The sequence below is a fragment of the Streptomyces griseoviridis genome (genome assembly GCF_005222485.1).
In the GTDB taxonomy this organism is placed as follows: Bacteria; Actinomycetota; Actinomycetes; order Streptomycetales; family Streptomycetaceae; genus Streptomyces; species Streptomyces hintoniae.
In genome coordinates, this window is record NZ_CP029078.1 from 3,414,319 (window position 1) to 3,471,229 (window position 56,911).

At 72.0% G+C, this 56,911-nt stretch carries 50 protein-coding genes and 1 tRNA gene (2 of these 51 running past the window's edge); 32 read left to right on the forward strand and 19 right to left on the reverse strand.

Annotated features, from left to right (window positions below):
- Positions 1–460, forward strand: partial view of an endonuclease I family protein gene (locus DDJ31_RS14290; RefSeq protein ID WP_127179904.1) — the 3' portion only. It extends 344 nt beyond the left edge of the window; the window shows 460 of its 804 coding nt (coding positions 345–804); its start codon lies beyond the left edge, outside the window; the stop codon is at positions 458–460.
- 54 nt (positions 461–514) lie between these two features.
- On the opposite strand, the gene DDJ31_RS14295 is transcribed toward DDJ31_RS14290, so the two are convergent.
- Positions 515–904 carry a hypothetical protein gene (locus DDJ31_RS14295; RefSeq protein WP_240678205.1) on the reverse strand — a complete coding sequence of 130 codons (390 nt, stop codon included), beginning with the start codon at positions 902–904 and terminating at the stop codon, positions 515–517.
- A gap of 172 nt (positions 905–1,076) precedes the next feature.
- Between DDJ31_RS14295 and DDJ31_RS14300 the strand changes: the two genes are divergently transcribed.
- The 3 genes from DDJ31_RS14300 (at position 1,077) to DDJ31_RS14310 (ending at position 3,330) form a co-directional block, all read left to right on the forward strand.
- The gene (locus DDJ31_RS14300) at positions 1,077–2,426 is read left to right on the forward strand and encodes a hypothetical protein (protein ID WP_127179903.1); all 1,350 of its coding nucleotides are present in this window, start codon (positions 1,077–1,079) and stop codon (positions 2,424–2,426) included.
- A gap of 146 nt (positions 2,427–2,572) precedes the next feature.
- Positions 2,573–2,872 (forward strand): hypothetical protein, encoded by a 300-nt coding sequence (locus tag DDJ31_RS14305; protein WP_127179902.1) that lies wholly within the window; start codon positions 2,573–2,575, stop codon positions 2,870–2,872.
- The gene (locus DDJ31_RS14310; RefSeq protein ID WP_127179901.1) at positions 2,869–3,330 is read left to right on the forward strand and encodes a type II toxin-antitoxin system VapC family toxin; all 462 of its coding nucleotides are present in this window, start codon (positions 2,869–2,871) and stop codon (positions 3,328–3,330) included. The genes DDJ31_RS14305 and DDJ31_RS14310 overlap by 4 nt, the downstream gene beginning before the upstream one ends.
- A gap of 7 nt (positions 3,331–3,337) precedes the next feature.
- Here the strand turns inward: DDJ31_RS14310 and DDJ31_RS14315 are convergent, their stop codons facing one another.
- From DDJ31_RS14315 to DDJ31_RS14325, 3 genes are read right to left on the reverse strand one after another with little or no spacing between them, the layout of a single operon-like run.
- Positions 3,338–5,023, reverse strand: a complete 1,686-nt coding sequence (locus DDJ31_RS14315; RefSeq protein ID WP_127179900.1) for a thiamine pyrophosphate-binding protein — start codon at positions 5,021–5,023, stop codon at positions 3,338–3,340.
- The gene (gene speB / locus DDJ31_RS14320) at positions 5,020–5,988 is read right to left on the reverse strand and encodes an agmatinase (RefSeq protein ID WP_127179899.1); all 969 of its coding nucleotides are present in this window, start codon (positions 5,986–5,988) and stop codon (positions 5,020–5,022) included. Before speB ends, DDJ31_RS14315 begins: the two co-directional genes overlap by 4 nt.
- A gap of 53 nt (positions 5,989–6,041) precedes the next feature.
- A complete protein-coding gene (locus DDJ31_RS14325) occupies positions 6,042–7,508 on the reverse strand; it encodes a sodium:solute symporter (protein WP_127179898.1) in 1,467 nt (488 codons plus the stop codon).
- A 193-nt stretch (positions 7,509–7,701) separates the two neighbouring features.
- Here DDJ31_RS14325 and DDJ31_RS14330 point away from each other — a divergent pair, with 193 nt between their 5' ends.
- Together DDJ31_RS14330 and DDJ31_RS14335 are read left to right on the forward strand one after the other, a co-directional pair.
- Positions 7,702–9,384, forward strand: a complete 1,683-nt coding sequence (locus tag DDJ31_RS14330; RefSeq protein ID WP_171480825.1) for a PucR family transcriptional regulator — start codon at positions 7,702–7,704, stop codon at positions 9,382–9,384.
- Between the two features lie 62 nt (positions 9,385–9,446).
- Positions 9,447–10,235, forward strand: coding sequence for a phosphatase (locus tag DDJ31_RS14335; protein ID WP_127179896.1), 789 nt, complete (start codon positions 9,447–9,449; stop codon positions 10,233–10,235).
- 25 nt (positions 10,236–10,260) lie between these two features.
- On the opposite strand, the gene DDJ31_RS14340 is transcribed toward DDJ31_RS14335, so the two are convergent.
- From DDJ31_RS14340 to DDJ31_RS14350, 3 genes are all read right to left on the reverse strand, one after another.
- On the reverse strand, positions 10,261–11,136 hold the full coding sequence (locus DDJ31_RS14340) for an acyl-CoA thioesterase (RefSeq protein ID WP_127179895.1): 876 nt from the start codon (positions 11,134–11,136) through the stop codon (positions 10,261–10,263).
- Between the two features lie 35 nt (positions 11,137–11,171).
- Positions 11,172–12,329, reverse strand: coding sequence for an acyl-CoA dehydrogenase family protein (locus tag DDJ31_RS14345; protein WP_127179894.1), 1,158 nt, complete (start codon positions 12,327–12,329; stop codon positions 11,172–11,174).
- Positions 12,330–12,433: 104 nt separating this feature from the next.
- Complete coding sequence (locus DDJ31_RS14350; protein WP_127179893.1) at positions 12,434–13,027, reverse strand: SACE_7040 family transcriptional regulator; 594 nt, start codon at positions 13,025–13,027, stop codon at positions 12,434–12,436.
- Positions 13,028–13,137: 110 nt separating this feature from the next.
- Between DDJ31_RS14350 and DDJ31_RS14355 the strand changes: the two genes are divergently transcribed.
- From DDJ31_RS14355 to DDJ31_RS14415, 13 genes are all read left to right on the forward strand, one after another.
- On the forward strand, positions 13,138–14,754 hold the full coding sequence (locus DDJ31_RS14355) for a carboxyl transferase domain-containing protein (protein ID WP_127179892.1): 1,617 nt from the start codon (positions 13,138–13,140) through the stop codon (positions 14,752–14,754).
- A gap of 11 nt (positions 14,755–14,765) precedes the next feature.
- Positions 14,766–16,700 carry a biotin carboxylase N-terminal domain-containing protein gene (locus tag DDJ31_RS14360; RefSeq protein ID WP_127179891.1) on the forward strand — a complete coding sequence of 645 codons (1,935 nt, stop codon included), beginning with the start codon at positions 14,766–14,768 and terminating at the stop codon, positions 16,698–16,700.
- A gap of 17 nt (positions 16,701–16,717) precedes the next feature.
- Positions 16,718–17,641 (forward strand): hydroxymethylglutaryl-CoA lyase, encoded by a 924-nt coding sequence (locus DDJ31_RS14365; RefSeq protein ID WP_171480990.1) that lies wholly within the window; start codon positions 16,718–16,720, stop codon positions 17,639–17,641.
- A gap of 6 nt (positions 17,642–17,647) precedes the next feature.
- A complete protein-coding gene (locus DDJ31_RS14370) occupies positions 17,648–18,808 on the forward strand; it encodes an acyl-CoA dehydrogenase family protein (protein ID WP_127179889.1) in 1,161 nt (386 codons plus the stop codon).
- 330 nt (positions 18,809–19,138) lie between these two features.
- On the forward strand, positions 19,139–21,376 hold the full coding sequence (locus DDJ31_RS14375; protein WP_127179888.1) for a glycoside hydrolase domain-containing protein: 2,238 nt from the start codon (positions 19,139–19,141) through the stop codon (positions 21,374–21,376).
- Positions 21,377–21,388: 12 nt separating this feature from the next.
- The gene (locus DDJ31_RS14380) at positions 21,389–21,880 is read left to right on the forward strand and encodes a hypothetical protein (RefSeq protein WP_240678204.1); all 492 of its coding nucleotides are present in this window, start codon (positions 21,389–21,391) and stop codon (positions 21,878–21,880) included.
- On the forward strand, positions 21,877–22,635 hold the full coding sequence (locus tag DDJ31_RS14385; protein ID WP_127179887.1) for a twin-arginine translocation signal domain-containing protein: 759 nt from the start codon (positions 21,877–21,879) through the stop codon (positions 22,633–22,635). Before DDJ31_RS14380 ends, DDJ31_RS14385 begins: the two co-directional genes overlap by 4 nt.
- A 267-nt stretch (positions 22,636–22,902) precedes the next feature.
- On the forward strand, positions 22,903–23,949 hold the full coding sequence (locus DDJ31_RS14390; protein ID WP_127179886.1) for an ABC transporter substrate-binding protein: 1,047 nt from the start codon (positions 22,903–22,905) through the stop codon (positions 23,947–23,949).
- A 66-nt stretch (positions 23,950–24,015) separates the two neighbouring features.
- Entirely contained in the window at positions 24,016–24,858 is an 843-nt protein-coding gene (locus tag DDJ31_RS14395; RefSeq protein ID WP_127179885.1) for a siderophore-interacting protein, read from the forward strand.
- A gap of 217 nt (positions 24,859–25,075) precedes the next feature.
- On the forward strand, positions 25,076–26,518 hold the full coding sequence (gene desA / locus DDJ31_RS14400) for a lysine decarboxylase DesA (protein WP_127179884.1): 1,443 nt from the start codon (positions 25,076–25,078) through the stop codon (positions 26,516–26,518).
- A complete protein-coding gene (locus DDJ31_RS14405; protein WP_240678203.1) occupies positions 26,502–27,785 on the forward strand; it encodes a lysine N(6)-hydroxylase/L-ornithine N(5)-oxygenase family protein in 1,284 nt (427 codons plus the stop codon). The genes desA and DDJ31_RS14405 overlap by 17 nt, the downstream gene beginning before the upstream one ends.
- Positions 27,782–28,333: a GNAT family N-acetyltransferase gene (locus DDJ31_RS14410; RefSeq protein WP_127179883.1), complete on the forward strand. Its 552-nt coding sequence runs from the start codon at positions 27,782–27,784 to the stop codon at positions 28,331–28,333. The genes DDJ31_RS14405 and DDJ31_RS14410 overlap by 4 nt, the downstream gene beginning before the upstream one ends.
- Positions 28,330–30,099: an IucA/IucC family protein gene (locus DDJ31_RS14415; protein ID WP_127179882.1), complete on the forward strand. Its 1,770-nt coding sequence runs from the start codon at positions 28,330–28,332 to the stop codon at positions 30,097–30,099. The genes DDJ31_RS14410 and DDJ31_RS14415 overlap by 4 nt, the downstream gene beginning before the upstream one ends.
- A gap of 71 nt (positions 30,100–30,170) precedes the next feature.
- Here DDJ31_RS14415 and DDJ31_RS14420 read toward each other — a convergent pair whose 3' ends face one another.
- Positions 30,171–31,643 carry a beta-N-acetylhexosaminidase gene (locus DDJ31_RS14420; protein WP_164784966.1) on the reverse strand — a complete coding sequence of 491 codons (1,473 nt, stop codon included), beginning with the start codon at positions 31,641–31,643 and terminating at the stop codon, positions 30,171–30,173.
- Between the two features lie 63 nt (positions 31,644–31,706).
- Here DDJ31_RS14420 and DDJ31_RS14425 point away from each other — a divergent pair, with 63 nt between their 5' ends.
- On the forward strand, positions 31,707–32,597 hold the full coding sequence (locus DDJ31_RS14425; protein ID WP_127179881.1) for a DUF4429 domain-containing protein: 891 nt from the start codon (positions 31,707–31,709) through the stop codon (positions 32,595–32,597).
- 24 nt (positions 32,598–32,621) lie between these two features.
- On the opposite strand, the gene DDJ31_RS14430 is transcribed toward DDJ31_RS14425, so the two are convergent.
- Positions 32,622–34,187: a purple acid phosphatase family protein gene (locus DDJ31_RS14430; protein WP_127179880.1), complete on the reverse strand. Its 1,566-nt coding sequence runs from the start codon at positions 34,185–34,187 to the stop codon at positions 32,622–32,624.
- A 165-nt stretch (positions 34,188–34,352) separates the two neighbouring features.
- Here DDJ31_RS14430 and DDJ31_RS14435 point away from each other — a divergent pair, with 165 nt between their 5' ends.
- Both DDJ31_RS14435 and glmS read left to right on the forward strand, forming a co-directional pair.
- Entirely contained in the window at positions 34,353–34,610 is a 258-nt protein-coding gene (locus DDJ31_RS14435; RefSeq protein WP_127182793.1) for a hypothetical protein, read from the forward strand.
- Between the two features lie 13 nt (positions 34,611–34,623).
- A complete protein-coding gene (gene glmS, locus DDJ31_RS14440) occupies positions 34,624–36,441 on the forward strand; it encodes a glutamine--fructose-6-phosphate transaminase (isomerizing) (protein WP_127179879.1) in 1,818 nt (605 codons plus the stop codon).
- Between the two features lie 338 nt (positions 36,442–36,779).
- Here the strand turns inward: glmS and DDJ31_RS14445 are convergent, their stop codons facing one another.
- The gene (locus DDJ31_RS14445; protein WP_127179878.1) at positions 36,780–37,307 is read right to left on the reverse strand and encodes a universal stress protein; all 528 of its coding nucleotides are present in this window, start codon (positions 37,305–37,307) and stop codon (positions 36,780–36,782) included.
- A gap of 304 nt (positions 37,308–37,611) precedes the next feature.
- Between DDJ31_RS14445 and DDJ31_RS39140 the strand changes: the two genes are divergently transcribed.
- From DDJ31_RS39140 to DDJ31_RS14465, 4 genes are all read left to right on the forward strand, one after another.
- Complete coding sequence (locus DDJ31_RS39140; RefSeq protein ID WP_240678202.1) at positions 37,612–38,016, forward strand: hypothetical protein; 405 nt, start codon at positions 37,612–37,614, stop codon at positions 38,014–38,016.
- Positions 38,017–38,602: 586 nt separating this feature from the next.
- Complete coding sequence (locus DDJ31_RS14455) at positions 38,603–39,763, forward strand: helix-turn-helix domain-containing protein (RefSeq protein ID WP_127179877.1); 1,161 nt, start codon at positions 38,603–38,605, stop codon at positions 39,761–39,763.
- 162 nt (positions 39,764–39,925) lie between these two features.
- The gene (gene orn / locus DDJ31_RS14460) at positions 39,926–40,528 is read left to right on the forward strand and encodes an oligoribonuclease (RefSeq protein WP_127179876.1); all 603 of its coding nucleotides are present in this window, start codon (positions 39,926–39,928) and stop codon (positions 40,526–40,528) included.
- A gap of 81 nt (positions 40,529–40,609) precedes the next feature.
- A tRNA-His gene (locus DDJ31_RS14465) sits at positions 40,610–40,682 on the forward strand.
- Between the two features lie 8 nt (positions 40,683–40,690).
- On the opposite strand, the gene DDJ31_RS14470 is transcribed toward DDJ31_RS14465, so the two are convergent.
- A complete protein-coding gene (locus DDJ31_RS14470) occupies positions 40,691–40,942 on the reverse strand; it encodes a hypothetical protein (RefSeq protein ID WP_127179875.1) in 252 nt (83 codons plus the stop codon).
- Between the two features lie 104 nt (positions 40,943–41,046).
- On the opposite strand from DDJ31_RS14470, the gene DDJ31_RS14475 reads away from it, so the two are divergent.
- Positions 41,047–41,715, forward strand: coding sequence for a phosphotransferase (locus DDJ31_RS14475; RefSeq protein WP_127179874.1), 669 nt, complete (start codon positions 41,047–41,049; stop codon positions 41,713–41,715).
- A 47-nt stretch (positions 41,716–41,762) separates the two neighbouring features.
- On the opposite strand, the gene DDJ31_RS14480 is transcribed toward DDJ31_RS14475, so the two are convergent.
- Positions 41,763–42,818, reverse strand: coding sequence for a LacI family DNA-binding transcriptional regulator (locus tag DDJ31_RS14480; RefSeq protein ID WP_127179873.1), 1,056 nt, complete (start codon positions 42,816–42,818; stop codon positions 41,763–41,765).
- A gap of 334 nt (positions 42,819–43,152) precedes the next feature.
- Between DDJ31_RS14480 and DDJ31_RS14485 the strand changes: the two genes are divergently transcribed.
- From DDJ31_RS14485 to DDJ31_RS14500, 4 genes are all read left to right on the forward strand, one after another.
- Positions 43,153–44,481: an ABC transporter substrate-binding protein gene (locus DDJ31_RS14485; RefSeq protein ID WP_127179872.1), complete on the forward strand. Its 1,329-nt coding sequence runs from the start codon at positions 43,153–43,155 to the stop codon at positions 44,479–44,481.
- Positions 44,478–45,506 (forward strand): carbohydrate ABC transporter permease, encoded by a 1,029-nt coding sequence (locus DDJ31_RS14490; protein WP_127179871.1) that lies wholly within the window; start codon positions 44,478–44,480, stop codon positions 45,504–45,506. The genes DDJ31_RS14485 and DDJ31_RS14490 overlap by 4 nt, the downstream gene beginning before the upstream one ends.
- Positions 45,503–46,396, forward strand: coding sequence for a carbohydrate ABC transporter permease (locus tag DDJ31_RS14495; protein ID WP_171480826.1), 894 nt, complete (start codon positions 45,503–45,505; stop codon positions 46,394–46,396). The genes DDJ31_RS14490 and DDJ31_RS14495 overlap by 4 nt, the downstream gene beginning before the upstream one ends.
- Positions 46,397–46,533: 137 nt before the next feature.
- Complete coding sequence (locus DDJ31_RS14500) at positions 46,534–47,970, forward strand: GH1 family beta-glucosidase (RefSeq protein ID WP_127179870.1); 1,437 nt, start codon at positions 46,534–46,536, stop codon at positions 47,968–47,970.
- A gap of 216 nt (positions 47,971–48,186) precedes the next feature.
- Here DDJ31_RS14500 and DDJ31_RS14505 read toward each other — a convergent pair whose 3' ends face one another.
- From DDJ31_RS14505 to DDJ31_RS14515, 3 genes are all read right to left on the reverse strand, one after another.
- Complete coding sequence (locus DDJ31_RS14505; RefSeq protein ID WP_127179869.1) at positions 48,187–49,653, reverse strand: glycoside hydrolase family 18 protein; 1,467 nt, start codon at positions 49,651–49,653, stop codon at positions 48,187–48,189.
- 309 nt (positions 49,654–49,962) lie between these two features.
- A complete protein-coding gene (locus DDJ31_RS14510; RefSeq protein ID WP_127179868.1) occupies positions 49,963–51,336 on the reverse strand; it encodes a sensor histidine kinase in 1,374 nt (457 codons plus the stop codon).
- The gene (locus tag DDJ31_RS14515; RefSeq protein ID WP_127179867.1) at positions 51,333–52,040 is read right to left on the reverse strand and encodes a response regulator transcription factor; all 708 of its coding nucleotides are present in this window, start codon (positions 52,038–52,040) and stop codon (positions 51,333–51,335) included. The genes DDJ31_RS14510 and DDJ31_RS14515 overlap by 4 nt, the downstream gene beginning before the upstream one ends.
- Positions 52,041–52,139: 99 nt before the next feature.
- Between DDJ31_RS14515 and DDJ31_RS14520 the strand changes: the two genes are divergently transcribed.
- Positions 52,140–52,670 carry a hypothetical protein gene (locus DDJ31_RS14520; protein ID WP_127179866.1) on the forward strand — a complete coding sequence of 177 codons (531 nt, stop codon included), beginning with the start codon at positions 52,140–52,142 and terminating at the stop codon, positions 52,668–52,670.
- Positions 52,671–52,819: 149 nt separating this feature from the next.
- Here the strand turns inward: DDJ31_RS14520 and DDJ31_RS14525 are convergent, their stop codons facing one another.
- The 4 genes in view from DDJ31_RS14525 to DDJ31_RS14540 are tightly spaced (each overlapping or abutting the next) and all read right to left on the reverse strand, a layout consistent with a single transcriptional unit that may run on beyond the window.
- Entirely contained in the window at positions 52,820–54,154 is a 1,335-nt protein-coding gene (locus tag DDJ31_RS14525; protein WP_127179865.1) for an AAA domain-containing protein, read from the reverse strand.
- The gene (locus tag DDJ31_RS14530; protein ID WP_127179864.1) at positions 54,151–55,752 is read right to left on the reverse strand and encodes a hypothetical protein; all 1,602 of its coding nucleotides are present in this window, start codon (positions 55,750–55,752) and stop codon (positions 54,151–54,153) included. Before DDJ31_RS14530 ends, DDJ31_RS14525 begins: the two co-directional genes overlap by 4 nt.
- Entirely contained in the window at positions 55,743–55,967 is a 225-nt protein-coding gene (locus DDJ31_RS14535; RefSeq protein ID WP_127179863.1) for a hypothetical protein, read from the reverse strand. Before DDJ31_RS14535 ends, DDJ31_RS14530 begins: the two co-directional genes overlap by 10 nt.
- Positions 55,964–56,911, reverse strand: the 3' portion of a protein-coding gene (locus DDJ31_RS14540; protein WP_127182791.1) for a hypothetical protein. Its footprint extends 228 nt past the window's final position; the window shows 948 of its 1,176 coding nt (coding positions 229–1,176); the start codon falls outside the window, past its right edge; it ends in the stop codon at positions 55,964–55,966. Before DDJ31_RS14540 ends, DDJ31_RS14535 begins: the two co-directional genes overlap by 4 nt.

The following is a 56,911-nucleotide window of genomic DNA, read 5'->3' on the forward strand; positions in this document are numbered from 1 at the left end:
CGAGCACACCTGGGCGAAGTCGCACGGCAACTTCGGCGAGGCGACCGGCCCCGGCACCGACCTGCACCACCTGCGGGCCGCCGACGTCCAGGTCAACAGCACCCGCGGCAACCTGGACTTCGACAACGGCGGCAGCTCGGTCACCAACGGCGGCGGCAGCAAGGTCGACTCCGACTCGTTCGAGCCGCGCGACGCGGACAAGGGCGACGTGGCCCGCATGATCCTCTACATGGCCGTGCGCTACGAGGGCGACGACGGCTGGGCGGACCTGGAGCCCAACGAGAAGGTCAACAACGGCAGCAACCCGTACATCGGGAAGCTCGCGGTCCTGAAGCAGTGGAACGAACAGGACCCGCCGAGCGCCTTCGAGGAGAAGCGCAACGACGTCATCTACAACACGTACCAGCACAACCGGAACCCGTTCATCGACCACCCGGAGTGGGTCGAGGCGATCTGGTAGAGCGGCGGCAGCGACACTGAACTCCCCTGCCGAGCGGGGGAGTTCAGCTTTTCCTCAGGGCTGAGGACAGCCCCCAGACACCTCGGCGTCATCGCGGACGGAGAGCCGGGCACCCCTGCTCCGGGCGACGCGGTGCACGTCATGGAGTGATTCGGTCAACCGGGCGGCGAGGAGACGGAGCTGAGGGGCGGTGGCCGTGGGGTCACCGAGCAGATCAGCGGCGTGGTCGAGGAGGTCGTCCGCCATGCCGAGCTGGATGGCCTCGATGTTGTCCGCGACGCGGGAGAGGTGACTGGTGCCGCCGCTGCCGGTGAGGAGATAGCAGGGGTTGCCATCGGAGTTGGACCAAGGGAGCAGCCGCGGTGGTGGCGCTGGCGCTGGCGGTTCGATGATGCGGGCGACATGACACGACACGTCGTCAACTCCCGTGTGGTTGAGAGCCATGCCCCCGGCCGTCAGCGGCGTTGGGGGCTTTCCTTACGGCCGAGATCCTTCGGCGCCTGTGCAAGAGGTAACCGCTCGGACACCCTCCGCAGGTACCGTTGGATGACGGCGGGACCGTGAACGCCGTGAACGCCGTCGCCGGACACCACGCAAGCCGCCGGGAGTTGAGGACATGACACGGAGGCGCACCCCCAACCTCGCCCTGAACCATCTGCTCGAACAGGCACGATGGACCAGGACCCAGCTCGCGCGACAGGTCAACCGCCTCGGCCCCCAAGCAGGACTCGACCTTACGTACGACCGCACCGCGGTCGCCCACTGGATTGCCGGAGTCCAGCCGAAACGGCAGGTCAGGGCCCTGATCGTCGAAGCCCTCTCGGCACGGCTCGGACGGCCCGTCACCCACGCTGAAGCCGGCCTGGCAGCCGCGCCGCCAGTCGCCGGGTCCCCGTCGGCCAACACCGTGGAGGAACTGGTCGACCTCGGAAGGGCAACCATGGATCCGTCCCGCCGCACCCTGCTGGCCGCCACGGTCTTCTCCGCCGCACTGTCGGTTCCGGCGTTCGCCCTCCCCGCGCGAGCGGCGGACGAATCGGCGACTCCCCACAAGAGGACCGTCCGTATCGGTGCGTCGCAGGTGCGGTCGATCCGCACCATGACCGACCGGATCGCGGACATCCTCGACGAACTCGGCGCCGGGCACGCGATGCCCATGGCCTCCGCGTTCCTCGTCAACACCGTCGGCCCCTGGCTCCAGGCACAGGCCACGGAGCCCGTCCGCAAGGACATGCTGGCCGCCGCGTCCGACCTCACGTACCTGACCGGCTGGATGGCCATGTACGAGAAGGCACACGGCCTCGGCCAGCGCTACTACGTGCAGGCCCTCGACCTGGCGCGCGCGGCGGAGGATCACGCGACCTACTGCCGGACCCTGCGCGGCATGTCCCTCCAGGCGTCCAACCTGGGCTACGGCCCCAAGGCCCTGGAACTCGCGGACTCCGCGGCGGAGGCGGCCCCCTCCGCCGGCCCGCGCCTGGTGGCGTTCCTACGCGGCCAGCAGGCCCACTCCGCGGCCATGGTGGGCCTGCGGCAGCAAGCCCACACCCGCCTGAAGGAGGCGGAGGACGCGCTGTCGAAGGCCGACGACCAGAGAGACGCGATCGGCGGCTACGACCGGACCGCCTACCTCTTCCACGTCTCCCACGTCCTCCACGAGGAGAAGGATCTCGCGGGCTCGATCAGAGCCCTGAAACAGTCGATCCGCCTCCAGCCGAAACAGGAACGCCAGGGCCGTGTGCACGCCTACGCCCTGCTCGCCCAACGCCAGCTCCGCATCGGCCACCTGGACGCGGCCTGCGAGAGCTGGTCACGGTTCCTGGACGAGTACGAACACGTCTCGTCGAACCGGGGTGACGACCACTTCCGCACGATGAGCACGGAACTGCGACGCCACCCGACCGCCCAGCCTGTACGCGAACTCACCCTCCGCGCGAGGGATGTGGCCGCGGCCAAGGCGGCGTAGACCGCGGGTCGCGGCGACCTCACATAAATCCGGGCAGCAAGGAGGCCGCCGTCCGATGACAGCGGCCTCTCGATGCGCCGACGGCGTTCGCGATAGTGTCGAGACCGCCGCACACCGCACCGAACAGCGCATATGAGGAGATCCTGGTGGTCGACGCTCCCGTCCCCCCGCCGGACCGGCCTGCCGCACCGGACGACGCCGTGACCGTGAAACTCACCTACACCGGCAGCCAGGCCGAGGTGCTGCGCACGCTTGCCCTCCTGGAGGGGCGCACGCCCGAGGAGATCGCGCTCGACCACATCGCCCGCGGCATCCCGCTCTCCTTCTCCTCCTCGTTCGGAGAGGACTCGGACGCGATGGCGGCACTGAACCGTGCCATGTTCGACGGCCCTTCCGATCTGGCCGCACAGTCCGGCCGGAACCTGTTCGAGGAAGGCGACCGTTGAAGCGCCATCTCTTCGCCGTCGCGGACACGTCGGTTCTCCTGGCCGTCTACAACCGCAAGGACCATCACCACGAAACGTCCGTGCACGCGCTCTCGCTGGTCGATCGGATCGTGGTCTCGCCGATGGTCCTGGCCGAGCTGGACTATCACCTCACCAGGAAGATCAGCGGCAGAGCCGCCGCAGACGCCCTCGCCAGCATGCGGGCCTGGGCGGGCACAAACCGACTCACCCTCGCCAGCGTCGGGTGGCCGCTGCTCGCCGAGGCCGAGCGCCTGATGCGCAGGTACGCGGACCAGGACGCCATCGGCATCACCGACGCGGTCAACGCCGCACTGGCGTGGACGCTGCCGCAGCCGGTCGTTCTCGCCCTCGACCACCACTACCGGGACGTCATCGCGCCGAGGACCGCGACCGAACAGCCTCTTCAGGTGCTGCCGGCCCCTGACCGCTCCCGCTGAGCCCCCCTCACCCCAAATGCGTAGCCGCGAACATCCGTAGCACCGCCGGGAGGACGACCACCGAGGGGCCGGGGGTGGCCAGGGCCTCGGTCAGGTCCGCCTCCAGCGACTCCGGGGTCGTCCTGACCCCCGGTACGCCGAACGACTCCGCCAGGGCCACGTAGTCCGGGCGGGTCAGTTCCGTCGCCGTCGCCTCGCCGAAGGCGCCCGTCATGTACTCGCGCAGGATGCCGTAGCCACCGTCGTCGACGATCAACCAGGTGACGGAGAGGCCGAGTTGCTTCGCCGTCGCCAGCTCCGCGATCGAGTACAGGGCGCCGCCGTCGCCCGAGACGGCGAGGACCGGGCGGGTCGGGTCGGCCGCCGCCGCGCCCAGCGCCGCCGGGAAGCCGTAGCCGAGGCCGCCCGCGCCCTGGGCCGAGTGCATCTGGTTGGGGCCCTCGGGGTCGAACGCCGACCACGCCCAGTACGCCAGGATCGTCATGTCCCAGAAGGACGGGGAGGTGGCCGGGAGGGCACGGCGGACCGACTGCAACACCTGTTGTTCCAGGGTCAGTTCCTGGGAGGCGATGCGGGTCGAGACCTTCGCCAGGACCTCGGCCACCCGGTCGGGCGCCGTCGGGTCCTCGCGTCGCTCCGCCGTCTCCAGCAGGGCCTGGAGGGCCAGGCGGGCGTCCGCGTGGATGCCGAGGGCGGGGTGGTTGGACTCCAGTTTGCCGAGGTCCGCCTCGATCTGGACGACCCGGCCGCGCGGGGCGAACGTGTGGTAGTTGGAGGAGAGTTCGCCCAGGCCCGAGCCGATCACCAGCAGGACGTCCGCGTCCTCCAGGAAGTCCGTGGTGTGGCGGTCCTCCAGCCAGGACTGGAGGGAGAGCGGGTGGGTCCAGGGGAAGGCGCCCTTGCCGCCGAACGTCGTCACCACCGGCGCGTCCAGCAGCTCCGCCAGCGCGCGCAGCTTGCCCGAGGCGTCCGCGCGGACCACCCCGCCGCCCGCGATGATCGCCGGGCGGGCCGCGCGGGAGAGCAGGTCGGCGGCGACGGCGGTGAGTTCGGGGCGCGGGACCAGCTCGTCCGGGGTCGCGTCCATCGCCGTCACCACCGGGAGGGCCGTCGGCGACAGCAGCACGTCCTGCGGGATCTCCACCCAGACCGGGCCGTGCGGGGCCGTCAGCGCCGACTTCCAGGCCGCCGCCAGCGCCGACGGGATCTGCGACTGCGCGCGGACCGTGTGGACGGACTTCACCACGCCCCTGAACGACGCCGCCTGGTCGGGGAGTTCGTGGAGGTAGCCGTGACGGCCGCCGCCGAGCCCCGCCGTCGGGATCTGGCTGCTGATCGCGAGGACCGGGGCGGACGCGGACGCCGCCTCCTGGAGCGCGGCGAGCGAGGTGAGCGCGCCGGGTCCGGTGGAGAGCAGCAGCGGCGCGGCCTCGCCGGTGATCCTGCCGTACGCGTCCGCCGCGAACCCGGCGTTGTTCTCGACCCGCAGGCCGACGTACCGCAGGTCGGAGCGGCGCAGCGCGTCGAACATGCCGAGGGCGTGCTGTCCGGGCAGGCCGAAGACGGTGGTCGCGCCGAGCCCCGCGAGGGTCTCCACGACCAGGTCGCCGCCGTTGCGCCCGGCGGGCGGGTTCAGGGCGGCGGTGATCTGCGCGGCCGTGGGGCGGAGTTCCAGGTCGTGGTCGTGCGTCACTTCGAGCGAGCCTCTGCAATCTGGCGGGACATGATGGTGGTCAGTTCGTACGCGGTGTGGGAGGCGGCGACCGAGGTGATCTCGGCGTGGTCGTAGGCCGGTGCCACCTCGACGACGTCCGCCGACACCAGGTTGCAGGATGCCAGGCCGCGCAGGATCTCCAGGAGTTCGCGGGAGGTCATGCCGCCCGCCTCGGGGGTGCCGGTGCCGGGCGCGTGGGCCGGGTCGAGGCAGTCGATGTCGATGGAGATGTACAGCGGGCGGTCCCCGATGCGCTGGCGGAGCTGGTCGGCGACCTCGTCGGCGCCGCGCCGGTAGACGTCCGCGGAGGTGACGATGCCGAAGCCCATCTTCTCGTCGTCGGTGAGGTCCTGCTTGCCGTACAGCGGCCCGCGGGTGCCGACGTGGGAGAGCGCCTCGGTGTCGAGGATGCCTTCCTCGACCGCCCGCCGGAACGGGGTGCCGTGCGTGTACTCGGCGCCGAAGTAGGTGTCCCAGGTGTCGAGATGGGCGTCGAAGTGCAGCAGGGCGACCGGGCCGTGCTTCTTCGCGACGGACCGCAGCAGCGGCAGCGCGATGGTGTGGTCGCCGCCGAGGGTCATCAACCGGGCGCCGGTGCCGAGGAGTTCGTCGGCGGCGGCCTCGATGGTGTCGACGGCCTCGTTGATGTGGAACGGGTTGGCGGCGATGTCCCCGGCGTCGGCGACCTGGGCCAGCGCGAACGGGGAGGCGTCCTGCGCGGGGTTGTAGGGGCGCAGCAGCCGGGACGCCTCGCGGATCGCGTTGCCGCCGAAGCGGGCGCCCGGCCGGTAGGAGACGCCCGAGTCGAACGGCACGCCCACGACGGCGACGTCGGCGCGGCCGACCTCGTCGAGGCGGGGCAGCCGGGCGAAGGTCGCGGGGCCCGCGTACCGGGGGACGCGGGAGGAGTCGACGGGGCCGCGGGGCGTCTCGTTGCCGCTCATGGGAACTGCTCTCTTTCCTACGCTTCGTCGCGTATGTGCTGCTGTCCTGGACCTTACTGGGGGGCCGGAACCGGTTCGGAGGGGGTTTCTTCGGGGGCGCCGCGTCCGGCCAGCCGCTCGCGCCAGGCGGCGAGGACGGCCGCGTCGGTCGCGGGGGTGGCGAGGGAGACGGCGACGTAGGCCACCAGGGAGGCGGTCAGGCCCAGGTAGACGGGCTCGTTGGCGAGGATGCCGTAGCCCGCCATCAGGCCGACGACGGTGAGGCCGCCGACGGCGACGGCGGCGAGGGCGCCCTGCGCGGTGCCGCGCTTCCACAGCAGGCCGCCGAGGATCGGCACCAGCAGTCCGCCGACCAGCAGGTTGTAGGCGACGGTGAGCGCCTCGACGACGTTGTTGAGGGCGATGGCCGTGCAGATCACGGCGACGCCCATGATCAGGATGAAGACGCGGTTGCCCTTGACCTCGTCGTGCTCGCCCTCGGAGCGGCGGACCGCGCCGCGCAGCCGCGACCAGATGTCGTTGTTGGCGACGGTGGCGCAGGCGATGAGCGCGCCCGAGGACGTCGACATCACCGCGGCGAGGGCGGCGGCCAGCACCAAGCCGCGGACGCCGACCGGCAGTTCGTCCTTGACGATGGTGGCGAAGGCGTCGTCGGCGCTGGCCAGGTTCGGGTAGAGCACCTTGGCGGCGGTGCCGATGACGGCGCCTGCCACCGCGTAGACGAGACAGTAGGTGCCGGCGACGGTGCCGCCGAGGCGGGCGGTGCGGTCGCTGCGCGCGGTGAACACGCGCTGCCAGATGTCCTGTCCGATGAGCATGCCGAACGTGTAGATCAGCACGTACGTGAAGATGGTCTCGCCGCCGATGCCGAGCGGGTCGAAGTACTCGGTGGGCAGTTTCGCCCGCATCTCGGAGAAGCCGCCCGCCTTGACGACGGCGATGGGCAGGAGCAGCAGGAGCACGCCGATCGTCTTGACGACGAACTGCACCATGTCGGTGAGGGTGATCGACCACATGCCGCCGAGCGTGGAGTAGGCGACGACGATCGACCCGCCGAGGATGATCGCGAGGGTGCGGTTCATGTCGAAGAGGACGTCGAAGATGGTGGCGTACGCGATGGTCGAGGTGACCGCGAGCATCAGGGTGTACGCCCACATGACGACGCCGGAGATGACGCCGGCCCGGCCGCCGTAGCGGAGGTCGAGCATCTCGGAGACGGTGTAGACCTTCAGGCGGGCGATGCGGGCCGAGAAGAAGACGGAGAGGGCGAGCAGGCCGAGGCCGATGGTGAAGACCATCCAGGCGCCCGAGAGGCCGTACTTGTAGCCGAGGCCGACGCCGCCGATGGTGGAGGCGCCGCCGAGGACGATCGCGGCCATGGTGCCCGAGTACATGGCGGGGCCGAGGCGGCGGCCGGCCACCAGGAACTCGCTCTTCGACCTGGCGCGGCGCATGCCCCACCAGCCCATGGCCAGCATGCCGGCCAGGTAGACGACGATGACGGTGTAGTCGATGGCCATGGGGGCCTCCTTCGCGCACTCTCGGTGGCGTGTCGTGAGAGGTGGGGACTGGTCGCTCGGCGGTTCGCGGGGACATCCGCCCGTACCCGCGGCCGGCGGTCGGCGGTCGGGACTGACACTAGGTGGCTGGAAAGCGACTGCGAAGTGTACGTTTCATCCAATCGAGGTGACGTGACTGGAGGAAACGCACATCATGCCCGAGCTGCCCGTGCCGCCCACCCCGCCGGTTCCGCTCGCCGCCCTGCTGGCCCGCGAGGACCTCGCGCTGCGGCGGATCGCGGGCCCTTCGGACCCCGGGATCGTGATCCACTCCGCGCACACCTCGGAGATGGCCGACCCGTACCCGTATCTGCTGGGCGGCGAGCTGCTGCTGACGGCGGGGGTGCACATCCCGGACGCGGCGGGCTCGGGCAGCTACTTCGACGACTACGTCGGCCGGATCGTGGCGGCGGGCGGCGCGGCGCTCGGCTTCGGGGTGGCGCCGGTGCACGACACGGTGCCGCGCGCCCTGGTGGCGGCCTGCGCGGCGTACGAGCTGCCGCTCGTCGAGGTGCCGCCGCAGACGCCGTTCGCGGCGGTGGCCCGCGCGGTGTGGCAGCTGATGGCGCAGGCCAGGCTGGCGGAGCTGCGCCGGGTCACGGAGGCCCAGCAGAGCCTGGCCGCGGCGGCGTCCAGGCCCGACCCGGTCCCCTCGGTCCTGCACCGCCTCTCCCGCCGTCTCGACGGCTGGGCGGTGCTGTACGGCCCGGAGGGCACGGAGATCGCCTCGGCGGGCCCGCGCCCCGCGGCGCCGGTGGCCCACGCCCTGGCGTCCCTGACGACGGTGGTCAGGCCGGCCGACGCCCAGGCGCCGCCCGTCCCGCCGGGCCAGGCCGGGGCGCAGGGGGTGGCGTCCGCGCCGTCCGGCGGCCCGGCGGGGTCCGGCGGTCCTGGCGCGCGGCCCGCCTCCGCGACCGACACCGCCGCCGACGGCTCCCGTCTCGCCGCCTACGCCCTCGGTGCCGGGCGGGGTTTCGTGCTCGGGGTGGCCGGGGGGCGGCGGGAGCCTGGGGACCACACCATCGCGTCGGTCGCCGCCGTGCTGCTCGCGCTGCTCACCGGCGAGCACCAGAGCGCCACCGGCGCGGCCCGGGTCTCCGCGCTGGTGCGGGTGCTGCTGGGGGCGGCGCCCGCGGACGTCGCGCCGCTGCTCGGGGCCGGGCCGTGGCTGGTGGTGCACGGGCACCCGAACGCCCGTGCGACCCGGCCGGCGGCCACCGCGCGAACCGGCCGACAGGCCACCGGACGACAGGCCACCGCCGACCCGGACACCGCACGGCCCGGCGCTCCCCGCCCCGGCGCCCCCGGCTCCGACGCGCCCCTCCCCGACCCCGTGGCCGCCGCCGCGCTGGGCGCCGCGCTCGGGTCGGCGCTGGTCGACGGCGGGCCCGACGTCGTCCGGGTGCTGGTGCCGGGCGACCGGGAGATCGTCCCGCAGGACGGCTGGACCCTCGGGGTCAGCTCCCCGGCCGCCCCCGACGGCTGGCGGGACGCCGACGCGCAGGCCGCCCGCGCGCTGGCCCGCGCCCGCGCCACCAGGGTCCCGCTGGTCGGGCACGGCGGCCCGGCCGGGTTCGCCGACCTGGTGGAGACCGGCGCGGCACGGGCGCACGCCCGCGCGCTGCTCGCCCCGCTGGCGGGCTCCCCCGCGCTCACCGAGACCCTGCGCGCCTGGCTGTCCCTGCACGGCAGCTGGGACCGGACGGCGGTGGCGCTCGCCGTGCACCGCAACACCGTCCGCCAACGGGTCGCCCGGTCGGCCGCGTTGCTCGGCGCCGACCTCGACGACCCCGACGTGCGGATGGAGCTGTGGTTCGCGCTGCGGCAGGGCGAGTGACCCGTGTCCCAGCGGACGGGACCGCGAGTGACCGCGCGGCCGGCTGCCTCACAATGGGAATCATGCCGATACCCGGGACACCCAGCCGCGCCGAGCTAGTCGACCACCTCGTGAGAACCCGAATCGCGGGCGAGGTGGCGACCCCGCGCGAGAACAACCTCTCCCACTACCGCCAGCTCGCCAACGGCTCCCGCCACTACTGGCTCGGGCTCGAACTGGGCGACCGCTGGAACGACGAGCAGGACGTCCTCGCGGTGATGGCGGAGCGGGCGGGCGTCAACGACGACCCGGAGCACCGGTACGGCCAGGACACCATCGATCCGGAGCTGACCGTCGACGCCCTGGAGCGGATGGCGGCCCGGCTGCGCACGGCGGCCGAGGAGCGACAGAGCGTGCTGTTCGCGACCGGGCACCCGGGCGGTCTGCTGGACGTGCACCGGGCGACGGCCGCCGCGCTGCGGACCGCGGGCTGCGAGATCGTCGTCATCCCCGAGGGGCTCCAGACGGAGGAGGGGTACGTCGTGCAGTTCGCGGACGTGTCCGTCCTTGAGCACGGCGCGAGCCTGTGGCACACCCACTCGGGGGAACCGATGAAGGCGATCCTGACGGGCCTGGAGCGGGCCGGGCGTCCGCTGCCCGACCTGGTCGTCGCCGACCACGGCTGGGCGGGCTACGCGGGCCAGCACGGCGTGGACTCGATGGGGTACGCCGACTGCAACGACCCGGCCCTGTTCCTCGCGGAGGCCGAGGGCACCGTCCGGGTGACGGTCCCGCTCGACGACCACGTCGTCAGCCCCCGCTACTACGACCCGATGACGGCGTACCTGCTGAACGAGGCGAAGCTCGCCTAGGGCCTGTCGGGCGGAGCCCGCGGGGTCACTCCCCGCGGGGGACGCGCACCACGCCTTCCTGGACGACGGAGACGGCGAGCCGTCCGTCCTGGGTGTACATGCGGGCCTGGCCGAGGCCGCGGCCGCCGTACGCGGCCGGTGACTCCTGGTCGTAGAGGAGCCATTCGTCGGCGCGGAAGGGCCGGTGGAACCACATGGCGTGGTCGAGGGAGGCCCCGACGACGTCCCCGACGGCCCAGCCGCCGCGGCCGTGCGCGAGCAGCACGGAGTCGAGGAGGGTCATGTCGGAGACGTAGGTGGCCAGCACGACGTGCAGCAGCGGGTCGTCCTGCTCCAGCTTGCCGTTGGTGCGGAACCAGACCTGAGAGTGCGGCGGGCGCGGGGTGCCGTACTTCCCGTAGGGCGGCTCCTCGACGTAGCGCAGGTCGATGGCCTCGCGGGCCTCCAGGAACTTCTCGACGACGTCGGGCGGCAGGTGGTCGTAGCCGCGCAGCCGCTCCTGCGAGGTGGGCAGGGTGGCCGGGTCGGGCGCGGGCGGCATCGGGGCCTGGTGGTCGAGTCCGTCCTCGTACGTCTGGAAGGACGCCGACAGGGCGAAGATCGGCCGGCCGTGCTGGACGGCGACCGCGCGCCGGGTGGTGAAGGAGCGGCCGTCGCGGATGCGTTCGACGGTGTAGACGATGGGTGCGCCGGGGTCGCCCATGCGCAGGAAGTACGCGTGCAGGGAGTGCGCGTGCCGGTCGGCGGGGACCGTGCGTCCCGCGGCGACCAGCGCCTGCGCGGCGACCTGCCCGCCGAAGACCCGCGGGACGACGGCGGACCTGGACCGGCCGCGGAAGATGTCCTCCTCGATCTGCTCCAGGTCGAGCAGATCGAGGAGGTCCTGCAGTGCCTCGCTCATGGCACCTTTTCTACTGTCAGGTGATTGCGGGGGCCTTACAGGCCCATGTCCTTCGCGATGATCGTCTTCATGATCTCGTTGGTGCCGCCGTAGATGCGGTTGACGCGGTTGTCCGCGTACAGGCGGGCGATCGGGTACTCGTTCATGAAGCCGTAGCCGCCGTGCAGCTGGAGGCAGCGGTCGATGACGCGGTGGGCGACCTCGGTGCAGAACAGCTTGGCGCTGGCGGCCTCGGCGGGGGTCAGCTCGTCGGCGTCGAGGGCTTCGAGCGCGCGGTCGGCGACCGCCTCGGCGGCGTCCACCTCGGCCTGGCAGGCGGCCAGTTCGAACTTGGTGTTCTGGAAGGAGGCGACGGACTTGCCGAAGACGGTGCGGTCCTGGACGTACTCCTTGGCGAACCGGACGGCGGCCTTGGCCTGCGCGTAGGCGCCGTAGGCGATGCCCCAGCGCTCGGAGGCGAGGTTGAGGCCGAGGTAGGAGAAGCCCTTGTTCTCCTCGCCGAGGAGGTCCTCGACGGGGACCTTCACGTCGACGAAGGCGAGTTCGGCGGTGTCGGAGACCTTCAGGCCCAGCTTGTCGAGCTTGCGGCCGACGGAGTAGCCCTCGGACCTGGTGTCGACGGCGAACAGCGAGATGCCGAAGCGGCGGTCCTCGGCGGTCGGCGCTGAGGTGCGGGCGCAGACGATGACCCGGTCGGCGTGGACGCCGCCGGTGATGAAGGTCTTGGCGCCGTTGAGGACGTAGTGGGTGCCGTCCTCGGAGAGCTTCGCGGTGGTCTTCATGCCCGCGAGGTCGGAGCCGGTGCCCGGCTCGGTCATGGCGAGCGCCCACATCTCCTCGCCGGTGACGAACTTCGGCAGGTAGCGCTTCTTCTGCTCGTCGGTGGCGAGCATCTTGATGTAGGGCAGGCCGAGCAGGACGTGGACGCCCGAGCCGCCGAAGGAGATGCCCGCGCGGGCGGTCTCCTCGGAGATCACGGCCTCGAACTTGTAGGAGTCGATGCCGGCGCCGCCGTACTCCTCGTCGACGCGGATGCCGAAGACGCCCAGCTCGGCGAGTTTGTAGTAGAAGTCGCGCGGCGCCTGTCCGGCCGCGAACCACTCGTCGTAGACGGGGACGACCTCGGCCTCGATGAAGGCCCGCAGGGTCTCCCGGAACGCCTCGTGGTCCTCGTTGAACACCGTACGGCGCACCGCCGCCACCTCCGCCTTGTCACCGACTCACGCCTAAGCGCTTGCTCAGCCAACCGTACCGGCGAGTACGGACACCGTCCAGCCGTGGAGGCGGGTAACGCTCGTCACTCCTGCCCGGCCGCCGCGAAGGCACCCCTGGCCATCCGGTGCAGCAGCGCGGCCGTGGCGGCGCGGCCCGGCAGGGCGCCGGGGCGCGGCAGGTGCGGGGTGGAGTTCAGCAGGCCGAAGACGGAGTGGACGGCGGCCCGCGCGGCGGGCTCGGCGAGCGCCGGGTAGACCTGGCGCACCACCTGGACCCACAGCTCGACGTACTGCCGCTGGAGCTGCCTGACCAGCTTGCGGTCGCTGTCCCTGAGCCGGTCGAGCTCGCGGTCGTGCAGGGTGATCAGCGGCCGGTCGTCGAGGGCGAAGTCGATATGGCCCTCGACGAGCGAGTCGAGGAGCGCCCCGGGGTCGCCGTCGGCCTCGGCCACCCGGCGCTTGCCGCCGGTCAGCAGCCGGCCGCTGATGCCGACCAGCAGCTCGGCGAGCATCGCGTCCTTGCCCGCGAAGTGCCGGTAGAGGCCGGGGCCGCTGATGCCGACCGCGGCGCCTATCTCGTCGACCCCGACCCCGTGGAAGCCGCGCTCGGCGAAGAGGCGGGCGGCCTCCTTGAGGATCTGCTCGCGGCGGGTGGGGGCGTCGGTTCTGGTGGTCATGCGAACAATTCTAGACAGGGAGGTTAGCGGTCGTTAACCTGTGAGCGATGGTTAACGCTCATTAACAGTTCGACCACTGGGTTTCGACCACTGGGTGAGGGGACCGCAGGATGCAGGAGGCACCGGAGCTGACGAGCGCGGAGGACCCCGCGTCGGAGGCCTGGCAGGCCAACGAGAGGGCCCATCGGGCGCTCGCCGACGAGCTGCGCGGCAAGCTGGCCGCGGCCCGTCTCGGCGGCGGCGAGAAGGCCCGCGCCCGGCACACCGCGCGCGGCAAGCTGCTGCCGAGGGAGCGGGTGGACACGCTGCTCGACCCGGGCTCGCCGTTCCTGGAGCTGGCCCCGCTGGCGGCCGACGGCATGTACGAGGGCCAGGCACCGGCCGCCGGGGTGATCGCCGGGATCGGCCGGGTCGCGGGCCGGATGTGCGTGATCGTGGCGAACGACGCGACCGTCAAGGGCGGCACCTACTACCCGATGACGGTCAAGAAGCACCTGCGCGCCCAGGAGGTGGCCCTGGAGAACCGGCTGCCGTGCGTGTACCTGGTCGACTCCGGGGGCGCCTTCCTGCCGATGCAGGACGAGGTGTTCCCCGACCGCGAGCACTTCGGGCGGATCTTCTACAACCAGGCCAGGATGTCCGGCGCGGGCATCCCGCAGATCGCCGCGGTCCTCGGCTCGTGCACGGCGGGCGGCGCCTATGTGCCCGCGATGAGCGACGAGGCGGTGATCGTGCGCGGCCAGGGCACCATCTTCCTGGGCGGCCCGCCGCTGGTGAAGGCCGCGACCGGCGAGGTGGTGACCGCCGAGGAGCTGGGCGGCGGCGAGGTCCACGCGCGCGTGTCGGGCGTCACCGACCACCTCGCCGAGGACGACGCGCACGCGCTGCGGATCGTCAGGGACATCGTCGCGACGCTCCCCGCGCCCGCCGAGCCGCCGTGGGAGCTGCGCCCCGCGGTGGAGCCCAAGGTCGACCCGTACGGCCTCTACGGCGCCGTCCCGGTCGACTCCCGCACCCCCTACGACGTGCGGGAGATCATCGCGCGCGTGGTCGACGGCTCGCGGTTCGCCGAGTTCAAGGCGGAGTTCGGGCCGACCCTGGTCACCGGGTTCGCCCGGATCCACGGCCACCCGGTGGGCATCGTCGGCAACAACGGCATCCTGTTCTCCGAGTCCGCCCAGAAGGGCGCCCACTTCATCGAGCTGTGCGACCAGCGCTCCATCCCGCTGCTGTTCCTTCAGAACATCTCCGGGTTCATGGTCGGCAAGGACTACGAGGCGGGCGGCATCGCCAAGCACGGCGCCAAGATGGTGACGGCGGTCGCCTGCACGCGGGTGCCGAAGCTGACGGTCGTCGTCGGCGGCTCCTACGGCGCGGGCAACTACTCGATGTGCGGGCGGGCCTACTCCCCCCGCTTCCTGTGGATGTGGCCCAACGCCAAGATCTCCGTGATGGGCGGCGAGCAGGCCGCGTCGGTCCTCGCGACCGTCAAACGGGACCAGTTGGAGGCACGCGGCGAGCAGTGGTCCGCGGCCGACGAGGAGTCCTTCAAGGCGCCGGTCAGGCAGCAGTACGAGCGGCAGGGCAGCGCCTACTACGCCACCGCCCGGCTCTGGGACGACGGCGTCATCGACCCGCTGGAGACCCGGCAGGTGCTGGGCCTCGCACTGACCGCCTGTGGCAACGCCCCGCTGGGAGACCCCCAGTTCGGCGTCTTCCGGATGTGAGGAGGGGACCCGTGTTCGACACCGTGCTCGTGGCCAACCGCGGCGAGATCGCCGTCCGCGTCATCCGGACCCTGCGCGCGCTCGGCGTGCGCTCGGTGGCCGTCTTCTCCGACGCGGACGCCGACGCCCGGCACGTCCGCGAGGCCGACACCGCCGTCAGGCTCGGACCCGCGCCGGCCGCCGAGAGCTATCTGTCGGCCGAGCGCATCCTGGGCGCCGCGGCCCGCACCGGCGCCCAGGCCGTCCACCCCGGCTACGGCTTCCTCGCGGAGAACGCGGCCTTCGCGCGCGCCTGCGCCGACGCCGGGCTCGTCTTCGTGGGGCCGCCCGCCGACGCCATCGCCCTGATGGGCGACAAGATCCGCGCCAAGGAGACGGTCGCGGCGGCCGGGGTGCCGGTGGTGCCGGGCGGCCGCGACCCCGACCTCGCCGACGCCGCCCGCGCCCTGGGCGCCCCGGTGCTGCTCAAGCCGTCGGCGGGCGGCGGCGGCAAGGGCATGCGGCTGGTGCGGGAGCTGTCCGCGCTCGACGAGGAGATCGCCGCCGCCCGCCGTGAGGCGCGCGCCTCCTTCGGCGACGACACGCTCCTGGTCGAGCGGTGGATCGACCGCCCCCGGCACATCGAGATCCAGGTCCTGGCCGACGGCCACGGCAACGTCGTGCACCTGGGCGAGCGGGAGTGCTCGCTGCAACGGCGCCACCAGAAGGTGATCGAGGAGGCGCCGAGCGTCTTCCTCGACGAGGCGACCCGCGCGGCGATGGGCGAGGCGGCCGTGCAGGCGGCCCGCTCGTGCGGCTACCGGGGCGCGGGCACCGTCGAGTTCATCGTGCCGGGCGCCGATCCGTCGTCGTACTGCTTCATGGAGATGAACACCCGCCTCCAGGTGGAGCACCCCGTCACCGAACTGGTCACCGGGCTCGACCTGGTGGAGTGGCAGCTGCGGGTGGCGGCCGGGGAGCCGCTGTCGTTCGGGCAGGCGGACGTCCGGCTCAGCGGGCACGCGGTCGAGGCGCGGCTGTGCGCGGAGACGGTGTCGGTGAAGGAGGGCGCGCGCGGCTTCCTGCCGTCGGGCGGCACGGTCCTGCGGCTGCGCGAGCCCGCCGGGGACGGCGTGCGCACCGACTCCGGGCTCGCCGAGGGCACCGAGGTCGGCAGCCGGTACGACCCGATGCTGGCCAAGGTGATCGCCCACGGCCCCGACCGGGAGACGGCGCTGCGCAAGCTGCGCGCCGCCCTCGCCGAGACGGTCACCCTGGGGGTGCCGACCAACGCCGGGTTCCTGCGCCGGCTGCTCGGCCATCCGGACGTGGTGGCGGGCGAGTTGGACACCGGCCTGGTGGAGCGGGTGATGGACGACCTGGTCGACACCGAGGTGCCCGACGAGGTGTACGCGGCGGCCGCGGCCGTCCGGCTCGACGCGCTGCGGCCCGCGGGCGGCGGCTGGACGGACCCGTTCGCGGTGCCGAGCGGCTGGCGGCTCGGCGGTGAGCCGCGCCCGGTCGTCTTCCCGCTGCGGGTGCCGGGGCTCGAACCCGTCACGCGCGGTGTCGGCGGCGCCCACACCGTCACCCCCGACCAGGTCTGCGTCACCCTCGACGGCGTGCGGCACACCTTCCACCGGGCCGCCGACTGGCTCGGCAGGGACGGCGACGCCTGGCAGGTCCGCGACCACGACCCGGTCGCCGCGGCCCTCACCGGCGCGGGCCACGCGGGCGCGGACTCGCTGACCGCGCCGATGCCCGGCACGGTGACGGTGGTGAAGGTCGCCGTCGGCGACGAGGTGAGCGCCGGGCAGAGTCTGCTGGTCGTCGAGGCGATGAAGATGGAGCACGTCATCTCCGCCCCGCACCCGGGCACGGTCACCGAGCTGGACGTGACGCCGGGCACCACGGTCGCGATGGACCAGATCCTGGCCGTCGTCACCCCGAAGGAGGAGCAGCGGTGAGCGTCGAGGGACTGCCCATGGTGGTGCCGGCCCAGGATCTGCCCATGCGGGTGCGCGTCCACGAGGTCGGCGCCCGCGACGGCCTCCAGAACGAGAAGTCGACCGTCCCGACGGAGGTGAAGGCGGAGTTCGTGCGCAGGCTCGCCGACGCGGGCCTGACGACGATCGAGGCGACCAGCTTCGTCCGCCCCGAGTGGGTGCCCCAACTCGCGGACGCGGAGGCCCTGTTCCCGCTGGTGCGGGACCTCAAGGGGGTGTGCCTGCCGGTGCTGGTCCCCAACCAGCGCGGTCTGGAGCGGGCGTTGGCGCTCGGCGCCGACCGGGTCGCCGTCTTCGCCAGCGCCACCGAGACCTTCGCCAAGGCCAACCTCAACCGCACGCTCGACGAGTCGCTCGCGATGTTCGAGCCGGTGGTGCGGCGGGCGAAGGACGAGGGCGCGCACGTGCGCGGCTATGTCTCGATGTGTTTCGGCGACCCCTGGGAGGGCGCCGTCCCGCTCCACCAGGTCGTGCGGGTCTGCACGGCGCTGCGGGACATGGGGTGCGACGAGCTGAGCCTCGGCGACACCATCGGCGTCGCCACCCCCGGCCATGTCCTCGAACTGCTCTCCACCCTCAACGAACAGGGCGTGCCGACGAACGTCATCGGCGTGCACTTCCACGACACCTACGGCCAGGCCCTCGCGAACACCTACGCGGCCCTGGAACACGGCGTGACCACCGTCGACGCCTCGGCGGGCGGCCTGGGCGGCTGCCCGTACGCCAAGTCCGCCACCGGCAACCTCGCCACCGAGGACCTCGTCTGGATGCTCCAGGGTCTCGGGGTGGAGACCGGGATCGACCTCGGCCGGCTCGTCGCCACCAGCGCGTGGATGGCCGAACACCTGGGCCGACCCAGCCCGTCCCGCACCGTCCGGGCCCTCTCCCACAAGGACCAGTGATCAGTCATGGACTTCCGGCTCTCCCCCGAACTCGAAGAACTCCGCCGTACCGTCGAGGCGTTCGCGCACGACGTGGTGGCGCCGAAGATCGGCGACTTCTACGAGCGGCACGAGTTCCCGTACGAGATCGTCCGCGAGATGGGCCGCATGGGCCTGTTCGGGCTGCCGTTCCCCGAGGAGTACGGCGGGATGGGCGGCGACTACCTGGCGCTCGGCGTGGCCCTTGAGGAGCTGGCCCGGGTCGACTCGTCGGTGGCCATCACCCTGGAGGCCGGGGTGTCGCTCGGCGCGATGCCGGTCCATCTCTTCGGCACCGAGGAGCAGAAGCGCGAGTGGCTGCCCCGGCTCTGCGCGGGCGAGATCCTCGGCGCGTTCGGCCTGACCGAGCCGGACGGCGGCTCGGACGCGGGCGCCACCCGCACCACCGCCCGCCTCGACCCCGACACCGACGAGTGGGTGATCAACGGCTCCAAGTGCTTCATCACCAACTCGGGCACCGACATCACCGCCCTGGTCACGGTGACGGCGGTGACCGGCCGCAAGCCCGACGGCAGGCCGCTGATCTCGGCGATCATCGTGCCGTCCGGCACCCCCGGCTTCACGGTCGCGGCGCCCTACTCCAAGGTCGGCTGGAACGCGTCGGACACCCGCGAGCTGTCGTTCACGGACGTCCGGGTCCCGGCCGCCAACCTGCTGGGCGAGGAGGGCCGCGGCTACGCCCAGTTCCTGCGCATCCTGGACGAGGGCCGGATCGCCATCGCCGCGCTCGCCACCGGGCTGGCGCAGGGCTGTGTGGACGAGTCGGTGCGCTACGCGAAGGAGCGGCACGCGTTCGGCCGCCCGATCGGCGCCAACCAGGCGATCCAGTTCAAGATCGCGGACATGGAGATGAAGGCCCACACCGCGCGGCTCGCCTGGCGGGACGCGGCGGCCAGGCTGGTGAGCGGCGCCCCCTTCAAGAAGGAGGCGGCGCTCGCCAAGCTGCACTCCTCGACGGTCGCGGTGGACAACGCCCGTGACGCCACCCAGATCCACGGCGGATACGGCTTCATGAACGAGTACCCGGTGGCCCGCATGTGGCGCGACTCCAAGATCCTGGAGATCGGCGAGGGCACCAGCGAGGTGCAACGGATGCTGATCGCGCGGGAGTTGGGCCTGCCGGGCTGACGGCACCCGCCACCGAGGACCGGACGCCGGGCCCGCTCACACCGAGCGGGCCCGGCGTCCGGCGTGCGGGGAGCCGCGCGGGGAGGAGGGGCGCACCGGCAGCGCGGCGCCCGATGAACTCCCCCTGCGCCGTGCGGGGTCGGCGGCGGCCGAGGGGCGGGTCAGGGGCGGAGCCGGGAACAGGGCCGGAATATCCGGCGTGAATACGCCAAAACGTAGGCAGCGCAGGGCAGTTGCCGCAGAATCGTCTCCGGTCGCGCAGCCGGTGACGTCCTCCGGCACCTGTCTCCCGCGCCCGGTTCTCCCCCTTCGGCGAAAGCGAGCCCCGGCATGGCCGACGAGATGGTGGTCCGCGCCCAGCGGTTCATCAACACCACCTACCCCAACATGCTCGGCATCCCTCCGCTGGAGGAGAACGGCCGCACGAGCTGGACCGTGATGTACGCCCTCACCCGGGCCCTCCAGCTGGAGATCGGCATCAGCTCGCTCTCCGACAACTTCGGCCCCACCACGCTGAACACGCTGAAGTCGAAGTACCCGGTGCTCAACGCCGGCACGGTGCCGTCCGCGAACTTCGCCCGCATCATCCAGTCCGCGCTGTACTGCAAGGGGTACGACGGCGGCGAGATCGACGGGAAGTACAACGCCCGGGTGGCCGCCTCGATCGGCCGCCTGATGAGCGACATGGGCGTGCAGGGTTCGTTCCCCGACAGCGGCAGCCTCTACCCGAAGGTCTTCAAGGGCCTGCTCAACATGGACCCGTACGTCGTCGTGAGCGGCGGCAGCGCGAGCATCCGTTCCATCCAGCAGTGGATCAACGGCCGTTACATCTCCCGCGCGGACTTCTACGTCGTCGCCTGCGACGGCAACCACTCGAGGACCATGGCCGCGGCCATGCTGTACGCCGTCCAGTACGAGCTGGGCATGGCCGACGGCGTCGCCAACGGCGTCTTCGGCCCCGGCACCCAGGCGGGGCTGAAGGACCACACCCTCTCCATCGGCTCGACCGGCACCTGGCCGCAGCTGTTCAGCGCCGCGATGATCCTCAACCAGCGCCCGGGGGTGGCCTTCAGCGGCAGCTTCGACAGCTCCCTGTCGAGCGCGACCTCGGCGTTCCAGGACTTCGCGAAGCTCCCGGTCACCGGCAGGGGCGACTTCTCCACCTGGGCGTCGCTGCTGGTGTCGTACGGCGACCAGAGCCGCAGCGGCGAGGCGTGCGACGGCGTCACGACGATCACCGCGGCACGGGCGGCGGCCCTGAAGGCGCAGGGCATCAAGTACGTCGGCCGCTATCTGCTCAACCCGAGCACGACGAGCCTGCCGGAGAAGGAGATCCAGCCGGGCGAGCTGAAGACCATCGCCGACAACGGACTGCGCTGCTTCCCGATCTACCAGACCTACGGACGCGACGCCGACGGCTTCAAGTACCCGGCGGGCGCCGCGGACGGCCTCGCCGCCGTCAACGCCGCCCAGCGGCACGGGTTCAAGAACGGCGCCCGGATCTTCTTCGCGGTCGACTTCGACGCCTACGACTACGAGGTGACCGACAGCATCCTGCCGTACTTCAAGGGGGTCGAGGACGCCATGGCGCTCTCCGGCAACCCCTACCGGATCGGCGTCTACGGTCCGCGCAACGTGTGCATCCGGGTCTCCGAGGCGGGCCACGCCACGGCCAGCTTCGTCTCCGACATGTCCAGCGGCTTCTCCGGCAACTACGGCTACCCGCTGCCGCCCAACTGGGCCTACGACCAGATCGTCACGAAGACGGTCGGCTCGGGCTCGGGCTCCATCAACATCGACATCGACATCGCCTCCGGCCGCGACACCGGCGAGAACTCGTTCAACCCGTCGGTGCTCGACAGCGCGGACACCGCGTTCGACGGCGCGTACTACCCGGCGCTGCGCAGCGACACCAGCTCGTACATGCGGTCGATCGGCTTCCCCGACGAGGACTCGAACCGCATCTTCACGCACAGCGAGTGCCTGGAGACGATCATGTCCCACGACGAGCTGATCACCGACCTGTCGCACACCTTCAGCATGCGCAAGGCGCTCATCCAGACGTCCGCCTACTGGGAGATGCGCCACTACGACGCGGTGGACCTGGCCGTCGACGCGGCGGTCGTCTACTACCACACCGGGGTCGGCGGCGGCGTGATCTCGCCGGTCCGCGACTCCTCCACGGGCATCGCGCAGATCAGCGGCGAGGTCGGCATCCGGGCCTGGAACCACTGCATCGCCAAGGGGTTCGTCACGGGCACCACCCTCGACCCGGCCAAGGACGCCGACATCTGGACGATGTGGCACCGCGTCAACCAGGACAACGCCTACGCGGTCAGGACCGTATCCTTGATCCACCTGTGGGACGCGGGCGGCAAGCCCGGCGGGAAGAACCCGCCCGCCGGGGAGACGGTGATGCGGCCCATGAGTCTCGGGTACACCCAGTCGGAGATATTCCAGGTACTGCGCCGCTACCAGGGGTGGGGCGACGAGGCCGAGGAGCACGCCACCAAGCGCATGGGGCTCTATCAGCTGTTCGAGAAGTACAACGGACTCTCCCGAATGTAGGCAGGAGCAGTCGTGACATCCGATCCGTACGCGGGGCACAACCCGTTGGCGCTGGTGGTCATCATCCTCGTCGGCCTGGCGGGCGCCGCCGCGCTTGCCGTCCTCGGCTGTGTGACGCTGGCCAGGCACGGGGTCAGGCGCGGGAGCCTGCTGACGACGCTGCGCGCCGTCGCCGCGCTCACCGCGGCCTGCGCGGCGGCCCTCTTCGCCTGGGGCGCCGTGCATCTGATGACCCTGGACGAGACGAGGCGGGACACCGCCTGCAAGGAGGCGGTCGGGCCGGCGCACGTGCTGGAGATCGACTCCTACCGCCCCAGCTACATCCCGCTCGCCCTCGGATGCCATGTCGAGAACGGCACCACCTATACCACCGGCGTGCCCGGCTACCTCAACCCCGCGGTGGGCGCCCTCGCCTTCAGCGCCGCCGTGCTGGGCGGGTTCAGCGTGCTGGAGTCCGAGCGCCGGGTCACCAGGGACCACAAGAGAGAGACAACGCGTCCATGACGACATCCCGCCGTACCTTCCTCACCAGGACCGCCGTGATCGTGGGCGCCGCCGCAGCGGCGTCGCTGCCCTTCTCGCAGTACCTCGCCTCCCCCGCGTACGCGGCGGACAGCACCGGCGGGACCCGGCAGTTCCGGGACGCGGCCCGGCGCGCGCTGGCCCGCAGAAAGCTGACGCACACCGGTGAACCAGGCCCCAACGGCTGGGAGTTGGAGCTGGCCGCCGACAAGGGCGGCTCGGTGTGGACCCGGCCGGTGCCCGGCACCCCGATCAGGGGCGTCACCGTGCGGATCGGCGACGCGGAGACCGTCCTGGTGCATGTCGTGCGCCGGTTCCACTACGAGGTGGACGCGCTGCGCGCGGGCGACGTCGTCGGCTGGCGCGCGCCGGCCGACGTCCGCAGGCGGCTGCCCGAGGCCAACCAGGCGTCCGGGACGGCCGTGCAGATCCGTCCTGGCCACTACCCGTCCGGGGTCACGGGCGGGTTCTTCCCGGCCCAGCTGCTGGTGATCCGCGACATACTCGCCGAGCTGGAGGGCGTCGTGCGCTGGGGCGGCGATGACCGCAAGCCCGACGAGTCGCTGTTCTATCTGGCGGTGCCGCCGGGCGACCCGCTGCTCGCGTCGGTGGTCGGCAGGCTCCGCGGCTGGCGCGAGGTGCCGGGCAAGGGCGCCGGGGGTCCGGTGGACGTGCTGTCGGCCAGGCGCCGGGGCGCGGCACGGGAACTGGCACGCCGTCAGGGGGCGGCAGCCTAGCCCGGACTCCGGACTCCGGACTCCGGGCTCCGGGCTCCGGACTCCGGATGACGAGTTCCGGCTCCGTGGCTCTGGCGCCGGCGGGCGGTCTTCCGCGGGCCGGGGCGGGTGGACGACAGGTCCGCGCGCCCCGGCCCGCGCGTGTGCGGACTTCCGGGGCGGCCTGGTCATCGGTGATCCATAAGGTTAGGCTACCCTAAGCCTGATCACGGTCACCGCGGGAGCGGACCCCACTGACCCCGTACGCAGCGAAAGCGGACCCCACCCATGTCGAACGCCACCAACGCCACCTTCTCCCGCCGCGGACTGCTCGCCACCGGCGGCGCACTCGGCCTGGGCGCCTTCCTGGCCGCGTGCGGTGACGGCGACACGGGGAGCGGCAGCGGCTCGGGCTCCACGGCCGCCGCCGCGTCCGGCCCCTGGTCCTTCAAGGACGACCGCGGCACGACCGTGAAGCTGGACAAGGTGCCCACCAGGATCGTCGCCTTCGTCGGGGTCGCCGCAGCGCTGTACGACTACGGCGTCACGGTCGACGCGGTCTTCGGCCCGACCACCGTCAAGGGCGGCAAGGCCGATGTGCAGGCCGGCGACATGGACGTCAGCAAGCTGAAGGTCCTCGGCAACACCTACGGCCAGTTCAACGTGGAGCAGTACGCGGCCTTCGGCCCCCAGGTGCTCATCTCCACGACCTTCGACAGCGCCGGCACCCTCTGGTACGTCCCCGAGGAGTCCGCGAAGAAGATCGCCGCGCTCGCCCCCAGCGTCGCCGTCTCCGTCTACGACCGGCAGCTGACCGAGCCGCTCCAGCGGGTGTGGGCGCTGGCGGAGTCGCTGGGCGCGGACATGAAGGCCGCCAAGGTCGTCGACTCCAAGAAGCGTTTCGAGGACGCCTCCGAGCGGCTGCGCAAGGCCGCCAAGGCGCGCCCCGAGCTGAAGGTGATGGCCGGCTCGGCCGCCGACTCGCTCTTCTACGTCTCCGGCAGCAACCTCTCCGTCGACCTGGAGTACTTCAAGGCGCTCGGCGTGAACTTCGTGGAGCCGCCCGCCAAGGCGATGGCCGAGGGCGGCGGCTGGTACGAGAGCCTCAGCTGGGAGAACGCGGACAAGTACCGGGCCGACATCATCATGATGGACGACCGCTCCTCGACCATCCAGCCGGCCGACATCACCAAGCCGACCTGGAAGAAGCTGCCGGCCGTCAAGGCGGGCCAGGTCATCTCCCGTTCGCCCGAGCCGATCCTGTCCTACGACAAGTGCACGCCGCTGCTGACCACCCTCGCGGAGGCGCTGGAGACCGCCAAGAAGGTCAGCTGACCGCGCGGGGCGCCGCCCCCGCCCCCCTCTTGCCGCCCGCCGCCCGACCGCGTCTCAGGAGCACTGATGACCACGGCCGTTGCCGCCCCGTTCCGTTTCTTCTCCCTCCAGGTCGTACGGACGAGGCGGCTCGGCCCGTCCCTGGTCCGGGTCACCTTCGGCGGGGACGAGCTGTGCCACTTCCACTCCGACGGCCGCGACCAGTCGCTGTCGCTGTTCCTGCCGCACCCGGGTCAGGACGAGCCCGCCGTCCCCCACCACCTCGGCGACGGCTGGTGGCAGGGCTGGCGCGAACTCCCCGACGGGGTACGGGCCGTGATGCGCTCGTACACCCTGCGGGCGCTGCGCCGGATGCCCGGCGGGGCCGACGAGATCGACGTCGACTTCGTGCTGCACACCCCGGCGGGCCCCGCGTCGGCGTGGGCCGCGCGGGCCGCGGCCGGTGACCGGGTGGTGCTGCTCGGTCCGGCCGTCGCCGACAACCGGGCAATCCGCTTCCGGCCGCCCGAGGACACCGATCTCGTCGTGATCTGGGGCGACGAGACCGCGCTGCCCGCCGTCGCCGCGATCCTTCAGTCGCTGCCGGCCGGCACCCGCGCCCGCGTCTGGCTGGAGGTGACCGACCCGGGGAACGTCCTCGACCTGGCCGCCGGGCGGGACGTCGAGGTCACCTGGCTGGTCGGGGACGGCGGCCGGGCGGCCGGCCCCCTCGCGCTGGACGCCCTGCGGACGGCCGGACTCCCCCGCGCCGAGCGGCCCTATGTCTGGCTGGCCGGCGAGTCGGGGGCCGTGAAGGCGCTGCGCCGGCATGTCGTGGGCGTCTGCGGCGTCGACCGCCGCCGGGTCACCTTCGTCGGCTACTGGCGGCGGGGGCTGAGCGAGGAACAGCTGCGCGAGCGCGGCGAGTAGCAGGGCACAACCGGCGTCCACCGCCGCACCCGAAGGCCAATCCCCTTGTGTGCGGCGGTGGTTGCCGTGCGCCCGGGGCCAACTGGGCCTGGAGTGACGGCCGTCACCCGTAGCCTCTCGTTTCCGCTGCGTTACTTAGGTTAGGCTAACCTAAGTCGTGATCACGCGGCTCCGTCCCACCCCCGCACGGCCCCGTCCCCGACCGGAGGACCCCCACATGCGCTCGCACCTGCTCAACGACTCGACCGCGGAGCACTACCGCCGCTCCGTGACCGAAGGGATCGAGCGGGTGGCCGCCAAACTCGCCGCCACCGACCGTCCGTTCACCGGCGTCTCCGTCGACGCCCTCGCCCCCCGCATCGACGGCATCGACCTGGACCGCCCGCTGCACGACACCGCGGCCGTCCTGGACGAGCTGGAGGAGGTCTACCTCCGCGACGCCGTCTACTTCCACCACCCCCGCTACCTCGCCCACCTCAACTGCCCGGTCGTCATCCCCGCCGTGCTCGGCGAGGCGGTGCTCTCCGCCATCAACTCCTCCCTCGACACCTGGGACCAGTCGGCGGGCGGCACCCTGATCGAGCGGAAACTGATCGGCTGGACCACCGAGCGGATCGGCCTCGGCCCCGCCGCCGACGGCGTCTTCACCTCGGGCGGCACCCAGTCCAACCTCCAGGCGCTGCTGCTCGCCCGCGAGGAGGCCAAAGCGGAGTCCCTGGCCGACCTGCGCGTCTTCGCCTCCGAGGCCAGCCACTTCAGCGTGAAGAAGTCCGCGAAACTGCTCGGCCTCGGCCCCGACGCCGTCGTGTCCGTCCCCGTGGACCACGACCAGCGGATGCAGACCGTCGCCCTCGCCCGGGAGCTGGCGCGCTGCGCGCAGGACGGCCTGGTCCCGATGGCCGTCGTCGCCACCGCGGGCACCACCGACTTCGGCTCCATCGACCCGCTGCCCGAGATCGCCGAACTCTGCGCGCAGTACGACACCTGGATGCACGTCGACGCCGCCTACGGCTGCGGACTGCTCGCCTCGGTCAAGTACCGGGACCGGATCGACGGCATCGAGCGCGCCGACTCGGTCACCGTCGACTACCACAAGTCCTTCTTCCAGCCGGTGAGTTCGTCCGCCGTGCTGGTCAGAGACAGCGCCACGCTGCGGCACGCCACCTACCACGCGGAGTACCTCAACCCGCGCCGCATGGTCACCGAGCGGATCCCCAACCAGGTCGACAAGTCCCTCCAGACCACCCGCCGTTTCGACGCCCTGAAGCTGTGGATGACCCTGCGCACGATGGGCGCCGACGGCATCGGCCAGCTCTTCGACGAGGTCTGCGACCTGACCGCCGAGGGCTGGCGACTGCTCGCCGCCGACCCGCGCTTCGACGTCGTCGTCCGGCCGTCGCTGTCCACGCTGGTCTTCCGCTACATACCGGCGGCCGTCACCGACCCCTCCGAGATCGACCGCGCCAACCTGTACGCCCGCAAGGCCCTGTTCGCCTCAGGTGACGCGGTGGTCGCGGGCACCAAGGTCGGCGCCCGCCACTACCTGAAGTTCACCCTGCTCAACCCCGAGACCACGACGGACGACCTCACCGCCGTCCTCGACCTGATCGCCGGCCACGCCGAGCAGTACCTGGGAGAGTCCCTTGACCGCGCTTGCTGACACCGCGAAAAAGACCTACGACTTCGTGGGCATCGGGCTCGGCCCGTTCAACCTAGGACTCGCCTGCCTGACCGAGCCGATCGACGGACTCGACGGCGTCTTCCTGGAGTCGAAGCCGGACTTCGAGTGGCACGCGGGCATGTTCCTCGAAGGCGCCCACCTCCAGACGCCGTTCATGTCGGACCTGGTCACCCTCGCCGACCCGACCTCCCCCTACTCCTTCCTCAACTACCTGAAGGAGCGCGGCCGGCTCTACTCGTTCTACATCCGGGAGAACTTCTACCCGCTGCGCGTCGAGTACGACGACTACTGCCGCTGGGCCGCGAACCAGCTGAGCAGCGTCCGCTTCAGCACCACCGCCGAGACCGTCACCTGGGACGAGGGCGAGGAGCTGTACGCCGTGACGACCGCGGCGGGTGACGTCTACCGCGCCCGCCACCTGGTCCTCGGCACCGGCACACCCCCCTACGTCCCGGAGCCCTGCCGAGACCTCGGCGGCGACTTCCTGCACAACTCCCGCTACGTGCAGCACCGCGCGGAGCTGGTGAAGAAGGAGTCGATCACGCTGGTCGGCAGCGGCCAGTCGGCGGCCGAGATCTACTACGACCTGCTCGGTGAGATCGACGTCCACGGCTACCGGCTCAACTGGGTCACCCGCTCACCCCGGTTCTTCCCGCTGGAGTACACCAAACTCACGCTGGAGATGACCTCCCCCGAGTACATCGACTACTTCCGCGAGCTGCCCGAGGCCACCCGCTACCGGCTGACGGCCGAGCAGAAGGGCCTCTTCAAGGGCATCGACGGCGACCTCGTCAACGAGATCTTCGACCTGCTCTACCAGAAGAACCTCGGCGGCCCGGTGCCCACCAGGCTGCTCACCAACTCCGCGCTCATCGGCGCCCGTTGGGAGAACGGCAGCTACACCCTGTCGTTCCGGCAGGAGGAGCAGGGCAAGGAGTTCGACCTCGAATCGCAGGGCCTGGTCCTCGCGACCGGCTACCGGTACACCGAGCCCGAGTTCCTGAAGCCGATCCGCGACCGGCTGCGCCACGACACCCGCGGCGGGTTCGACGTCGCCCGCAACTACGCCATCGACGTGACCGGCCGGGGCGTCTTCCTGCAGAACGCGGGCGTGCACACGCACTCCATCACCTCGCCCGACCTCGGCATGGGCGCCTACCGCAACAGCTGCATCATCCGGGAGCTGCTCGGCAGCGAGTACTACCCGGTCGAGAAGAGCATCGCCTTCCAGGAGTTCGCCGTATGAGTGCCGCCACCGCCCTCGGACCGCTCGCGCTGCGGCCCCTCGACCCGCTGACCGACGGGGCGTTGCTGCACTCCTGGGTCACCCACCCCAAGGCGGCCTACTGGATGATGCGGGACGCCCGCCCGGTGGACGTCGAGCGCGCCTACATGGAGATCGCGGCCGACGAGCACCACCACGCGCTGCTCGGTTTGCACGACGGCGTGCCCGCCTTCCTGATGGAGTACTACGACCCGGCCCACCGCGAGCTGGTCGGCCTGTACGAGCCGCGCCCCGGTGACGTCGGCATGCACTTCCTGGTCGCCCCCACCGACCGCCCCCTGCACGGGTTCACCCGTGCCGTCATCACCGCGGTGATGGCCGAGCTGTTCGCCGACCCGGCCACCGAGCGCGTGGTCGTCGAACCGGACGTGTCCAACACGGCCGTCCACGCCCTGAACGAGGCCGTCGGCTTCGTGCCCCACCACGAGATCCAGAAGCCGGAGAAGAAAGCCTTGTTGAGCTTCTGCACGCGCGCGCAGTTCACCGCCGCCACGGGGGTCGCCGTATGACCCTCGCCGACTCCGTCGCCCATCTCTCCCCCGAACGCTGGGAGAAGGCCAACCGCCTGCTGATCGGGAAAGCGCTCGCCGAGTTCGCCCACGAGCGGTTGATCACCCCGCGCCAGGACGGCGAGCGGTACGTCGTGCACAGCGACGACGGTCTGACCCGGTACCGCTTCGCCGCCACCCGGCACGCCCTCGACCACTGGCGGGTCGACCCCGACTCCCTCACCCGCCACCGCGACGAGAGCGAACTCCCGCTCGCCGCGCTGGACTTCTTCATCGAGCTGCGTGCCGCCCTCGGTCTGAGCGACGAGATCCTGCCGGTCTACCTGGAGGAGATCTCCTCCACCCTCTCCGGTACCTGCTTCAAACTGACCAAACCGCCGGTCACGGTCGCCGAGTTGGTGGACAGCGACTTCCAGGCCATCGAGACCGGGATGACCGAGGGCCACCCCTGCTTCGTCGCCAACAACGGGCGCCTGGGCTTCGGGGTCCACGAGTACCTCTCCTACGCGCCCGAGACGGCGCACCCGGTTCGGCTGGTGTGGCTGGCCGCGCACCGCTCGCGGGCCGCGTTCACGGCCGGCGTCGGCGTCGAGTACGAGGCCTTCCTGCGCGCGGAGCTGGGCGCGGACACCGTCGAGCGGTTCCGCGCGGACCTGAGCGGGCAGGGCCTCGACCCGGCCGACTACCTCTTCATCCCGGTCCACCCCTGGCAGTGGTGGAACAAGCTGTCGGTGACGTTCGCCGCGGAGGTCGCCCGCCGCCATCTGGTGTGCCTGGGCGAGGGCGACGACGAGTACCTGGCGCAGCAGTCCATCCGGACCTTCTTCAACCGCTCGCACCCCGGGAAGCACTATGTGAAGACGGCGCTCTCGGTCCTCAACATGGGCTTCATGCGGGGCCTTTCGGCCGCGTACATGGAGGCGACGCCCGCCATCAACGACTGGCTGGCGCAGCTCGTCGAGGGCGACCCGGTCCTGAAGTCGACAGGTCTGTCGATCATCCGGGAGCGGGCCGCCGTCGGCTACCGGCACCTGGAGTACGAGCAGGCCACCGACCGCTACTCGCCGTACCGCAAGATGCTCGCCGCGCTGTGGCGGGAGAGCCCGGTGCCGGGCCTCGCGGACGGCGAGTCGCTCGCCACGATGGCCTCCCTGGTGCACGTCGACCACGAGGGCGCGTCCTTCGCGTCCGCGCTGATCGAGCGCTCGGGCCTGGCGCCCGCCGAGTGGCTGCGGCACTACCTGCGGGCCTACTACACGCCGCTGCTGCACAGCTTCTACGCCTACGACCTGGTGTACATGCCGCACGGCGAGAACGTGATCCTGGTCCTGGAGGACGGCGTCGTACGGCGCGCGATCTACAAGGACATCGCCGAGGAGATCGCGGTGATGGACCCGGACGCGGTGCTGCCGCCCGAGGTGCGGCGCATCCGGGTGGAGGTACCGGACGACAAGAAGCTCCTGTCGATCTTCACGGACGTCTTCGACTGCTTCTTCCGCTTCCTCGCCGCGAACCTCGCAGCCGAGGGCGTCCTCGGCGAGGACGACTTCTGGCGGACGGTCGCCGAGGTCACCCGCGAGTACCAGCGGGAGGTGCCCGAACTCGCCGCGAAGTTCGCCCAGTTCGACATGTTCGCGCCCGAGTTCTCGCTGTCCTGCCTCAACCGGCTCCAGCTGCGCGACAACCGGCAGATGGTGGACCTGGCCGACCCGTCCGGCGCGCTCCAGCTCGTCGGCACTCTGCGGAACCCGCTCGCCGGGTTCTGACACCCCCGACCGGCGGGCACCCCGGAGTACGGTCCTCCGGGGTGCCCGCCCCCTTTCCTTTGCGGCCCGGGTCAGCCGGTGGGCCAGGGCACCTCGGGCGACCTGTGGTAGGCGATGCCGAGGGTGTCCCAGCGCGGGCCCTGGGCGGCGAGCCGCACCCTGTAGGCGTCCCAGTCGTGGGTGTCGGCCGGTGACCAGCCCAGCTCGGCGACGCCCGGGAGCCTCGGGAACGCGAGGCGCGCGAGAGCGTCACCGGTCGCGGCCTTCCCGGTCCCCAGCGACGCCCCGACCCCCTTGACGGCCGGTTCGGGCACCCCGGCGAGGTAGCGGCCCGGGTCCCAGTCGTAGGACCGGCGCACCCCGACGGGATCCGAGCCGTCGAGGCAGGCCCCCGGCTCGGGGTACGCGAGGTCGAGCCGGGTGCGGTCGGCGGGCGAGAGGATCAGCCCGGTGCCGGCCCTGGCCGCGGCGACGACCCGCGCCCGCTCGTCGGCGCCGGTGCCGTCCACGCCCCGGTACTGGGCGAGGGTGCCCCTGGCCGGCTGGGCGCCGGTGATCCGGTGCCAGCCGACGGCCGTCCTGCCGTACCGGGCGACGGCCGACTGCACCAGGTCCACGAACGCCCCGTACTCCTCGTCGCCGGTGAGGTGCGGCTCGTCGCCGCCGATGTGCAGATGGCGGCCGGGGGTGAGGGCGGCGAGATCCCGCACCGCCCGGTCCACGGCGTCGGCGTCATCGGCGTCACCGCCCGCCCACCGGGCGCCGAGGCCGATCTCGGGCACGACCTCCACGAACCGGGCGGCCGCGTACCGCACGATCGCGCGGTAGTCGTCCGCCGTCCAGTGGCCACCCGGCCCGCCGTCTTCGGCCGGGAGGGACGGGCCGCCGTCACCGAGGCGCAGATGCAGCCTGTTGAGCTTGTAGAGGGCGAGCGCGTCGACATACCGCTCGGCCAGTTGGACCCGCTCGACGGAGCCGAGGTCCCGGGGGACGTCCAGCATCGCGCCGCGCCAGCCGTAGCGCGGACGGTCCTGGACGGTGCCCCCGGCGATCAGCCAGGGCCCGCGCCGCTCGGTCGCGCTCTCCACGGCGGCGGGCAGCAGCTGGCGCAGGGTCTGCACCCCGTGGAAGAGGCCGGCGGGGGCGCCCGCCGTGATGGTGACGCCGCCGCTGCCGCTGTCCAGGCGGTAGCCCTCGGCGCCGTACCTGCCGGGGTCGAGATGGAGGCGGATGCCGCCGCGCCCCTGGGTGGTCACCGGCAGCGGGAAGCCGGTGGAGGGCCGCAGCAAGGACGCCAGGTACGCGCCGATCCTGCGGGCCTCGCGGGTGTCGGCGACGCGGATCGCGGTGTCGCGGGTGATCCGGTACGGGGCCCCGCCCGGGGCCACCATGGCGGGCGCGGGGACCACCCGGTCGAGCGGGGTCACGGGCGGTGTGCCCGGGACGGGGGCCGCGGCGGCGGTGAAGGCGCCGGCCGCGGTGACGAGCAGCAGGGATCCGAGGACCCGGCCCATGCGGGGAGTCGTTCCGTGGTGCCGTCTCACATGCGCTCCCTTCGGGATTGGCGGAGACCACCCTCCCGCAGTCGCGGTGGAACAATCGGCACCATGGCGGAAATCCTGCAGAGGGACGGCACGTGGGTGTTCGACGGCGACGCCCTGCGACTGACACCCGGACGGGACAGGAACGTCAGCCTCTTCCGCAGGACACTGGGTGAACTGGTCGTGCCGCTGGGCGCGTTGGAGGGACTCTCGTTCGAAAAGGGGCGCAGGTCCGGGCGGTTGAGGCTGCGGCTGCGAAACGGCGCGGACCCGCTGCTGCTCGCCACCGGAGGCCGCCTCACCGAGCCCCACGACCCGTACCAGCTGGCGGTCGAACCGGACCGGCACGGGGTCGCCGAGTACGTCGTCGAGGAGGTGCGCGCCGCGCTGCTGCTCGCGCGGGTGCCGGCCGGGCCGCTCGACCGGTATCTGCTGCCGGGCCCCGCGGTCCCGCTGTCGGTGTCGGCCGGTGACGGCACGGTGAGCTTCGACGGCGAGCGGGTGCGCCTGGAGTGGAACTGGAAGACGGAGGACGCCAAGTCGGCCGCCGGGGCCCGCACGCTGGCCCTCGGCGAGCTGGCCGGCGTCGACTGGCATCCGGCGGCCGGGCTGGAGAACGGGTATCTGCGGTTCACGGTGCGCGGCGCCCCGACCGAGGCGCCGCCCAAGTACGACCCGAACGCGGTGGAGTTGTGGGGGTTCAAGAAGGACCCGCTGATGGCGCTGGTCGCCGCCGCCGTGCAGGCCCGGCTGCCGCACCCGACCGCCGTCGCGTCCACCGCCACCGCCACCGCCACCGCCACCGCCGCCGTCGTCCCGCCCGCGCCGCGGCCGGCCGCGGACGACCACGACGCGCTGCTGCGACGGCTGCGGGAGCTGGGCGAGCTGCACCGGGCGGGCGTGCTGACGGAGGACGAGTTCACCCTCGCCAAGCGGGCGGTCCTCAGACGGCTGTGAGGACCGCCCGCCGGGCGGGTGCGGCTACTTGGCGCGGCGGGCCACGGTGAACCGGTCGACGCGCGCGCCGGTCTCGGCGATGCCGCTCACCGTCAGGGTGGCCCAGTGGCCCCTGGCCGCGGGGGCGACGTCCACCCGCAGGAACGAGTAGTCGAGGTAGCGCACCCGCGACCAGGTGACCGTCTCGTCGACCTTCCCGGTCTTGGTGTTGACGAACGAGGCGACCGAGTCGACCTCGTGCTCATGGCCCTCGTAGGACTGGGGCGCGCTGAACGCGTACAGGCTGCGCCCGGCCGCGCCCGCCGTCACGTACACGACACCCTCGGTCTCCGGGTAGGCGGTGCCGCCGATCGGGAGCTTCTTGACGACCTTGTCGCCCTTGAGGACGTCGGTCCGCTCGTACTGGTGGTTGTGGCCGTTGATGACGAGGTCGACCGTGTACTTCTCGAACAGCGGCACCCACTCCTGGCGGACGCCGCCCTCCGAGGCGTGCGCGGTGGAGGTGCAGTAGGCGCAGTGGTGGAAGAAGACGACGACGAAGTCGATGTCCTTCGCGGCGCGGAACTTCTTCAGCTGGGCTTCGAGCCACCGGGTCTGGGTGCCGCCGGAGAGGCCGAGGTTGGCCGGGATCTCGAAGGAGACGTCGTTGGCGTCGAGGGAGATCACGGCGGTGTTGCCGTGGACGAAGGAGTAGACGCCCGGCAGGTTGCGCTTGTCGGGTCCGTTGTCGGGGAGGTTCCAGCGGGCCTCCTCGCCGCCGTAGCCGTGCGGCGCGTACCAGGCCTCCATGTCGTGGTTGCCGTAGGCGGGCATCCACGGGACGGACTTGGCGACCGACTCGGTCTGGGCGAGGAACTGGTCCCACACCCGGGAGTCGAAGCCGGTGTCGGAGGACTTCCCGGCGCCCGCCGGGTCGGCGTAGGCGATGTCGCCCGCGTGCAGGTGGAAGGCCGGGTTCTGGCCGAGCAGCAGGCTGTTGTTGGCGAGGCCGTGGTAGCCGACGCCCTCGTCGCCGAAGGCGGTGAAGGTGAACGGCTTCTTGTGGTCGGGCGCGGTGGTGAAGGTGCCCAGGGTGCCGGTGAGGTGGGCGGCGGCCGGGTCGAAGCCCTGGTGGCCGACGCCGTAGTAGTACGTCCTGCCGGGCCGCAGGTGGGTGAGTTTCGCGTGCAGGTAGTACTGCGTGTGGTCGCCGCTCGCGCCGACCCCGGCCGGCGTGAACAGGGTGCGGACCTCGGCCTCGATGCGGCGGGAGAGGTCCCAGGGGTGGGCGCCGATCCGGATGAACGGCTTCTTCACCGCGACCGGCACCTGCCAGGAGACGGTCATCTCGGTGCGCGGGTCGTTGCCGTAGGCGAGGTGGCGGCCGAAGGGGGCGACGAGCGCGCCGTCGACGGTGGCGGTGGCCGGGGCGGTGCTCCGGGTGGGGACGGCGGCCTCGGCGACCGCGCCGGGGACGAACACACCGCCCATGACGGCGCCCAGGGTGACGGCGCCGCCTCTGATCATCGTGCGCCGGGAGAATCTGGCGCGCAGGTACTCGTGCTGCTCGGCCATGCTCATCCGGTCGGCCAGCGGCTCGGGTACTCCCATACGAGGAATGTCCATGACGTCTGAAACTCGTCGCGGCAGGCGACGGGCCGCAAGACACAGGATGGACAGGGTGCGAACAGCCTCTCATAAGAGTTTCAATAGCCCTCTGCCCGGAATCGGGCAGGATTCTTGCGAAACCCTCCCCTGTACTCCAGGATCTACCGGGTGCACGACGAACTTGTGGATCATCTGACGCGGTCGACGCCCCTCAACCGGGGCGAAGCGCTGCGCGTGGTCCAGGACGTGCTCGCCTACTTCGACGAGACGACCGAGGAGTACGTCCGTCGCCGCCACCGCGAACTCCAGGCCCAGGGCCTGGTGAACGCGGAGATCTTCGAACGGATCGCGGCGGACCTGAGATACCGCGCGGTCGCACCGCCGGAGCTGACGCTCCGCCAGTTGCGCCGCATCGTCTACGGCTGAGGGACTCATCTGCATGTGCGGAATCGTCGGATACATCGGCAAGCGTGACGTGGCCCCGCTGCTCCTCGAGGGCCTCCAGCGCCTGGAGTACCGCGGCTACGACTCGGCGGGCATCGCCGTCACCTCGCCGAAGACCGCCGGGCTCAAGAGCGTCAAGGCCAAGGGCCGGGTGCGTGACCTGGAGGCCAAGGTCCCGGCCCGCTTCAAGGGCACCACGGGCATCGCGCACACCCGCTGGGCCACCCACGGCGCCCCCTCGGACGCCAACGCCCACCCGCACCTGGACGCCGAGGGCAAGGTCGCCGTCGTCCACAACGGCATCATCGACAACGCCTCCGACCTGCGCCGCAAACTGGAGGCGGACGGCGTCGTCTTCCTCTCCGAGACCGACACCGAGGTCCTCGTCCACCTCGTCGCCCGCTCCCAGGCGCCGACCCTGGAGGAGAAGGTCCGCGAGACCCTCCGGGTGATCGAGGGCACCTACGGCATCGCCGTGCTGCACGCCGACTTCCCCGACCGCATCGTGGTGGCGCGAAACGGCTCCCCCGTGGTCCTCGGCATCGGCGAGAAGGAGATGTTCGTCGCCTCCGACATCGCCGCGCTGGTCACCCACACCCGCCAGATAGTGACCCTCGACGACGGCGAGATGGCGACCCTCAAGGCCGACGACTTCCGGACGTACACCACCGAGGGCACCCGCACCACGTCCGAGCCGACCACCGTCGAGTGGGAGGCCGCCTCCTACGACATGGGCGGCCACGACACCTACATGCACAAGGAGATCCACGAGCAGGCCGACGCCGTGGACCGGGTGCTGCGCGGCCGGATCGACGAGCGCTTCTCCACCGTCCACCTGGGCGGCCTCAACCTGGACGCCCGCGAGGCCCGCCGGATCCGCCGGGTCAAGATCCTCGGCTGCGGCACCTCGTACCACGCGGGCATGATCGGCGCCCAGATGATCGAGGAGCTGGCCCGCATCCCCGCCGACGCCGAGCCCGCCTCCGAGTTCCGCTACCGCAACGCGGTCGTCGACCCCGACACCCTGTACGTCGCCGTCTCCCAGTCGGGCGAGACCTACGACGTGCTGGCCGCCGTGCAGGAACTCAAGCGCAAGGGCGCCCGGGTGCTCGGCGTGGTCAACGTGGTCGGCTCGGCCATCGCCCGCGAGGCCGACGGCGGCATCTACGTGCACGCGGGCCCCGAGGTCTGCGTCGTCTCCACCAAGTGCTTCACCAACACGACGGTCGCCTTCGCGCTGCTCGCGCTGCACCTGGGCCGCACCCGTGACCTCTCGGTCCGCGACGGCAAGCGGATCATCGAGGGCCTGCGCAGGCTGCCCGCCCAGATCACCGAGATCCTCGACCAGGAGCAGGAGATCGAGAAGCTGGCCGCACGGTACGCCGAGGCCCGCTCGATGCTGTTCATCGGCCGGGTGCGCGGCTACCCGGTCGCCCGGGAGGCGTCCCTCAAGCTCAAGGAGGTCTCCTACATCCACGCCGAGGCCTACCCCGCCTCGGAGTTGAAGCACGGCCCGCTGGCCCTCATCGAGCCGGCCCTGCCCACGGTCGCGATCGTCCCCGACGACGACCTGCTGGAGAAGAACCGCGCCGCGATGGAGGAGATCAAGGCCCGCAGCGGACGCATCCTGGCGGTGGCCCACCAGCACCAGGAGAAGGCCGACGAGACGATCGTCGTCCCGAAGAACGAGGACGAGCTGGACCCCATCCTGATGGGCATCCCGCTCCAACTCCTCGCCTACCACACGGCGTTGGCCCTGGGCCGGGACATCGACAAGCCGCGCAACCTGGCCAAGTCGGTGACGGTGGAGTAGCCGGCCCCACCCTGCCGGCAGAACGGACCCCCACGCGCCGCCACCTGCGCGCGGGGGTCCCTCCATGCCGCCGGGGCCGCCCAACTCCCCGGCGCCGGGCTGCCTTTGAGCCGGAGGCCGTCACGCCCCGGCCGGCAGCGCGTCGCGAGAGCGCCGTCGGCCGGAAAGGGCGGGCCGCCCTCCGGCGGGGGTGCGATGACGCGAACGGCACGGTCGATCCGTGACCGGTATATGCCCTTCACAAGGACACAAACACCTCTACGCGTCAGTAGTTTCACGCACCGCGCACACCGGGAGGGGGTCCGCACGGCGCGGACCCCACCCGGATGTACGGACAGTCACGGAATCACGATCACGGGCCGCTGCGCCCGCTTGGCGAGCCGTCCGGCGACGGAGCCGAAAATGCGCCCCACGATGCCGTGGGTCGAGCCGACGACGATCGCGTCCGCCTCGTACTCCCGCCCCACCTCTTCGAGTTCGTGGCAGATGTCGCCACCGCGCTCGACCAGGATCCAGGGGACTTCGGAGAGGTATTCGGCGCAGGCCAGTTCGAGACCGAGGACCTCGGTGCGGTGGTCGGGGACATCCACGAAGACCGGCGGTTCGCAGCCGGCCCAGACCGTGGTGGGCAGCCGGTTGGCGACATGGACGATGATCAGGCCGGAGCCGGAACGGTGGGCCATGCCGATGGCGTAGGCGAGTGCCCGCTCACTGGACATCGAGCCGTCGAAACCGACGACGACGCCGTGCTTGAACGCGGGATCGCAGGATTGACGTGGTTCTTCGGCCGCCAGGGGGTCGGTCGCCATGGGATCGGCGACAGGCCGCTTGCGGTCCGCGGGTTCGAAGAATTCGTGACCGGCCATGGCTGTCTCGGCGTCGGGATCCTTTAGTGGGTGGGACAACAGTGAGCGGCGGAGCTGTGTCCGGGAATCATCTTCCCAAGCCCATACCCCCAAGGGTACGGCGGCACGCCTCCTTTGGCCCAGATCCCGCCCTCACTGCGTTCGGGTTCCCCGGAGCATGCACGAGGGGGCGCCCGTCACGCAATGGTTGCTGCGCCGTACAGGCGGTTTGCACAGCATTCACCTGCCGGGTGGCGAAGGCGTACAGTGACCGACCGCTCGAACATGCGTTGAACCCGGAGAGCCTCGGCCCCAGGGAGCACCCATGTCCGGACCGCACCCCACCTCCGACCGCCCTCGCGCGACCCCGCACCCGCGCCAGGAGTCGGCGACCGACGTCGTCCGGTGGGCGGCGTTCAGCTGCGTCCTGGTCCCCGTGGTCCTGCTCTGGTACGGCAGTTCACTGGCAGGCGCGGCCGGCACCGCCCTCGGCCTCGCCGCCGTCACCGCGGTCTGCCGGTTGCTTCTGCACCGGTCGGAACGCGGCGCGGCGGAGCACGCGGAGCACATGGAACACATGGACGATGCGGACTGCGTGGAACACGCGGACTGCGCGGACCACGGGGACCACATGCATTACATGCACCACGCAGACCACGTGGACCACACGGACCCCGACACCCACGGTGCCCACGCGAACGACGCGGACCACGGGGAACTCGCGCGGTAACAGGGGGATCAGGCGCACCGGCCGCACCACGGGCACCGGCGGGCGCAGCCGGAACGCGAGGTGCGCGAGGCGGCAGGGGCGGGCGGGGCGCGGCGGGACGACGGGGAGCGGGAGGAGCGAACGGTCCCTCAGCAGGGGCACCGGCAGCGGACCGGGGCGGCCGTCCGTCGCGATGGACGGCACACTGGAGGGAGTACACCGGTCGTCTGACCGGTTTTAGTGCTGCCACACACCTCTTTTCAGCCAACTTCTGGCCACCGTGCATCTCCTGCCCTCACCACCCCCCAACCCCCGTTCCACCTGCACGGAAAGGGTCCAGAGGGCCCCGCGCACCCTACGTGGATTGGCCACTGCGACAAGGCGCACTTCCCTGCACGGCCCACGAGTGCAACGCTTCGTGATCGAATGCTTCACGCCAAGTTGCCAAGTCGACAATGTGCCGAGTGCTGAACTGGTCATCTCGGCGCCACGGGACGCAGTAGATTCGATCTTGACTCTTACGGCGGGGGACTCGTGCAGGACCGAGGGGAAACGTGCAGGAGCGACACAACCGAGGAGCCGCGACCACCGAGGGGGGCTTAGCAGGATGAGCCACGACTCCACTGCCGCGCCGGAAGCCGCGGCCCGGAAACTCTCCGGGCGACGCCGCAAGGAGATCGTCGCGGTGCTGCTGTTCAGCGGCGGCCCCATCTTCGAGAGTTCCATACCACTGTCGGTGTTCGGGATCGACCGCCAGGACGCCGGCGTTCCCCGCTACCGACTGCTGGTGTGCGGCGGCGAAGAGGGTCCACTGCGGACCACGGGCGGCCTTGAACTCACCGCGCCGCATGGCCTGGAAGCGATCGCGCGAGCGGGCACGGTCGTCGTGCCGGCCTGGCGCTCGATCACCTCCCCGCCACCGGAGGACGCGCTCGACGCGCTGCGCCGGGCGCACGAGGAGGGGGCCCGCATCGTGGGCCTGTGCACCGGCGCGTTCGTGCTGGCGGCGGCGGGCCTGCTCGACGGCCGCCCGGCCACCACGCACTGGATGTACGCGCCGACCCTGGCGAAACGCTATCCGTCGGTCCATGTGGACCCGCGCGAGCTGTTCGTCGACGACGGTGACGTCCTGACCTCGGCGGGCACCGCCGCCGGGATCGACCTGTGCCTCCACATCGTGCGGACGGACCACGGCAACGAGGCGGCCGGCGCGCTCGCCCGCCGCCTGGTGGTCCCGCCCCGCCGCACCGGCGGCCAGGAGCGCTACCTCGACAGGTCTTTACCAGAGGAGATCGGCGCCGACCCGCTCGCCGAGGTCGTCGCCTGGGCGCTGGAGCACCTCCACGAGCAGTTCGACGTGGAGACGCTGGCGGCGCGCGCCTACATGAGCCGCCGCACCTTCGACCGCCGGTTCCGCTCACTGACGGGCAGCGCCCCGCTCCAGTGGCTGATCACCCAGCGGGTGCTCCAGGCGCAGCGGCTGCTGGAGACGTCGGACTACTCGGTGGACGAGGTCGCGGGCCGCTGCGGCTTCCGCTCGCCGGTGGCGCTGCGCGGCCACTTCCGCCGCCAGCTCGGCTCGTCGCCCGCCGCGTACCGCGCGGCGTACCGGGCCCGCCGCCCCCAGCAGGACCGGCCGAGCGACCCTGAGCCGACGCCGGTGCCCCTCCTCCACCCGGAGGGACCGGTGCCGATGCAGGCCCGCCGTACACCCACGGTTACGGGCCCGCCACTGGCCAGCGTGCCGGGCCAGCGCAGCGGTACCTAGCGGCACACCCGCGCTCTCGGACGCCGGACGGGCTGATCGGCCCGTCCGGCGTCCGCCGCGCGTACCGCGCCGGCCGCGGAACGGCCTCCCTCGCCCCCACCCCCCGACGTCCGCACCGACACGGGGCGACCCAATGGCGCACGCCCGCCGTAAGGTGGGCGCATGAACGATCGTATGGTGTGGATCGACTGCGAGATGACCGGTCTCTCGCTGTCCGACGACGCGCTCATCGAGGTGGCCGCCCTCGTCACCGACTCGGAGCTGAACGTACTCGGCGAGGGCGTCGACATCGTCGTACGTCCGCCGGACCGGTCCCTGGAGACGATGCCTGACGTGGTGCGCCAGATGCACACCGCCTCCGGCCTCCTCGACGAACTCGCCGCGGGCACCACCCTCGCGGACGCCGAGGAGCAGGTCCTCTCCTATATCAAGGAGCACGTCAAGGAACCCGGCAAGGCGCCGCTGTGCGGCAACACCGTCGGGACCGACCGCGGCTTCCTCCTCCGTGACATGCCGACGCTGGAGGGCTACCTCCACTACCGCATCGTCGACGTGTCCAGCATCAAGGAGTTGGCCCGCCGCTGGTACCCGAGGGCGTACTTCAACAGCCCGGAGAAGAACGGCAACCACCGCGCGCTCGCCGACATCCGCGAGTCGATCGCGGAGCTGCGCTACTACCGCGAGGCCGTCTTCGTCCCCCAGCCGGGACCCGACTCGGAGACCGCGCGGACCATCGCCGCGAAGCACGTGGTGCCCGCCCGGTAAAGGGGTGCGCGAGCACCCCTTCGGACCCTGTACACTTTTTCTCGGCCGGTCGGTGAAACACCAAGTCACACGCCGGTCGTGGTGGGTGTAGCTCAGTTGGTAGAGCACCTGGTTGTGGTCCAGGTGGCCGCGGGTTCAAGTCCCGTCACTCACCCTGATTGATCAAGGGCTGATCTGGTAAAACAGATCGGCCCTTGATCTGTTTCCGGACCTTGGAAACATCACGGGAACAGGACCATCACGGGACAGGGCCTCTGTCGCTTCGGGCGGCGGGGCTCCGAGCGCCTCATAGAACGCGAGCGCGGGCAGCCCGCCCGCCGAGTGCTGCGCGCGGGACGCCAGCTCGACCGACCAGAAGCCTTGCGCGCCGACCTCGGCGGCGAACCTGAGCTTGTCTCCCAGAACCATGTTCACGTCAGCGACCGTCACGCGCGACGCGACCAGCTGAAGCGACTGCGTCGGACGGACAGCCCCCGCACCATTGGCAGTCACCGTGTCGTCAGGACACACTGCCCCGCATGGAGTTGATCGCGCGGGGGCGGGACGCCGATGTCTACGCTCTCGACGGGGCGCGGGTGCTGCGGCGCTACCGGCACGGCGGGCCGACGGCTCGGGAGGCGCGGCTGATGGCGGATCTGGCGGCGCGCGGATATCCGGTGCCGACGGTGTACGAGGTCAGCGGCGCCGATCTCGTCCTCGAACGCCTGGACGGTCCCACGATGCTCGACGTGCTGGCCGCCCAGCCCTGGCGGGGACGGTCGCTCGGCCGGACGCTGGGCGGGCTGCTCGACCGGCTGCACGCCCTGCCCGCGCCGGCCTGGCTGCCGGGGCGGTTCGGCACCGGGGGCGACGACCGGGTGCTGCACCTGGACCTGCACCCGGGCAATGTCGTGCTGACCGGGCGGGGCCCGGTGGTGATCGACTGGCGCGACGCGCGCGCCGGTGATCCCGCCGCCGACGTGGCGATGACCCTGGTGACCATCGGCAGCGCGGAGCTGCCGGGACCGGCCCTGCGGCTGGCGCGGCGCCCGCTGCTGCGGAGCGTGCGGGAGGGCCGTGAGGCCGGTCTCGCGGCCCGGACCCGGGAGGTCGTGGAGGCGAAGCTCGCCGACCCGCATCTGCTGCCCTCGGAGGCGGCGTGGCTCGGCCGCCGCACCGGCGGCCGGACGGATCGGCCGGGGCCCTGACGCGCGCCGTGGGACGCGCCCCGCTCACGCCGGGCGGGCGTCCGGGGTCACGACGAGGCGCGGGTGACCAGTTCCGTCGCCAGGACCATCTGGCGGCGTTCGAGTCCGCGCGAGACGGCCGGGCGGCGGTCGGCGATCTCGGTCAGCAGCAGGTCGATCATGCGCCGGCCCATCTCCTCGATGGGCTGCCTGACGCTGGTGAGCGGCGGGTCCATGTGCCGGGCTATGGCCGAGTCGTCGTAGCCGACCAGCGCCACGTCGTCCGGGATGCGCAGGCCCCGTTCGCGCAGCACCTGGCGGGCGCCGGCCGCCATCACGTCCGATCCGGCGAAGACGGCGTCCAGGTGCGGGCGGCGGCCGAGCAGCTCGGTCATCGCGCGTCGACCGCCCTCCTCGGTGAAGTCGCCCGGCTCGATGAGGAGTTCGTCGACGCCGTGCCCGGCGTCCCGCAGGGCGTCGCGGTAGCCGTCGACGCGGCGCTGGGCGCCGTAGACGTCGAGGCGGCCGGTGATGTGGGCTATCGTGCGGCGGCCCCGGGTCAGCAGGTGCTCGACGGCGGACCGGCCGCCGCCGTAGTTGTCGGAGTCCACCGAGGTGAGCGTCTCGGCGGCGGAGCGCGGGCCGCTGATCACCGCCGGGATCTCCAGCTGGGAGAGCAGGTCGGGCAGCGGATCGTCGGCGTGCACGGAGACCAGCAGCACGCCGTCCACCCGGTGGGCGGCCAGGTACTGGGCGAGGCGCTGGCGTTCACGGTCGCTGCCCGCGAAGATCAGCAGCAACTGCATGTGCGTCTCGGACAGTTCGGCGCCGACGCCCTTGAGCATGTCCGAGAAGTACGGTTCGGCGAAGAACCGGGTCTCGGGCTCGGGGACGACCAGAGCGATGGCGTCGGTGCGGTTGGCGGCGAGGGCGCGGGCGGCCGTGTTGGGCACATAGCCCAGCTCGGCGACGGCGGCCTCCACGGCGGCGCGGGTGGCGTCGCTGACCCGCGGCGAACCGTTGATCACCCGGGAGACCGTGCCGCGCCCGACGCCCGCGCGCGCGGCGACTTCTTCGAGTGTGGGTCGTCCCCCACTCCTGCTCCGCGCTCCGTGGGTTGCCATGGGCCCCGCCTTCCCGCCGTCGTCATCTCGCTGGCCTGGAATTTAACAGCCGGACCTGGGGCGCCGGCCGCCGCCGTGGGCACGCCGGGCCCCGGACCGGCGGATCCCTCGATTCCAGTTAACGTCCCGATAACTGAAGGCATCACGCGCTGCCCGCTCCCTTGACACCCCCGCCCGAACCGGCCAACCTTCAACACATCACCTGTGGGAGCGCTCCCACAGTACCTGACACATACACATCCCGCACGTTCCCCGCCCGAGCCGCAGCGAGTACGAACGGGCCCAACAGTGCAGTTGGCCGGGGGGTCGGCACGTCAGGCAACAGGAGGACGCAATGCGCACGAGTACCCGCCGGTCCCACCGGCTGATGGCCCTCGCGGCCGTCGCCGCGCTGACTACGGGACTGCTGGCCGGTTGCGCCAGCGACTCGGACGACGGCTCGTCGAACTCTAACGACAGCGGCGGCAACGCCAAGGGCAAAACCACACTCACCATCGGCACCTTCGGTGTGTTCGGCTACAAGCAGGCCGGTCTCTACGACGACTACATGAAGCAGCACCCCGACATCACCATCAAGGAGAACGTCACCACCCGTACCGACGTGTACTGGCCGAAGGTGCTCACCCGCCTCCAGGCCGGCTCCGGCACCGACGACATCCAGGCGATCGAGGTCGGCAACATCACCGAGGCCGTCCAGACGCAGGCGCAGAAGTTCGTCGACCTGGGCAAGGACGTCGACAAGTCGCAGTGGCTGGACTGGAAGAACGCCCAGGCCACCACCAAGGACGGCAAGCTGATCGGGCTCGGCACCGACATCGGTCCGATGGCGATCTGCTACCGCAAGGACCTCTTCAAGAAGGCCGGCCTGGAGACGGACCGCACCAAGCTCGCCGAGCAGTGGAAGGGCGACTGGGCCAAGTACGTCGACCTGGGCAAGCAGTACATGAAGAAGGCGCCGAGCGGCACCAAGTTCGTGGACTCCGCGTCGTCGGTCTACAACGCGGCCCTGGGCGGCGAGAGCCAGACGTACTACGACAAGGACGGCAACGTCGTCTGGGACAAGTCCGCGGGCGTCAAGAAGTCCTGGAACGTCGCGATGTCGGTGGCGACCAGCAACATGTCGGCGAAGCTGAAGCAGTTCGACAAGCCGTGGGACCAGGGCTTCGCCAACGCCTCGTTCGCCACGGTGGCCTGCCCGGCGTGGATGATCGGCTACATCGAGCAGAAGTCCGGTGACTCGGGCAAGGGCAACTGGGACGTGGCGGCGGCGCCGACCGCGGCCAACTGGGGCGGCTCCTTCATCGGCGTGCCGACGGCGGGCAAGCACCAGAAGGAGGCCGTCGCCCTGGCGAAGTGGCTGACCGCGCCCGAGCAGCAGGCGAAGGTCTTCGCGAAGCAGGCCAGCTTCCCGTCGACCCCGGCCGCCTACTCAAGCCTGAAGCCGGCCACCGAGACCACGTCGTACTTCTCCGACGCCCCGATCACCCAGATCTTCTCCGACTCGGCGAAGACGATCCCGTCGCAGTTCCACGGCGCCAAGGACCAGCCGATCGGCACCGCGATCACGGACGTCGGCATCCTCCAGGTGGAGCAGAAGGGCAAGACCCCGGCCCAGGGCTGGGACGCGGCCGGCAAGGAGATCAAGGACGTGCTCGGCCAGTGACCAGCTCCAAGCAGGCTCTCGCGGATCCCGCGTCGAGTGCCGAGGCCGCGTCCGGCTCCCAGCCGGGCGCGGCCCGGGGCGCTCGCGGTCGCGGTACGCCGGCCCAGGGCCCCGACTCCTGGCGCAGCCGGTTCTACCGCTGGGACATGAAGGCGTCGCCCTATGTCTTCATCGCCCCCTTCTTCATCATCTTCGGCGCGTTCTCGCTGATCCCGCTCCTCTACACGGCCTGGTACTCGCTGCACAACGTGCAGCTGTCCGCGCTGGACCACCAGACCTGGGCGGGGCTGGACAACTACCGCAACCTGTTGTCCTCGGACTTCTTCTGGAACGCCCTCAAGAACACCTTCACGATCGGTGTGCTCGCCACCGTCCCGCAGCTGATGGCGGCGCTGTGGCTGGCCCACCTGCTCAACTACCACCTGCGCGGCTCCACCGTCTGGCGGGTCGTGATGCTCACCCCGTACGCCACCTCGGTGGCGGCGGCGACGCTCGTCTTCACGCTGCTGTACTCGTGGGACGGCGGCATGGTCAACTGGTTCCTGGACTTCTTCGGGATCGACGCCATCAACTGGCGTGAATCCGACGTGGGTTCGCAGTTCGCGGTGTCGTCGATCGTGATCTGGCGGTGGACCGGCTACAACGCGCTGATCTATCTCGCCGCGATGCAGGCCATCCCGTCCGACCTGTACGAGTCGGCGGCCATCGACGGCGCCAACCGCTGGCAGCAGTTCCTGCACGTGACGGTTCCGCAGCTGCGCCCGACGATCCTGTTCACGGTGGTCGTCTCGACCATAGGCGCCACCCAACTCTTCGGTGAGCCGCTGCTGTTCGGCGGGGTCAGCGGATCGAAGGGCGGCTCCGAGCACCAGTACCAGACGCTCGGTCTCTACATGTACGACCAGGGCTGGATCATCGGCAACCTCGGCAAGGCGTCGGCCATCGCGTGGTCGATGTTCCTGATCCTGCTGATCGTCGCCGTGATCAACCTGCTGCTCACCCGACGGCTGAGGAAGTCCCAATGACCACCAGTGAACTGACGTTGCCTCAGACGCAGGGGAAGAAGGTCCGCACCCGCAGGGTGATGGGCGCGGGCAAGCAGCTGCACGCCGGCCCGGTGACCTATGTCGTGCTGACGGTCTTCGCGCTCGTCTCGCTGGCCCCGCTGGTGTGGACGGCGATCGCGGCATCCCGCACCGACCGGCGGCTCGCCGAGACCCCGCCGCCGCTGTGGTTCGGCGGGAACCTGTTCAAGAACCTGGAGGCGGCCTGGGACCAGGCCGGGCTCGGGACCGCGATGCTCAATAGCACGATCGTCGCGGGCACCATCACCATCAGCACGGTGCTGTTCTCCACCCTCGCCGGGTTCGCCTTCGCCAAGCTGCGCTTCAGGTTCTCCGGGTTCCTGCTGCTGCTGACCATCGGCACCATGATGATCCCGCCGCAACTGGCCGTCGTCCCGCTGTACTTGTGGATGAGCGACTTCGGCTGGTCGAACCAGCTCCAGACGGTGATCCTGCCGACCCTGGTGACGGCGTTCGGCACGTTCTTCATGCGCCAGTACCTGGTGCAGGCGCTGCCGAGCGAGCTGATCGAGGCGGCCAGGGTGGACGGCGCGAGCAGTCTGCGGGTGGTGTGGCACGTGGTCTTCCCGGCGGCGCGGCCGGCCATGGCCGTGCTCGGCCTGCTGACGTTCGTGTTCGCGTGGAACGACTTCCTGTGGCCGATCATCGCCCTGAACCAGCAGAACCCGACCGTGCAGGTCGCGCTCAACTCGCTGGGCACCGGCTATGTCCCGGACCAGGCCGTGATCATGGCGGGCGCGCTGCTGGGCACGCTGCCGCTGCTGATCGCCTTCATCCTGTTCGGCAAGCAGATCGTGGGCGGCATCATGCAGGGCGCGATCAAGGGCTGACGTCACGTCGCCCCCGTGTTCCGCGTGCCCTCAGGGGCCGGGTCAGCGCAGCCTCGGCCCCCTCCGCCCCGCCCTGTGACCGCCCTGTCCCCCCTGACGACCCGTCGGTCTCCCCGACCACCAATGGGAGCGCTTACATGTCTGAGTCCGCCACACCGGCGACCCCGGTGACCTTCCCCTCCGCCTTCCTCTGGGGCTCCGCGACCTCCGCCTACCAGATCGAGGGGGCGGTGCGGGAGGGCGGCCGTACGCCCTCCATCTGGGACACCTTCAGCCATACCCCCGGCAAGACGCTGGGCGGTGAACACGGTGACATCGCTGTCGACCACTACCACCGCTTCCGCGACGACGTGGCGCTGATGGCCGACCTCGGGCTGACCGCCTACCGGTTCTCGGTCTCCTGGCCCCGGGTGCAGCCCACCGGGCGGGGTCCCGCGGTCCAGGTGGGCCTGGACTTCTACCGCCGTCTGGTGGACGAGCTGCTCGCGCACGGCATCAAGCCCGCCGTCACCCTCTACCACTGGGACCTGCCGCAGGAGTTGGAGGACGCGGGCGGCTGGCCCGAGCGCGACACCGCGTTCCGGTTCGCCGAGTACGCGCAGATCGTCGGCGAGGCGCTGGGCGACCGGGTGGAGCAGTGGATCACCCTCAACGAGCCCTGGTGCTCGGCCTTCCTGGGCTACGGCTCCGGGGTGCACGCGCCGGGCCGCACCGACCCGGAGGCGTCGCTGCGGGCCGCCCACCACCTCAACCTGGCGCACGGCCTGGGCACCACCGCCCTGCGCTCGGTGATGCCGGCCCGCAACTCCATCGCGATCAGCCTCAACTCGGCGGTCGTCAGGCCGGTTTCGCAGAGCCCCGCGGACCTCGCGGCCGCCCAGCGGATCGACGACCTGGCCAACGGCGTCTTCCACGGCCCGATCCTGCACGGCGCCTACCCGCAGTCGCTGCTGGCCGCGACGGCGCAGGTCACCGACTGGTCGTACGTCCTCGACGGCGATCTCGGCGTGATCCACCAGCCGTTGGACGCGCTGGGCCTCAACTACTACACGCCGGCGCTGGTCTCCGCCGCCGACGAGCAGCGCACCGGCGCCCGCGCCGACGGCCACGGCGCGAGCGAGCACTCCCCGTGGCCGGGCGCGGACGACGTCGAGTTCCACCAGACGCCGGGCGAGCGCACCGAGATGGGCTGGACGATCGACCCGACAGGTCTGCGCGACCTGATCATGCGCTACACCCGGGAGGCGCCCGGACTGCCGCTGTACATCACGGAGAACGGCGCGGCCTACGACGACAAGCCCGACGCCGAGGGCCGGGTGCACGACCCGGAGCGGATCGCCTATCTGCACGGCCACCTCGCGGCGGTGCGCGGCGCCATCGCGGAGGGCGCGGACGTGCGCGGCTACTACCTGTGGTCGCTGATGGACAACTTCGAGTGGGCGTACGGGTACGGGAAGCGGTTCGGCGCGGTGTACGTCGACTACGCGACGCAGGCCCGCACCCCGAAGTCGAGCGCGCTCTGGTACCGCGAGGCGGCCCGCACCGGGACGCTGCCCGAGGTGCCGGGGCACTGACGACCGGGCGCGGTACGCCGGGGGCACCCGCCCCGGGGCGTACCAGCCGGTCCGCTGGACGGGAGCGGGGCGCGGGGCCGTGGGGGGTGCCGCGCCCCGTTTCCCTTGCCCGCCCCGCGCGCGGGGCGCTCGGATCGCGGACGGCATACGGCGGCGCCCCGGCCGGATGGGGGGTGGGTGCCGGCCGGGGCGCCGCCGCCCCCGTTCCACGGATGGTCAGTTGACGGCGTTGAACGCCTTCGAGAACGCGTACGGGTCCTGGGTGATCGAGCTGCACGTCGCGTCCGCGGAGTTCTTCGCGCCGCCCGCGCACTGCTTGTCCCGGGTCGCCGACCACATCGACAGCCAGCCGAGGCCCTTGGACTTGGCGAACTGGACCAACTGGCTCGCGTCGTCGACCTTGAAGATCTCGGAGGCGACGTCGTTGACGCCGAGCATCGGGGTCACCGCGACCGCCTGCCAGGCCGCGCTGTCGGAGAGCCCGAGGACGCTCTTGACCTGGGCCTGGGTCGCGGTGGCGGCCTGGACGGCGTAGTCGCCCATGTCGCCGTTGTAGGCGGGGCCGTAGTCCATCGCCATGATGTTGACGGTGTCGATCCGCACGCCGTTGGTCCTGGCGTTCGCCAGCAGGCTGACGCCGTCCTGGGTGAGGCCCTCGGGCATCACCGGGAGGGTGTAGGAGACGTCAAGGTCGGGGTGGAGGGCCTGGAGCTTGGCGATGGCCTGCGCGCGGCGGGTGTTGGCCGCGGTGTTCGGGAGCGCGCCGCCCTCCACGTCGAAGTCGACCTTGGTGAGGCCGTAGGCGTCGACGGCCTTGCCGTACGCCGCCGCCAGCGCGTCCGCCGAGGAGCAGGTGGTGGCCAGTTCGGAGCCGGAGGCGCCGCCGAAGGAGACCCGGACGTCGCCGCCCTTGGCGCGCAGGGCGCCGATCTGGGAGGCCACGGCGTCGCTGCCGAGGTCGGTGACCCCGCCCCACTTGGGGGTGCAGCCGCCGCCGTCGGTGACGAAGGCGAGGTTGTAGTCCTTGACGCCGGTCGCGTCGGCGCTCGCGAGCAGGTCGAAGGCCGGGTAGAGCGAGGTGTCGACGTAGGGGGCGAAGCCCGCGGACGCGGTGGTGCCGGTGCCGGTGCTCTTGGTGGGGGTGGCCGTGGTGGGGGTGGCCGTGGTGGGGGTGCCGGTGGGCGCGTCGGTGGCGGTGGCCGTCGGGGACGGGGTCGGGGTGTCGGTGGGGCGGCCGGTCGGCTCGGGGGTCGGGCCGGTGTCGGCGGAGCAGCGGGTGTCGTCGACGAGACAGCCGGTGGGGTCGGCGGTGCCGTTGACGACGAAGCCGACGGTCACGGACTTGCCGGGCGCGAGTCCCTCGGTGTCCCACTTGGCGGCCTTCACGGTGACGTGGCCGCCGCTGACGCTGGACTCGGCGTTCCAGAGCGAGCTGAGCCGGGAGCCGGCCGGCAGGTCGAACTCCAGCGTCCAGTCCTTCTCGGTGGCGCCGGTGTTGTTCGTGACGACGTACTGGCCGGTGTAGCCCGTCGACCAGTCGCTGGTCCTCGTGTACGCGGCGCCGACGCCCGCCGCCTGCGCGGTTCCGGTGAACAGGAGCGCGCCGCCACCGACCACGGCCGCCGCGACGGCACCGCCGATCGCCTTGTTCCTGCCACTGACCTTGCGGCGGTGGGTCCTCATGCGCTGCCTGCTTTCGCTGTTCACGGGGGTGGGGGTGCGACAGCACGCTAGCGAGGGAGGATCGGGCAAAGCGGTTCATCCGGGCGGGGGTTGAGGATCTTAGGGTGCGCTTAAGGGTGGCATCGGGGGTGGTTAAAGATCGGGGCGGACCCGGCTCACGACGGGTTGGACCGGCCGGGTTGTCGGTCGGGGGGCCGGTCGAGGGGGCCGGCCGGGTGATCGGTCGGCCGGGGCGGCCGGGTCGCCGGTCGGGGCGCCGGTCGAGGGGCCGGCCGGGTCGTCGGCCGTGGGGCCGGTCGGCCGCCGCTCTCAGCGCACCGCTGCCTTCCGGCGTCCGCGCACCGATCCGCGGTGTCCGCGGCGTTCCGGCTCGCGGCCGTCGAGCTGGATCCAGATCCGCACCTCGGTGCCGCCGAGCACCGACGAGCCGATCCTGACGTCGCCGCCGGTCGCCTCGGCGAGCCTGCGCACGATGTCGAGGCCGAGTCCGGTGGAGCCGTCGCTGCCCGAGCCCCGGCCGCGGGCCATCGCCGCCCGCGGGTCGGCGATGCCGGGGCCCGCGTCCGAGACGAGCACGATCACCGCGTCCTCGCCGTTGTGCACGTCGACCGCGAAGGCGGTGCCCTCGGCGGTGTGCCGGAAGACGTTGCCGAGCAGGGCGTCGAGCCCGGCCGCGAGGTCGGCGCGGGCCACCGGTATCCGCACCGGCCGGTCGGCGCCTGCCACCCGCCACTTGCGGCCCTCGTCCTCGGCGAGCGCCGACCAGAACGACATCCGCTCGCGCACCACCTCCGCCGCGTCGCACCCGGCGCCGGGACCGGCCGCCGCCGTCCGCGGCTTGGCCTCCCTTGCGGTGCGGATGATCGTGTCGACCTCGCGCTCCAACTGCGCGACGGCGGCCCGGGTCTGGTCGGCGGCCGGGCCCTCGCCGAGCGAGGCCGCGTTGAGCCGCAGCACGGTCAGCGGGGTGCGCAGCCGGTGCGACAGATCCGCCGCCAACTCCCGCTCGTTCGCCAGGAGTTGCACGACCTGGTCGGCCATCGAGTTGAACGCGACCGCCGCGAGCCGCAGTTCAGTGGGGCCCTCCTCGGGGACCCGGGCGCCGAGCTTGCCCTCGCCGAGTTCGTGGGCGCCCTCGACCAGGCGCTGGGCGGGCTGCACCATCCGCACGCCGAGCCGGTCGGCGACCGCGACCGAGCCGACGATCAGGGCGGCCCCGACGCCCGCCAGCACCGCCCACGCCGTCCCGACGCCGTTGCTGACCTCGGACTCGGGGACGTACACCTCGACGACGGCGATGGCGCCCGAGCTGAGCGCGACCGGCTGGAGCAGGGTGGAGCCGCCGGGGACCTCGCTGGTGGAGGCGCGGCCGAGCCTGCGCACCGTCTCGATGTCCGCCTCGGCGGCCCGGCGGCGGCCGAGGTCGACGGCGGGCCCGCCGCCGGCCGCGGGCAGGTGCACGGCCATCCCGGCGTCGGCGCCCGCGGAGGCGACGACCCGCTCCAACTCGTCGCGTTCGGTGGTGATGGAGAGCGCGGGGGCGACCGCGGCCGCTTCCCGTTCCGCGTTGGAGAACGCGCGGTCGCGGGCCATCTCCTTGACGACCAGGCCGAGCGGGACCGCGAAGGCGACCACGACCATCGCGGTGACCGCGAGGCAGACCTTGACCAGGGCCCATCTCATCGCGACTGCCCCGCTCCCGCCGGTGGCTCCAGCTTCACGCCGACCCCGCGCAGCGTGTGCAGATAGCGCGGGCGGGCCGCCGTCTCGCCCAACTTCCGCCGCAGCCACGACAGATGGACGTCGATGGTCTGGTCGTCGCCGTACGACTGCTGCCAGACCTCGGCGAGCAGCTCCTTGCGCGGGACGACGACGCCGGGGCGGGCGGCGAGGAAGGCGAGCAGGTCGAACTCGCGGCGGGTGAGATCGAGCCGGACGCCGTCCAGCTCGGCCTGCCGGCGCAGCGGGTCGACGGTGAGGCCGCCGACGCTCAGCACGGTGGAGGGGGCGGCCTCCGGGCCGGCCGCGCGGGAGCGGCGCAGCACGGCCGCCATCCGGGCGGAGAGGTGCTCCACGGAGAAGGGTTTGGTGAGGTAGTCGTCGGCGCCCGCGTTCAAGAGGCGAACGATCTCCGACTCGTCGTCCCGCGCGGTGGCGATGATCACCGGGACGTCGGTGATGCCGCGGAGCATCTTCAACGCCTCCGATCCGTCCAGATCGGGCAGTCCGAGGTCGAGCACGACCACGTCGAACCGGAAATGGGCGACTTCGCGCAGCGCCTCCAGTGCCGTGCCGACGCTGCGCACGGTGTGCGCGGCGTCGGTCAGGTGCCGGATCAGCGCCGACCGTACGAACTGGTCGTCCTCGACGACGAGCACACTTGCCATGCGCCGCACCGTACGCCATCCGGGCGAGCCGGGTCCGAGCCTGTGGACAACTCCCCGGCGGGCGACAGGGGTGGGACGGGTGAGGCAGGATGGCACGCGATGCGCAGAGGACTCGTACACGTACTCGCCTGGACGCTCGCCACGGGCGCGGCGGCCACGCTGTCGTGGTGGGGTGTGCACACGGTGATGGCGGGCACCGCGTACGACCCGCCGCGCGCGCTGCCGATCGCGGCGGCCGACGCGACGACCCAGGAGTCGAAGCCGCTGGCGTCGGCGACGAGCCGCGCGCCGAAGCCGACCCGCTCGGCTCCCCCGCCGGCCCGCACCCCGGCGGTGACCCCGTCGGCGTCGCCGACCGCGTCGGCACCGGGCACGACGCCCACCCCCTCGCCGACGCCCAGCACGTCGGGCGAGGTCAAGTCCTATGACACCGACGGCGGCCGGGCGGTCTTCGATCTCGGCGCGACCTCGGCGACGCTCGTCTCGGCGACGCCGGGGGCGGGGTGGTCGATGCAGGTGTGGAAGACGGAGAGCTGGATCCGCGTGGAGTTCACGGCGGGCGCGGACCGGGTGTCGGTCTTCTGCACCTGGCACGACGGCCCACCCCGGGTGGAGATCGGCACGTACTGAGGCCGCGACGCCGCTCGACGCCCGTCAAGTCCCCCTTTCCGCACGGCCGTTCCGCCCGGCGCTCACTCAAGCAACGCCCTGGCGGCCGCCGTTCCGCCCGGCGCTCACACAAGCAACGCCCCCGCGGCCGTCGTTCCGCCCGGCTCCCCTCAGCCCCGCCACACCACCCGGTGTTCGCTCAGCCGTGCCAGGACCGCGTGGTTGGCCTCCCAGCCGTCCGGGAACTTCACCAGGGTTCCCAACTGGACGGGTTCCGTGGACGGGTAGTCGTCCAGGAGGTCGCTCACGCCGGCCCGGCAGACCACCACGCACGCGTGGCGGTGGCGGGAGGCCAGGACGCAGAGGCGGCCCGTCTCCAGGTGGAACGCGGTGGCGTCGGGGCGGCCGGAGAGCGGGTGGAGGACCACCGTGACGTCGAACTCCCTGCCCTGGAGGCGGTTCGCCGTGTCGACCGTGACGTCAGTGACGCCGAGGTCGGCCAGGGCGGCCCGGACCGCCGACGCCTGGTCGCGGTGGGCGGTGCCGACGGCGATCCGGTCGGCGGTGAGCGGCGTCGGGTCGTCGGCGCGCTCCGACGTGGCCGCGCCGCCCCGGTCGAGGAGCCGGCGCACCACCGCCGCGACCGCCCGCACCGCCTCCGGGTCGGTGCGCGGGGTGTGCCGCGCGGGCAGTTCCAGCAGGCCCCAACCGGCCCTCGCCGCCTCGTCGATGACCTCGTCGGGCCCCGATCCGTCGGACGGGACCGCGAAGGCGAGCCTGCGGTCGTCGTGGCCGGTGCCGCTGCGGAACGGCGTGTACGGGTAGAACGCGGCCGACACCAGGGGCGCCGCCGAGGCGGGCAGCCGCCAGGAGACCGGCAGCCGGTGCTGGGGCAGCTCCGGGTTGTGGGCCAGCAGGGTGCTGACGGCGGACGCCGACGGGTCGTACGACAGGCCCGCCCACTGCTCGCTGCCGACGATCGCGAACGGGTCCAACTGGCCCGGGTCGCCCACGAACAGCGCCCGTTCGAACAGTCCGGCGACGGCGAGCAGGGAGTCCGAGCGCATCTGGTACGCCTCGTCGACGATCGCGTGCCGCCAGGGCTCGTCGACCTTGACGTGCGCCCACTTGGCGGCCGTGGAGATCACCACGGCGAGCCCGGCGAGGTCGGCCGCCTTCGCCGAGGTGCGGACGCCCGGCAGGTCGTCGAGCGCCTTGTCGTAGGCGTCGGCGTCGCTGCTGTGCAGTCGGCCGACGGGCAGCTCGGGGTTCTTCTCGGCGAGCCGCAGGACGAGGTCGTCGACCTGCGCGTTGGTCTGCGCCACCACCATCAACGGGCGCCCCGCGTCGGCAAGTTCGAGCGCGGCCCGCACCACGAGGGTGGACTTGCCCGCGCCGGGCGGTGAGTCCACGACCACCCCTCGGTGGGTGCCGTGCAGGGTGTCGCGCAGGATCGCCCCGGTGGCGCGCGCCGCCTCGGCTCCCGGGTCGAAAACGGCGGTCACAGCACGTCCTCCTCGGTCACACGGTCGGCGGCCTCGGGTCCGGCCGCGCCGGGCGGGCCGCCGTGGGTCCACGGGGTGTCGTCGGGCTCGGGCAGCTTGGGGCCGCCGCGCTGCTCGTGCTCGAACAGGGTGCAGCAGAGCCGGTCGCCCTTCTCCGGCACCGACCCGCTCTCCGGTTCCTTGCCGCGCCCCATCTTGTCGAGGATCCGCAGCACGACGAGGGTGCCGTGGACGCTGTCGTCCTCGTACCCGACGCACTCCGCCGACTGGGGTTTGCCGCCGAGCGAGCGGTAGACCTTCGTCCGCTCGCCGAGCTGCGGCCGGTCGTCGGTGCGGAGTGTCACCAGCGGGCGCGGGCTCGGCCTCCTGCCCTCGCTGTACGCCATGACGACGTCGATGACCTCGCCGGTGAACGCCTCCCCCGACAGCCGCCTGCCCGCCATCACCAGCGGGTCGTCGAGCGCCTCCTGCGCGTCGAGGCGGGCCTGTTCGCGCTCGCGGGCGGCGAGTTTGCCGGCCGCGGTGACCGCGTCGTCGCGGCGCGGCTGCGGGGGTTCGCCCGCGGCGATGCGGTCGCGCTGGCCGGTGAACGACCAGCGGTCGCGCGTCCACCGCTCCTCGACGTGCGCGCCGACGGGCAGTCCGCGCAGCAGGTCGAGGCCGCGCCACACCGCCTTCCAGGTGGGCATGGCCTGGCTCTCGACCAGGTCGCGGATCCGGCGTTCCGCGGCGGTCAGGTCACCGAGCCTCTCGTCGGCGGCGAGGCCGTCCTCGGCGGCGGCGAGCGCGGCGCGGGCCCGGTCGTACTCCTCGACGGCCGGGGCGAGGAGCTTGTTGTCGAAGGTCGGGTCGGTGGCGGGTCCGGCCGGCGGGCACAGCAGCCGGCCCTCGGCGTCGCGCGCGATCTCGGCCCGCAGCGCCTCCTCGGCGCCGGTGCGCCCGGACGGCGGGTCGATCCAGGCGAGCAGCGCGCCCAGGTGCTGGTCCTCGAGGGTGGACTGGCCGGTCGCCCAGTGCCGGGACAGCAGGTCCGTCATCGCGGGCAGCAGGGACGACCCCGGCACCCGGGCGCGCTCGCCGTAGTGGGTCAGCCAGCGGCCGAGCAACGGTACGCGCGGGGGCGCCGGATAGGGCGTCTCCGGGTCCTGCTCCGCCGTCCGCCTGAACCGCATGGAGCGGCCGAGCAGCCGCACGAACTCGACGCCCGCCCGGCTGGGGACGATCAACTGCGGTGCGTCCGCGCAGAGTTCGACCTCGACCTTGACCCGCTTGCCGGTCTCCGGGTCGATCTCGTTGCGCTCGGCGGCCTCCACGGCGCCTGCGTAGGTGTCGATGTACGGCAGGACGGTGTCGGCCAGCTCCGCGAGGAAGGCGAACCGCAGGTCGCGGTCGCGGGGTTGCGGGACTACGAGCAGCCGCGGCGCGTCCCGCTCGGTGCCGACCAGCGCGCCGAGCGGCGCCCCGGCTTCGCCCGCGGTGGTCAACGGGACGAGCACCAGGGGCCGTTCGGAGAGGTGCCGGTGTCTGACCGTCGCGGCGACCTGGGCGCGCCCGGTGCTGACGGCTTCGAGCCGGGCCAGAGTGGAGATCAACGACATACGGCGGCCTCGGGGACACGGGAGAGCGGGACGACGGCGTCGGCAGCGGCGGAAGCGGCGACGGCGGGGAGGGCGGGAGCGGCGACGGCGGGGAGGGCGGGAGCGGCGACGGCAGCGGCAGCGGTAGGGGCGGCGGGAACGGCAGCGGCGGGAGCAGCCGGACGGGCCGCGGCGGGCGCGGGGCGGGCGGCGGAACCCGCGGACTGCGTCGTCATCGGAGCGTGCCTCCGCCCGCTTCCCTCGCCGCCCCCGCAAGGGCCGCGTCCGATCCCGCCAGGGCCGCGTCCGGTCCCGCCGGGCCGCCGCCCGCCGCCGTCGCCAGTGCCTCCGCGCGCAGCCGGGCCGCGCGGCGCAGCGCGGCCACCGCCGGGTCGGCCGGGTCGCCCTGTTCGCCGCGGGCCGCCGCGAGGACGTCCTCGACCGTGGTCAGGCCGCCCAGTTCGGCGCGGACCGTGCGGCCGAGCGCGGTCACCGCGCCACCCGCGCGGGAGCGGTCGCGGCAGTGGAAGGCCAGTTCGCAGGCGGCCAGGCACTCGGGCGCGTAGCTGGCCGGTACCGACTCGACGGCGGCGGTCAGTTCGCCCGCGGGCAGCCGGGGCGAGAAGCAGGTGCCGTCGGGCAGGTCGTCCGCGATGTCCTCGATGCGGGTGAGCCGGGTGAGCTGGCGGGCGGTGACGGCGCGCTGTTTGCGGACGTCGACGGCTGACGCCGTCGGCAGGTTGGAGAAGTCCTTGGGGCAGACCAGCAGGACCCGGCTGCGCACCTCGGGGGCCGGGTCGAGCCGGGCGGCGACCTGTTCGAGGGCCAGCACGTAGACGGCGGCCTGGCGGGCGGCGGCGCCGACCTTCGCCGGGTCCGCCGAACCGTCCAGCATCGGGAAGGACTTGATCTCGACGACCGTCCAACTGCCGTCCGGGTGCACCACGACGGCGTCCGGCTCCAGGAAGGCGGCGGACCCGGCGACGTCCAGAGCGAGCATCGGGTGGTCGAGCAGGCTCCAGCGGCCGGTCCCGGTGGCCGCCGCGGCGTAGGTCGCCTCGCGCAGCGTCAGTTCGGTGCGGGCCGTGCGGCCCTCGGGTCCCGGGGCGCCGAGGTCGGGCAGGTGGGCGTCGGCGGGCGGGGCGGCCTTCGGGTCGAGGTGCTCGTGGACCAGGCGGAG

Bases quoted from the DNA above. Each gene is read 5' to 3' on its own strand.
- DDJ31_RS14295 (WP_240678205.1), bottom strand. From the start codon at position 904: ATGGCTCTCAACCACACGGGAGTTGACGACGTGTCGTGTCATGTCGCC.
- DDJ31_RS14300 (WP_127179903.1), top strand. From the start codon at position 1,077: ATGACACGGAGGCGCACCCCCAACCTCGCCCTGAACCATCTGCTCGAA.
- speB (WP_127179899.1), bottom strand. From the start codon at position 5,988: ATGAGCGGCAACGAGACGCCCCGCGGCCCCGTCGACTCCTCCCGCGTC.
- DDJ31_RS14325 (WP_127179898.1), bottom strand. From the start codon at position 7,508: ATGGCCATCGACTACACCGTCATCGTCGTCTACCTGGCCGGCATGCTG.
- DDJ31_RS14330 (WP_171480825.1), top strand. From the start codon at position 7,702: ATGCCCGAGCTGCCCGTGCCGCCCACCCCGCCGGTTCCGCTCGCCGCC.
- DDJ31_RS14335 (WP_127179896.1), top strand. From the start codon at position 9,447: ATGCCGATACCCGGGACACCCAGCCGCGCCGAGCTAGTCGACCACCTC.
- DDJ31_RS14340 (WP_127179895.1), bottom strand. From the start codon at position 11,136: ATGAGCGAGGCACTGCAGGACCTCCTCGATCTGCTCGACCTGGAGCAG.
- DDJ31_RS14350 (WP_127179893.1), bottom strand. From the start codon at position 13,027: ATGACCACCAGAACCGACGCCCCCACCCGCCGCGAGCAGATCCTCAAG.
- DDJ31_RS14355 (WP_127179892.1), top strand. From the start codon at position 13,138: ATGCAGGAGGCACCGGAGCTGACGAGCGCGGAGGACCCCGCGTCGGAG.
- DDJ31_RS14365 (WP_171480990.1), top strand. From the start codon at position 16,718: ATGGTGGTGCCGGCCCAGGATCTGCCCATGCGGGTGCGCGTCCACGAG.
- DDJ31_RS14370 (WP_127179889.1), top strand. From the start codon at position 17,648: ATGGACTTCCGGCTCTCCCCCGAACTCGAAGAACTCCGCCGTACCGTC.
- DDJ31_RS14375 (WP_127179888.1), top strand. From the start codon at position 19,139: ATGGCCGACGAGATGGTGGTCCGCGCCCAGCGGTTCATCAACACCACC.
- DDJ31_RS14385 (WP_127179887.1), top strand. From the start codon at position 21,877: ATGACGACATCCCGCCGTACCTTCCTCACCAGGACCGCCGTGATCGTG.
- DDJ31_RS14390 (WP_127179886.1), top strand. From the start codon at position 22,903: ATGTCGAACGCCACCAACGCCACCTTCTCCCGCCGCGGACTGCTCGCC.
- DDJ31_RS14395 (WP_127179885.1), top strand. From the start codon at position 24,016: ATGACCACGGCCGTTGCCGCCCCGTTCCGTTTCTTCTCCCTCCAGGTC.
- desA (WP_127179884.1), top strand. From the start codon at position 25,076: ATGCGCTCGCACCTGCTCAACGACTCGACCGCGGAGCACTACCGCCGC.
- DDJ31_RS14410 (WP_127179883.1), top strand. From the start codon at position 27,782: ATGAGTGCCGCCACCGCCCTCGGACCGCTCGCGCTGCGGCCCCTCGAC.
- DDJ31_RS14415 (WP_127179882.1), top strand. From the start codon at position 28,330: ATGACCCTCGCCGACTCCGTCGCCCATCTCTCCCCCGAACGCTGGGAG.
- DDJ31_RS14425 (WP_127179881.1), top strand. From the start codon at position 31,707: ATGGCGGAAATCCTGCAGAGGGACGGCACGTGGGTGTTCGACGGCGAC.
- DDJ31_RS14430 (WP_127179880.1), bottom strand. From the start codon at position 34,187: ATGGGAGTACCCGAGCCGCTGGCCGACCGGATGAGCATGGCCGAGCAG.
- glmS (WP_127179879.1), top strand. From the start codon at position 34,624: ATGTGCGGAATCGTCGGATACATCGGCAAGCGTGACGTGGCCCCGCTG.
- DDJ31_RS14445 (WP_127179878.1), bottom strand. From the start codon at position 37,307: ATGGCCGGTCACGAATTCTTCGAACCCGCGGACCGCAAGCGGCCTGTC.
- DDJ31_RS39140 (WP_240678202.1), top strand. From the start codon at position 37,612: ATGTCCGGACCGCACCCCACCTCCGACCGCCCTCGCGCGACCCCGCAC.
- DDJ31_RS14455 (WP_127179877.1), top strand. From the start codon at position 38,603: ATGAGCCACGACTCCACTGCCGCGCCGGAAGCCGCGGCCCGGAAACTC.
- orn (WP_127179876.1), top strand. From the start codon at position 39,926: ATGAACGATCGTATGGTGTGGATCGACTGCGAGATGACCGGTCTCTCG.
- DDJ31_RS14475 (WP_127179874.1), top strand. From the start codon at position 41,047: ATGGAGTTGATCGCGCGGGGGCGGGACGCCGATGTCTACGCTCTCGAC.
- DDJ31_RS14480 (WP_127179873.1), bottom strand. From the start codon at position 42,818: ATGGCAACCCACGGAGCGCGGAGCAGGAGTGGGGGACGACCCACACTC.
- DDJ31_RS14485 (WP_127179872.1), top strand. From the start codon at position 43,153: ATGCGCACGAGTACCCGCCGGTCCCACCGGCTGATGGCCCTCGCGGCC.
- DDJ31_RS14495 (WP_171480826.1), top strand. From the start codon at position 45,503: ATGACCACCAGTGAACTGACGTTGCCTCAGACGCAGGGGAAGAAGGTC.
- DDJ31_RS14500 (WP_127179870.1), top strand. From the start codon at position 46,534: ATGTCTGAGTCCGCCACACCGGCGACCCCGGTGACCTTCCCCTCCGCC.
- DDJ31_RS14505 (WP_127179869.1), bottom strand. From the start codon at position 49,653: ATGAGGACCCACCGCCGCAAGGTCAGTGGCAGGAACAAGGCGATCGGC.
- DDJ31_RS14510 (WP_127179868.1), bottom strand. From the start codon at position 51,336: ATGAGATGGGCCCTGGTCAAGGTCTGCCTCGCGGTCACCGCGATGGTC.
- DDJ31_RS14515 (WP_127179867.1), bottom strand. From the start codon at position 52,040: ATGGCAAGTGTGCTCGTCGTCGAGGACGACCAGTTCGTACGGTCGGCG.
- DDJ31_RS14520 (WP_127179866.1), top strand. From the start codon at position 52,140: ATGCGCAGAGGACTCGTACACGTACTCGCCTGGACGCTCGCCACGGGC.
- DDJ31_RS14530 (WP_127179864.1), bottom strand. From the start codon at position 55,752: ATGTCGTTGATCTCCACTCTGGCCCGGCTCGAAGCCGTCAGCACCGGG.
- DDJ31_RS14535 (WP_127179863.1), bottom strand. From the start codon at position 55,967: ATGACGACGCAGTCCGCGGGTTCCGCCGCCCGCCCCGCGCCCGCCGCG.